General features: G+C 70.6%; 56 protein-coding genes, 2 tRNA genes and 2 pseudogenes (2 of these 60 only partly in view). 26 read left to right on the top strand and 34 right to left on the bottom strand.

Annotation, left to right across the window (positions count from 1 at the left end; translation table 11 throughout):
* The 4 genes from gyrB to ABIA35_RS02555 all read left to right on the top strand — a co-directional run.
* Positions 1-773: the 3' end of a DNA topoisomerase (ATP-hydrolyzing) subunit B gene (gene gyrB, locus ABIA35_RS02570; RefSeq protein ID WP_370340950.1), read on the top strand. Its footprint begins 1216 nt before the window's first position; only the last 773 of its 1989 coding nucleotides appear in the window; its start codon lies beyond the left edge, outside the window; it ends in the stop codon at positions 771-773.
* Positions 774-864: 91 nt separating this feature from the next.
* Positions 865-3519 (top strand): DNA gyrase subunit A, encoded by a 2655-nt coding sequence (gene gyrA, locus ABIA35_RS02565; RefSeq protein WP_370356647.1) that lies wholly within the window; start codon positions 865-867, stop codon positions 3517-3519.
* Positions 3520-4452: 933 nt separating this feature from the next.
* Positions 4453-5004, top strand: coding sequence for a DUF3566 domain-containing protein (locus ABIA35_RS02560; RefSeq protein ID WP_370340949.1), 552 nt, complete (start codon positions 4453-4455; stop codon positions 5002-5004).
* A gap of 69 nt (positions 5005-5073) precedes the next feature.
* A tRNA-Ile gene (locus tag ABIA35_RS02555) sits at positions 5074-5147 on the top strand.
* Positions 5148-5254: 107 nt separating this feature from the next.
* On the opposite strand, the gene ABIA35_RS02550 is transcribed toward ABIA35_RS02555, so the two are convergent.
* The 6 genes from ABIA35_RS02550 to ABIA35_RS02525 form a co-directional block, all read right to left on the bottom strand.
* On the bottom strand, positions 5255-5605 hold the full coding sequence (locus tag ABIA35_RS02550) for a hypothetical protein (protein ID WP_370356369.1): 351 nt from the start codon (positions 5603-5605) through the stop codon (positions 5255-5257).
* Between the two features lie 496 nt (positions 5606-6101).
* Positions 6102-6554 (bottom strand): calmodulin-binding protein, encoded by a 453-nt coding sequence (locus ABIA35_RS02545; RefSeq protein ID WP_370343250.1) that lies wholly within the window; start codon positions 6552-6554, stop codon positions 6102-6104.
* Positions 6555-6655: 101 nt separating this feature from the next.
* Positions 6656-7360: a GntR family transcriptional regulator gene (locus ABIA35_RS02540; protein WP_370356367.1), complete on the bottom strand. Its 705-nt coding sequence runs from the start codon at positions 7358-7360 to the stop codon at positions 6656-6658.
* Between the two features lies 1 nt (position 7361).
* On the bottom strand, positions 7362-7895 hold the full coding sequence (locus tag ABIA35_RS02535; RefSeq protein WP_370356365.1) for a UTRA domain-containing protein: 534 nt from the start codon (positions 7893-7895) through the stop codon (positions 7362-7364).
* A gap of 126 nt (positions 7896-8021) precedes the next feature.
* The gene (locus ABIA35_RS02530) at positions 8022-8258 is read right to left on the bottom strand and encodes a hypothetical protein (protein ID WP_370343248.1); all 237 of its coding nucleotides are present in this window, start codon (positions 8256-8258) and stop codon (positions 8022-8024) included.
* 290 nt (positions 8259-8548) lie between these two features.
* Entirely contained in the window at positions 8549-9283 is a 735-nt protein-coding gene (locus tag ABIA35_RS02525) for a GntR family transcriptional regulator (protein WP_370356363.1), read from the bottom strand.
* 222 nt (positions 9284-9505) lie between these two features.
* Between ABIA35_RS02525 and ABIA35_RS02520 the strand changes: the two genes are divergently transcribed.
* The 5 genes from ABIA35_RS02520 to ABIA35_RS02500 are packed head-to-tail and all read left to right on the top strand — an operon-like array spanning position 9506 to position 12598.
* Complete coding sequence (locus ABIA35_RS02520) at positions 9506-9865, top strand: hypothetical protein (protein WP_370356361.1); 360 nt, start codon at positions 9506-9508, stop codon at positions 9863-9865.
* A gap of 3 nt (positions 9866-9868) precedes the next feature.
* Positions 9869-10351 carry an ATP-binding protein gene (locus tag ABIA35_RS02515; RefSeq protein WP_370343244.1) on the top strand — a complete coding sequence of 161 codons (483 nt, stop codon included), beginning with the start codon at positions 9869-9871 and terminating at the stop codon, positions 10349-10351.
* Complete coding sequence (locus ABIA35_RS02510) at positions 10351-10953, top strand: helix-turn-helix domain-containing protein (RefSeq protein WP_370356359.1); 603 nt, start codon at positions 10351-10353, stop codon at positions 10951-10953. Before ABIA35_RS02515 ends, ABIA35_RS02510 begins: the two co-directional genes overlap by 1 nt.
* A complete protein-coding gene (locus ABIA35_RS02505) occupies positions 10953-11642 on the top strand; it encodes a Type 1 glutamine amidotransferase-like domain-containing protein (protein ID WP_370356357.1) in 690 nt (229 codons plus the stop codon). The genes ABIA35_RS02510 and ABIA35_RS02505 overlap by 1 nt, the downstream gene beginning before the upstream one ends.
* A gap of 47 nt (positions 11643-11689) precedes the next feature.
* On the top strand, positions 11690-12598 hold the full coding sequence (locus ABIA35_RS02500; protein WP_370356355.1) for an aminoglycoside phosphotransferase family protein: 909 nt from the start codon (positions 11690-11692) through the stop codon (positions 12596-12598).
* A 99-nt stretch (positions 12599-12697) separates the two neighbouring features.
* Here the strand turns inward: ABIA35_RS02500 and ABIA35_RS02495 are convergent, their stop codons facing one another.
* Positions 12698-13873, bottom strand: a complete 1176-nt coding sequence (locus ABIA35_RS02495; RefSeq protein ID WP_370356353.1) for a S1C family serine protease — start codon at positions 13871-13873, stop codon at positions 12698-12700.
* Between the two features lie 137 nt (positions 13874-14010).
* Here ABIA35_RS02495 and ABIA35_RS02490 point away from each other — a divergent pair, with 137 nt between their 5' ends.
* On the top strand, positions 14011-14724 hold the full coding sequence (locus tag ABIA35_RS02490; protein ID WP_370356351.1) for a nucleotidyltransferase domain-containing protein: 714 nt from the start codon (positions 14011-14013) through the stop codon (positions 14722-14724).
* Here ABIA35_RS02490 and ABIA35_RS02485 read toward each other — a convergent pair.
* The 4 genes from ABIA35_RS02485 to ABIA35_RS02470 form a co-directional block, all read right to left on the bottom strand.
* Positions 14708-15322: a hypothetical protein gene (locus ABIA35_RS02485; RefSeq protein ID WP_370356350.1), complete on the bottom strand. Its 615-nt coding sequence runs from the start codon at positions 15320-15322 to the stop codon at positions 14708-14710. The two genes, ABIA35_RS02490 and ABIA35_RS02485, sit on opposite strands and share 17 nt — an antisense overlap.
* Before the next feature lie 93 nt (positions 15323-15415).
* Positions 15416-16168 carry an ATP-binding protein gene (locus ABIA35_RS02480; RefSeq protein WP_370356348.1) on the bottom strand — a complete coding sequence of 251 codons (753 nt, stop codon included), beginning with the start codon at positions 16166-16168 and terminating at the stop codon, positions 15416-15418.
* Positions 16169-16268: 100 nt separating this feature from the next.
* On the bottom strand, positions 16269-17138 hold the full coding sequence (locus tag ABIA35_RS02475) for a Scr1 family TA system antitoxin-like transcriptional regulator (protein ID WP_370343234.1): 870 nt from the start codon (positions 17136-17138) through the stop codon (positions 16269-16271).
* A 193-nt stretch (positions 17139-17331) separates the two neighbouring features.
* Positions 17332-18198, bottom strand: a complete 867-nt coding sequence (locus ABIA35_RS02470) for a helix-turn-helix domain-containing protein (protein WP_370343232.1) — start codon at positions 18196-18198, stop codon at positions 17332-17334.
* Between the two features lie 201 nt (positions 18199-18399).
* Between ABIA35_RS02470 and ABIA35_RS02465 the strand changes: the two genes are divergently transcribed.
* A complete protein-coding gene (locus ABIA35_RS02465) occupies positions 18400-18996 on the top strand; it encodes a TMEM165/GDT1 family protein (protein ID WP_370343231.1) in 597 nt (198 codons plus the stop codon).
* Between the two features lie 19 nt (positions 18997-19015).
* On the opposite strand, the gene ABIA35_RS02460 is transcribed toward ABIA35_RS02465, so the two are convergent.
* A complete protein-coding gene (locus ABIA35_RS02460) occupies positions 19016-19633 on the bottom strand; it encodes a TetR/AcrR family transcriptional regulator (protein WP_370343229.1) in 618 nt (205 codons plus the stop codon).
* Between the two features lie 108 nt (positions 19634-19741).
* Between ABIA35_RS02460 and ABIA35_RS02455 the strand changes: the two genes are divergently transcribed.
* A complete protein-coding gene (locus ABIA35_RS02455) occupies positions 19742-21388 on the top strand; it encodes an MFS transporter (protein WP_370343226.1) in 1647 nt (548 codons plus the stop codon).
* A 134-nt stretch (positions 21389-21522) separates the two neighbouring features.
* Here the strand turns inward: ABIA35_RS02455 and ABIA35_RS02450 are convergent, their stop codons facing one another.
* A complete protein-coding gene (locus ABIA35_RS02450) occupies positions 21523-22386 on the bottom strand; it encodes an SDR family oxidoreductase (RefSeq protein ID WP_370343225.1) in 864 nt (287 codons plus the stop codon).
* A gap of 143 nt (positions 22387-22529) precedes the next feature.
* Between ABIA35_RS02450 and ABIA35_RS02445 the strand changes: the two genes are divergently transcribed.
* Positions 22530-22958, top strand: a complete 429-nt coding sequence (locus tag ABIA35_RS02445) for a winged helix-turn-helix transcriptional regulator (protein WP_370343224.1) — start codon at positions 22530-22532, stop codon at positions 22956-22958.
* A 28-nt stretch (positions 22959-22986) separates the two neighbouring features.
* Entirely contained in the window at positions 22987-23727 is a 741-nt protein-coding gene (locus tag ABIA35_RS02440) for a tyrosine-protein phosphatase (protein ID WP_370343223.1), read from the top strand.
* Here ABIA35_RS02440 and ABIA35_RS02435 read toward each other — a convergent pair.
* From ABIA35_RS02435 to ABIA35_RS02415, 5 genes are read right to left on the bottom strand one after another with little or no spacing between them, the layout of a single operon-like run.
* Complete coding sequence (locus ABIA35_RS02435; RefSeq protein ID WP_370356346.1) at positions 23707-24180, bottom strand: N-acetyltransferase family protein; 474 nt, start codon at positions 24178-24180, stop codon at positions 23707-23709. The two genes, ABIA35_RS02440 and ABIA35_RS02435, sit on opposite strands and share 21 nt — an antisense overlap.
* A gap of 16 nt (positions 24181-24196) precedes the next feature.
* The gene (locus ABIA35_RS02430; RefSeq protein ID WP_370343221.1) at positions 24197-24841 is read right to left on the bottom strand and encodes a LysE family translocator; all 645 of its coding nucleotides are present in this window, start codon (positions 24839-24841) and stop codon (positions 24197-24199) included.
* A 47-nt stretch (positions 24842-24888) separates the two neighbouring features.
* The gene (locus ABIA35_RS02425; protein WP_370343220.1) at positions 24889-25845 is read right to left on the bottom strand and encodes a Gfo/Idh/MocA family protein; all 957 of its coding nucleotides are present in this window, start codon (positions 25843-25845) and stop codon (positions 24889-24891) included.
* 51 nt (positions 25846-25896) lie between these two features.
* Positions 25897-26427 (bottom strand): TetR/AcrR family transcriptional regulator, encoded by a 531-nt coding sequence (locus ABIA35_RS02420; RefSeq protein WP_370343219.1) that lies wholly within the window; start codon positions 26425-26427, stop codon positions 25897-25899.
* Complete coding sequence (locus tag ABIA35_RS02415; RefSeq protein ID WP_370343218.1) at positions 26420-26842, bottom strand: DUF4260 family protein; 423 nt, start codon at positions 26840-26842, stop codon at positions 26420-26422. Before ABIA35_RS02415 ends, ABIA35_RS02420 begins: the two co-directional genes overlap by 8 nt.
* A 226-nt stretch (positions 26843-27068) precedes the next feature.
* Between ABIA35_RS02415 and ABIA35_RS02410 the strand changes: the two genes are divergently transcribed.
* The 3 genes from ABIA35_RS02410 to ABIA35_RS02400 are packed head-to-tail and all read left to right on the top strand — an operon-like array spanning position 27069 to position 29137.
* Positions 27069-27614 carry a SigE family RNA polymerase sigma factor gene (locus tag ABIA35_RS02410; RefSeq protein ID WP_370343217.1) on the top strand — a complete coding sequence of 182 codons (546 nt, stop codon included), beginning with the start codon at positions 27069-27071 and terminating at the stop codon, positions 27612-27614.
* Positions 27611-28426 carry a DsbA family protein gene (locus ABIA35_RS02405; protein ID WP_370356344.1) on the top strand — a complete coding sequence of 272 codons (816 nt, stop codon included), beginning with the start codon at positions 27611-27613 and terminating at the stop codon, positions 28424-28426. The genes ABIA35_RS02410 and ABIA35_RS02405 overlap by 4 nt, the downstream gene beginning before the upstream one ends.
* Positions 28427-28483: 57 nt before the next feature.
* Positions 28484-29137, top strand: a complete 654-nt coding sequence (locus ABIA35_RS02400; RefSeq protein WP_370343215.1) for a class I SAM-dependent methyltransferase — start codon at positions 28484-28486, stop codon at positions 29135-29137.
* Between the two features lie 234 nt (positions 29138-29371).
* On the opposite strand, the gene ABIA35_RS02395 is transcribed toward ABIA35_RS02400, so the two are convergent.
* A tRNA-Leu gene (locus ABIA35_RS02395) sits at positions 29372-29455 on the bottom strand.
* Between the two features lie 471 nt (positions 29456-29926).
* Here ABIA35_RS02395 and ABIA35_RS02390 point away from each other — a divergent pair.
* The 6 genes and pseudogenes from ABIA35_RS02390 (at position 29927) to pknB (ending at position 39339) form a co-directional block, all read left to right on the top strand.
* Complete coding sequence (locus ABIA35_RS02390) at positions 29927-30964, top strand: FhaA domain-containing protein (RefSeq protein ID WP_370343214.1); 1038 nt, start codon at positions 29927-29929, stop codon at positions 30962-30964.
* A 21-nt stretch (positions 30965-30985) separates the two neighbouring features.
* Positions 30986-31510, top strand: coding sequence for an FHA domain-containing protein (locus tag ABIA35_RS02385; RefSeq protein ID WP_370343213.1), 525 nt, complete (start codon positions 30986-30988; stop codon positions 31508-31510).
* 19 nt (positions 31511-31529) lie between these two features.
* Positions 31530-33572, top strand: coding sequence for a PP2C family serine/threonine-protein phosphatase (locus tag ABIA35_RS02380; protein ID WP_370343211.1), 2043 nt, complete (start codon positions 31530-31532; stop codon positions 33570-33572).
* 5 nt (positions 33573-33577) lie between these two features.
* Positions 33578-35020, top strand: a pseudogene (locus ABIA35_RS02375) (FtsW/RodA/SpoVE family cell cycle protein); the annotation flags it as partial.
* A 551-nt stretch (positions 35021-35571) separates the two neighbouring features.
* Positions 35572-37047, top strand: coding sequence for a peptidoglycan D,D-transpeptidase FtsI family protein (locus ABIA35_RS02370; protein ID WP_370343210.1), 1476 nt, complete (start codon positions 35572-35574; stop codon positions 37045-37047).
* A gap of 192 nt (positions 37048-37239) precedes the next feature.
* A complete protein-coding gene (gene pknB, locus ABIA35_RS02365; RefSeq protein WP_370343209.1) occupies positions 37240-39339 on the top strand; it encodes a Stk1 family PASTA domain-containing Ser/Thr kinase in 2100 nt (699 codons plus the stop codon).
* Between the two features lie 88 nt (positions 39340-39427).
* Here pknB and ABIA35_RS02360 read toward each other — a convergent pair whose 3' ends face one another.
* Genes ABIA35_RS02360 through ABIA35_RS02345 form a run of 4 tightly spaced genes read right to left on the bottom strand, consistent with a single transcriptional unit; the run spans position 39428 to position 41862 of the window.
* The gene (locus tag ABIA35_RS02360; protein ID WP_370343208.1) at positions 39428-40063 is read right to left on the bottom strand and encodes an aminodeoxychorismate/anthranilate synthase component II; all 636 of its coding nucleotides are present in this window, start codon (positions 40061-40063) and stop codon (positions 39428-39430) included.
* A 29-nt stretch (positions 40064-40092) separates the two neighbouring features.
* Positions 40093-40251: a hypothetical protein gene (locus tag ABIA35_RS02355; protein WP_370343207.1), complete on the bottom strand. Its 159-nt coding sequence runs from the start codon at positions 40249-40251 to the stop codon at positions 40093-40095.
* 60 nt (positions 40252-40311) lie between these two features.
* Positions 40312-41031, bottom strand: coding sequence for a class E sortase (locus tag ABIA35_RS02350; RefSeq protein ID WP_370343205.1), 720 nt, complete (start codon positions 41029-41031; stop codon positions 40312-40314).
* Between the two features lie 18 nt (positions 41032-41049).
* Complete coding sequence (locus tag ABIA35_RS02345) at positions 41050-41862, bottom strand: DUF881 domain-containing protein (RefSeq protein WP_370343204.1); 813 nt, start codon at positions 41860-41862, stop codon at positions 41050-41052.
* 78 nt (positions 41863-41940) lie between these two features.
* On the opposite strand from ABIA35_RS02345, the gene crgA reads away from it, so the two are divergent.
* Positions 41941-42195, top strand: coding sequence for a cell division protein CrgA (gene crgA, locus ABIA35_RS02340; RefSeq protein WP_370343203.1), 255 nt, complete (start codon positions 41941-41943; stop codon positions 42193-42195).
* A gap of 69 nt (positions 42196-42264) precedes the next feature.
* Here the strand turns inward: crgA and ABIA35_RS02335 are convergent, their stop codons facing one another.
* Both ABIA35_RS02335 and ABIA35_RS02330 read right to left on the bottom strand, forming a co-directional pair.
* Positions 42265-43329 carry a rhomboid family intramembrane serine protease gene (locus ABIA35_RS02335; protein WP_370343201.1) on the bottom strand — a complete coding sequence of 355 codons (1065 nt, stop codon included), beginning with the start codon at positions 43327-43329 and terminating at the stop codon, positions 42265-42267.
* Between the two features lie 151 nt (positions 43330-43480).
* Entirely contained in the window at positions 43481-44035 is a 555-nt protein-coding gene (locus tag ABIA35_RS02330) for a peptidylprolyl isomerase (RefSeq protein WP_370343200.1), read from the bottom strand.
* 226 nt (positions 44036-44261) lie between these two features.
* Between ABIA35_RS02330 and ABIA35_RS02325 the strand changes: the two genes are divergently transcribed.
* Positions 44262-44867 (top strand): hypothetical protein, encoded by a 606-nt coding sequence (locus tag ABIA35_RS02325; protein ID WP_370343199.1) that lies wholly within the window; start codon positions 44262-44264, stop codon positions 44865-44867.
* A gap of 226 nt (positions 44868-45093) precedes the next feature.
* Here ABIA35_RS02325 and ABIA35_RS02320 read toward each other — a convergent pair whose 3' ends face one another.
* The 7 genes and pseudogenes from ABIA35_RS02320 to ssd form a co-directional block, all read right to left on the bottom strand.
* Complete coding sequence (locus ABIA35_RS02320) at positions 45094-45750, bottom strand: Rv3654c family TadE-like protein (RefSeq protein WP_370343259.1); 657 nt, start codon at positions 45748-45750, stop codon at positions 45094-45096.
* Positions 45731-46150 carry a TadE family type IV pilus minor pilin gene (locus tag ABIA35_RS02315; protein ID WP_370343198.1) on the bottom strand — a complete coding sequence of 140 codons (420 nt, stop codon included), beginning with the start codon at positions 46148-46150 and terminating at the stop codon, positions 45731-45733. Before ABIA35_RS02315 ends, ABIA35_RS02320 begins: the two co-directional genes overlap by 20 nt.
* Positions 46150-46329 (bottom strand): DUF4244 domain-containing protein, encoded by a 180-nt coding sequence (locus ABIA35_RS02310; RefSeq protein WP_370343196.1) that lies wholly within the window; start codon positions 46327-46329, stop codon positions 46150-46152. Before ABIA35_RS02310 ends, ABIA35_RS02315 begins: the two co-directional genes overlap by 1 nt.
* Before the next feature lie 15 nt (positions 46330-46344).
* On the bottom strand, positions 46345-47049 hold the full coding sequence (locus tag ABIA35_RS02305; RefSeq protein ID WP_370343195.1) for a type II secretion system F family protein: 705 nt from the start codon (positions 47047-47049) through the stop codon (positions 46345-46347).
* Entirely contained in the window at positions 47046-47858 is an 813-nt protein-coding gene (locus ABIA35_RS02300; RefSeq protein ID WP_370343193.1) for a type II secretion system F family protein, read from the bottom strand. Before ABIA35_RS02300 ends, ABIA35_RS02305 begins: the two co-directional genes overlap by 4 nt.
* Positions 47859-48067: 209 nt before the next feature.
* A pseudogene (locus ABIA35_RS02295) lies at positions 48068-49210 on the bottom strand (TadA family conjugal transfer-associated ATPase); the annotation flags it as partial.
* 113 nt (positions 49211-49323) lie between these two features.
* Complete coding sequence (gene ssd / locus ABIA35_RS02290) at positions 49324-51066, bottom strand: septum site-determining protein Ssd (protein ID WP_370343191.1); 1743 nt, start codon at positions 51064-51066, stop codon at positions 49324-49326.
* A 699-nt stretch (positions 51067-51765) separates the two neighbouring features.
* Between ssd and ABIA35_RS02285 the strand changes: the two genes are divergently transcribed.
* Positions 51766-52611, top strand: coding sequence for an HAD family hydrolase (locus tag ABIA35_RS02285; RefSeq protein ID WP_370343190.1), 846 nt, complete (start codon positions 51766-51768; stop codon positions 52609-52611).
* Between the two features lie 126 nt (positions 52612-52737).
* Here the strand turns inward: ABIA35_RS02285 and ABIA35_RS02280 are convergent, their stop codons facing one another.
* Positions 52738-53793 (bottom strand): TrkA family potassium uptake protein, encoded by a 1056-nt coding sequence (locus ABIA35_RS02280; RefSeq protein ID WP_370356342.1) that lies wholly within the window; start codon positions 53791-53793, stop codon positions 52738-52740.
* A 41-nt stretch (positions 53794-53834) separates the two neighbouring features.
* Positions 53835-55004, bottom strand: the 3' portion of a protein-coding gene (locus ABIA35_RS02275; RefSeq protein WP_370343188.1) for a molybdopterin molybdotransferase MoeA. It continues 144 nt past the right edge of the window; 1170 of the gene's 1314 nt are visible here — the last part of the coding sequence; its start codon lies beyond the right edge, outside the window — the gene reads right to left on this strand; the stop codon is at positions 53835-53837.

The following is a 55004-nucleotide window of genomic DNA, read 5'->3' as shown; positions in this document are numbered from 1 at the left end:
TGGCCGCGCGCAAGGCTCGTGAGCTGACCCGCCGCAAGGGTCTGCTTGAGTCCTCCTCGCTGCCGGGCAAGCTGTCCGACTGCCAGTCCAACGACCCGACGAAGACCGAGATCTTCATCGTCGAGGGTGACTCCGCCGGCGGTTCGGCCCGCTCCGGGCGCGACCCGATGACCCAGGCCATCCTGCCGATCCGCGGCAAGATCCTGAACGTGGAGAAGGCGCGCATCGACAAGGTGCTGCAGAACACCGAGGTGCAGGCGCTGATCTCGGCGCTGGGCACCGGGGTGCACGACGACTTCGACATCAGCCGGCTGCGCTACCACAAGATCATCCTGATGGCCGACGCCGACGTCGACGGCGCGCACATCAACACCCTGCTTCTCACGCTGCTGTTCCGGTTCATGAAGCCGCTGGTCGAGGCCGGGCACGTGTACCTGGCAGCGCCGCCGCTGTACAAGGTGAAGTGGACGAACAACGACTTCCACTACGCCTACTCCGACCGCGAGCGCGACCAGCTCATCGAGGCCGGCGTCGGCGGCGGCAAGCGGATGAAGGACGAGACCGTCCAGCGCTTCAAGGGCCTGGGCGAGATGAACGCCGAGGAGCTGCGGATCACCACCATGGACCGCGAGCACCGCATCCTGCGCCAGGTCACCCTCGACGACGCGGCCCAGGCCGACGACCTGTTCTCGGTCCTGATGGGCGAGGACGTCGAGGCCCGCCGCAACTTCATCCAGCGCAACGCGAAGGACGTCAGGTTCCTGGACATCTGAGTCCGCGACCCGTCCACGAACAAACCTGACGAGAGCACCACCTCTCCTTTACAGCGAGGATTGAGATTTGAGCACGGAGACTGTGGACGAGATGCCGCAGGAACACGACCGGATCGACCCGGTCGACCTCCAGACAGAGATGCAGCGCTCGTACCTCGACTACGCGATGAGCGTGATCGTCGGCCGCGCGCTGCCGGACGTCCGCGACGGCCTGAAGCCGGTGCACCGCCGCGTGCTGTACGCGATGTACGACGGCGGCTACCGCCCGGAAAAGGGCTACTACAAGTGCGCCCGCGTCGTCGGCGAGGTCATGGGTATCTACCACCCGCACGGCGACTCCCCGATCTACGACACCCTGGTCCGTCTGGCGCAGCCCTGGTCGCTGCGGATGGTGCTGGTCGACGGCAACGGCAACTTCGGCTCCCCGGGCAACGACCCGGCCGCGGCCATGCGCTACACCGAGTGCAAGATGGCGCCGTTGGCCATGGAGATGGTGCGGGACATCGACGAGGAGACCGTCGACTTCCGCCCCAACTACGACGGCCGCTCCTCCGAGCCGGTCGTGCTGCCCGCGCGTTTCCCCAACCTGTTGGTGAACGGCTCGACCGGCATCGCGGTCGGCATGGCGACCAACATCCCGAGCCACAACCTGCGCGAGGTCAACGACGGCGTCCAGTGGTTCCTGCAGAACCCCGAGGCGACCAACGAGGAGCTGCTCGAAGCGCTCATCGAGCGCATCAAGGGCCCGGACTTCCCGACCGGGGCGCTGATCGTCGGCCGGCGCGGCATCGAGGACGCCTACCGGACCGGCCGCGGCTCCATCACCATGCGCGCGGTGGTGAACACCGAGGAGATCAACGGGCGGATGTGCCTGGTGGTCACCGAGCTGCCCTACCAGGTGAACCCGGACAACCTGGCGTTGAAGATCGCCGAGCTGGTGAAGGACGGCAAGGTCGCCGGCATCGCCGACGTGCGCGACGAGTCCTCCTCGCGGACCGGACAGCGTCTGGTGATCGTCCTGAAGCGGGACGCGGTCGCCAAGGTCGTGCTGAACAACCTGTACAAGCACACGCAGCTGCAGGACTCCTTCGGCGCGAACATGCTGGCGCTGGTCGACGACGTGCCGCGCACGCTGTCGCTGGACGCCTTCATCCGGCACTGGGTCACGCACCAGATCGACGTGATCGTGCGCCGCACGCGTTTCCGTCTGCGCAAGGCGCAGGAGCGCGCGCACATCCTGGTCGGCCTGCTCAAGGCGCTGGACGCGATCGACGAGGTGGTGGCGCTGATCCGCCGCTCCCCCACGGTCGACGAGGCGCGCAGCGGCCTGATCGAGCTGCTGACCATCGACGAGGTCCAGGCCAACGCGATCCTGGAGATGCAGCTGCGCCGGCTGGCCGCCCTGGAGCGGCAGCGGATCGAGGCCGAGCACAACGAGCTGATGGCCAAGATCGCGGACTACACCGCGATCCTGGAGTCGCCGGAGCGGCAGCGGCGGATCGTCTCCGAGGAGCTGCAGGCGATCGCCGACAAGTACGGCGACGACCGCCGCTCGCAGCTGGTGCCCTACGAGGGCGACATGTCCATCGAGGACCTGATCCCCGAGGAGGACGTGGTCGTCACGATCACCCGCGGCGGCTACACCCGGCGGACCAGGACCGACCTGTACCGCTCGCAGAAGCGCGGCGGCAAGGGCGTCAAGGGCGCGCAGCTGAAGCAGGACGACATCGTCGACCACTTCTTCGTCACCACCACGCACCACTGGCTGCTGTTCTTCACGAACAAGGGCCGGGTGTACCGGGCGAAGGCGCACGAGCTGCCGGACACGGCCCGCGACGCGCGCGGCCAGCACGTGGCGAACCTGCTGGCGTTCCTGCCGGACGAGAAGATCGCCCAGGTGCTGGACCTGCGGGACTACGAGCAGGCGCCGTACCTGGTGCTGGCCACCAAGAACGGCCTGATCAAGAAGACCCCGCTGAAGGACTACGACTCGCCGCGCTCGGCCGGCGTCATCGCCATCAACCTGCGCGAGGACGACGAGCTGATCGCCGCCGAGCTGGTCTCCCCGGAGGACGACCTGCTGCTGGTCTCCAAGCAGGCGCAGGGTCTGCGCTTCACGGCGACCGACGAGGCGCTGCGGCCGATGGGCCGGGCCACCTCGGGCGTGATCGGCATGCGCTTCCGCGAGGACGACGTGCTGCTGTCGATGGACGTGGTCCGGCCGGACACGTTCCTGTTCACGGCCACCTCCGGCGGCTACGGCAAGCGGACCGCGGTGGACATGTTCCCGCTGCGCGGCCGCGGCGGCCTGGGCGTGATCGCGGCCAAGACGGTTGACGAGCGCGGCGGCCTGGTCGGCGCCTCGGTCGTGGACGAGGGCGACGAGGTCATGGCGATCACGCTGTCCGGCGGCGTGATCCGGACGCGGGTGTCCGAGGTGCGGCCGACGTCGCGGGACACCATGGGCGTGCGGGTGATCAACCTGAGCAAGGGCGACACGGTGCTCGCGATCGCGCGCAACGGCGACCCGGGCGAGGTCGAGGACGAGCTGGGCGAGGAGTCGGGCGAGGCGGTGGCCGCGGGCGCGGTGGCCGAGGGTTCGGAGAACGGCGCTGTGGGTGCTGCGGGCGTTGAGGGTTCTGAGGGCGCCGGCGAGGCGGCGGACTCGGACGTGGACGCGGTCGCCGACGCCGACGCCGACTCGGACTCGGACTCGGACGGTTCGGAGGGCTCCGGCGAGGAGTGATCGCCTGAGGCCTGGCAGAACGCGAGGCGGCGGCATCGGTGCGAGGCACCGGTGCCGCCGTTTGGTTTTCGGCGGTGGCGGCGCTTCACCGATGCGCAGACGGGTGACCCCCGTTCGGCGGTGTGCCGCAGGGCCCTGGACCTGGGACCGATTCCGCTACGTGTCCGGCTATGTGCACGGTGCAGCGTTGAGGTCCATCGAACATATGGTCCGAGCTACGGAAAATTGCGGGGCCGGGGAGACCTATGAGCATGAGAACGGTAGCTTGGCCGGGTGAGTAGCGAGACGACGACCGATCCCGGCCTCGGAACCGACCCCGACGGCGTCGGTGGCGGGCCCCGCGCTTACGGGGCCGGCCCCGGCGCCGCTTCCGTTCCCGACGCCGTGCCGCCCGGTGCGCACCGGCAGGCGCCGCCGCCGAACCAGCCGCCGAACCAGCCGCCGCCCGGTTACGGGCCGCCGCAGGGTGGGCGCGCGCCTGGTTATGCCCCTGGTCATGGCGGCCCCGGCATGCCCGGCGGCCCGGCGCCCCAGGCCGGACAGGGCCAGGGTGCTCATGGCGCGCACGCCGCTCCGATGGCCCAGGGCGTGCCCGGTGCTCATGGCGCTCCCTCTCACGGTGCTCCGGGCATGACGGGCCCCGGCCCCGCCCTCGCTCCTGCCTACGCTGCTGGCCCCAATGCTGCTCCCGGTGCTGGTCCTGGCGTCGGTCCTGCCTCAGGTCCCGCTGCTGGTCCAGGCGTTCCCGGCGCTCCCAGCGTTCCCGGCGCGCCCGGGACCCGCGGCGCCGCCGCGGCCGGTGCCGCCGCCAGCGCGAGCGCGGCCGTGTCGGGCGCGGCCACCGCGATCACGGCCGGCCTGTCTGGTCTGGCCGGGCGGCTTTCCAGCGGCGGAGGCCGTCGTACCGGGGCAAGACGCAAGGAAGCCCCTACCATGGGCACTGTGGCGTATCAGCAATCGGACTCCGCTCAAGGCCAGGCGGGCACCCGCCAGCAGGCCGGAGGCGGCTGGGCCGTGCGCCCGGGCAACCCGACCAACCCGGCCGCCGGCTCCCCCTCGGGCCAGCCCCGCTACCAGCAGCAGGCCCAGGCCCCCGGCGCCGCCCCGCGCGGCCGCAAGGCCCGCCTGCGCGTGGCGAAGGTCGACCCCTGGTCGGTGATGAAGACGACATTCGTCCTCTCGATCGCCTTCGCAGTCGTCTCGGTGGTAGCCGCGGCCCTCCTGTGGTCGGCCCTGAACGCCCTCGGCGTCTTCGACTCGATCAACCGCACCCTGGCCTCCGTGGCCCCCGCCAACCAGCCCAACAGCGTCACCCTGACCTCGGTCCTGTCCTTCGGCAAGGTGATGAGCTTCACGGCCCTGGTGAGCGTGGTGAACATCGTCCTGTTCACAGCCCTGGCCACCCTGGCCGCCTACCTCTACAACATGTGCTCATCCCTCGTCGGCGGCATAGAGGTCACCCTCGCCGACGACACCGCCTCCTGAAGCACCCCCCCACTAAGCGGTTTTGGGGCACCGCCCCCGGTGGGGTAAGCTTCTCGACGTTACCAACCGGGGCCTATGGCACAGTTGGTTAGCGCGCCGCCCTGATAAGGCGGAGGTCGGTGGTTCAAGTCCACCTAGGCCCACCCCGGTGAACAGCCTCGGATCTGTAAAGGTCCGAGGCTGTTTCGTTTTTGACCCTCAGTCCGACCCTCAATGGCTGAGGGTCACCCAGTCGGGCACCGGGCAGACGTCACGGCAGGGAATGCAGCCAGAAGATCAGCAGCGCGATGACACTGAGCACAAGGGATGCAACCAGCGCCAGCGCCCGCCATGGCTGCGGTCGGACTGGCAGACGGATGGCCAGGACGGCGAGCGCCAGCGAACCAGCCATGACGCCGCCGCCCGCGCCGATGCGAGTGCCAACGTGTGCGTCACAGACGTATGGCCGGCCGGACGTCCCGCCGCAGTCGGTGGCCGCGAGCGCGAACAACCAGAGAAGGCCCAGGCCGCCGTTGACGACCCAGGCCAGTATTTGTGTGGCCAATACTAAGGGTGTCCAGGTGCGTTTCGGCTTACCCGGGTTCTCGCCATATGGATTCACCCGCTTATAGTGCCTGTGTTCGGAGCAGGGTGAAATAAGCCCTTTGATCAAGCTCAGGATGCGGCCAAACGGGCAGGATCCCGATCCGGTCGACTGCTATGCGTTGGAGGGTGGGTGACTGTCGTTACCTCAGCCATCCCGAGCAGCGCGGAGACCAGGTTCCGGAGCGTGGCCAGGGTGTGCGAGAGATCAGCGGCTACCCTGGATTCCGACGTGGGCATGGTGCACACCCAGCTGACCAGCTCGAGCAGTGTCATCCCTCGGGCTCTTGCATCCTCGGTGAGGATCGCTCGGTCGTGCTCATCGAGTGTGTCCAGCCGCTCCAGATGGACCCTCCAACGGAAGGGCCGACGTCGTCGACCGTTTCGATGATCCCGCCGTCGTTATTGTCGTTGCGTTGCCTTCTCATGGTTCGAAGTATGTGTTCACACCTGAGCAGCCTCGGATCTGTACAGATCCGAGGCTGTCGGGTTTTCGGCCCTCAGTCGGCCCTCGACTATCGCGCCGGGATTTCCCGGACCAGGCGTGAAGACCAGTCGCACCAGACGTAGCCGGGGAGGAAGGCGCCGCCGGCCTCGTCGAGGTGCTCCTCGACGTAGGGGATCGTGGCGTCGCAGACCTCGGTGGCGGCATCGAAGAATCCGATGGTCTCCGGCTTGAGGTGGTAGCTCCAGCGAGGGTTGTACGGAGCCGTGTCGGGCTTGATGCGCCCGATGACGTGCGGCCGGTCGGTGGTCTCGCCCGACAGCAGTTCTCGTGCGTGTTCGATGTCCGCGGGGTTGTCCAGCCTCACCACGAACTGCTCGTGGGTGACGTCGGTCATGACGAAGTAGGCCGCGTCGTTGGCCTTGGCGTGTGCGGTGGCGGTGGCGTTCGCCGGTGTGGAGGTCAGTGCGATCATCGCGGTGGCTGCGAGCGCGCCGATGGTGGCTTTGACAGTGCGTTGCATGCTTTTCCCCTCGTCAGATGGGCTTTACACACGCACCGTAGTTGATCGGTGGCCAAAAATGATCTTCATCGCGTGGTGTCGGGCGGATTAGTCGGCGTGAGTCACAGAGTCCGCCGGTAGCGCATCCCGTACAGGTGCCCGCCTTTCACTATGACGGTGACCTCGACCACGGTGCCCTCCCGGTCGGTGATCGTGCGCAGTGTGCGCATGACCGGGACTCCGGGCGGGAGTTCCAGTGTTTCGAGTTCCGCGGTCGTGGGCTGGCGGACGTGGATCTCGTCGACGAACTCGTGCTGGTGGAAGCCCAGGCTGGCGAGGATTGCCGGGGCACCGCCGCGGATTCGTGCCGGGCTTTCCAGAGGTGTGCCGGCCGCTATGGCGGTGGGGTAGTAGGACCACGACAGCTCGAGGGGGTCGCCGTCGCGCAGGGTCAGGCGTTTGCGCAGGACCGCGGTTTCGTCGTCGGTCAGGCCCAGTTTGCGGGCGGCGTCCGTGGGTGGGCGTTCGCGGCCTACGTGGAGCATCTTGTAGGTGACGCGGGTGGCTGCCGGTTCGAGGTATGGGGCCGCGTCGATGATCTCGATGCGTTTGGCTCTGATGAGCAGGGCCTTGCCTTGGTGGCCGACTACGAAGCCTTCGGCTTTGAGCAGGGCTACTGCGCGCTGCGCTGTGTTCCATGCCGTGTCGTACATCGCCACGAGGCGTTTGAAGGGCGGCAGCTTCTCGGTGAGGTCTCCCGAGAGGATCTTCGCGCGCAGGTCCGCGGCGATCTGGGCGTGTCGGGGGCGGCCGTCGGTGCGCTGCATATCAGGTCTCGACCAGGGCTCGGTGGTGGAGGACGCGGCCTGCGGGGATCATGACGATCTCCATTGCTTCGAAGGGTGCGCCGGCCGCTGTCCTCACGACTCTGCGGATGCGGACCACGTGTGCGTCTCGGGCGATGCTCAGGAGCGTGGCCTCATCCGCGGTCGGTCGGGCATCGAGGTCGACCGCTTCGTCCGCGTGATGGGCCGTGTAACCGAGCTCTGCGAGCAGGGTGATCGCGCCGCCGGGGATGCGGCCCGGGCGTTCGAGTGCGGTGTCCGCGGCGACTGCGAGCGGGTAGTACGAGTCCGTCAGCTCGACAGGCCGATCGTTGAGGTACATGGTGCGGCGCCTCGCGATGACGCTCTTCGCCGGCGGTGTGTCGAGCGATTCCGCAACCCAATCCGGCGGGTTGACGGGGCCTGCCGACCGGAGTCTCTGCGTGCCGCGTCCGCCGGCGGCTGCTACGGCCTGTGCCCAGGTGTCCCCGCTGCCCGGCATGAGATAGGACGCGGTGTCGTCGATGCCTGGCGCCATCGTTTTCCTTCCCTGGACGCCTCAGCGCACGCCTCACGCTAGCAGCAGCAGTACAGCCCCGGACCGTCGTGATCCGAGGCTGTGCTTGCTTTGGCTTGCCGCGCTGGTTCTTAGCGGGCTTCGGCGCTACTCACATGCGCCGGTCAGCTGGTAGTAGCCCACCCAGACCGGACGGGAGTCGTCGGTGCTGGCGTACATCACGAAGTTGCCGTCGTTCTGGTACGTCACGCGGACGCCGCCCTTGCCGTTGGTGTTGGAGGCCCAGCAGACGTGGCCGTCGGCGCGGTACTCGACGAGGTTGCCGTCGCTCTGGAAGGTGAGCTTCGCGCCGGCCGGGTTGTGGATGTTGTCGCCCGCGTACATCGTGTCGCCGCGGTTCAGGTGGTCTCCGCCGGTGGCGGCGGCAGCGGTGCCGGCCGCCGACAGGGTGGCGGCCAGATACGCAGCTAGTCATGACGCCGCCTCGTCGGGTTTATGTGGGCCCGGCGAGGCGGTTCACTCGACATGATGAATATCTGGTTATTTCGGCCCATACACCCGGCATTGCCTGCGACGTCGGCCCGAGTCGGGGCATCGTGGACGGCGAGGCTACTGGATTCGTAGTACTTTGCTGGCCGAGCCCGCAAGGTACGCCGAACTATGCCGGTTCGTGACTACGCCGGTTCCTGCGGGGTGAGCGTCTGGTGGTAGCGGACGCCGTACAGATGCCCGCTGGTGATCATCACTGTCACCTCGAGGACCGTTCCCTCGGCGTCGGTGATGGTGCGCAGGGTGCGCATGACCGGGATCTCGTCCGGCAGCTCGAGGGTCTGCAGTTCCTCGGTCGTGGGTTCGCGGACCTGGATCTCGTCGATGAGGCCGTGCTGCTGCCAGCCCAGGGCGGCCAGGGCGGTGGGCGCCGTGGCCAGGTCGCGCTGGATCTGGTGCGGCGGCCTGTCCAGGGCGGTGCCGGTGACCACTGATTCGGGGTAGTACGACCACTCGATCTCGACCGGGTCGTCGTCGCGGAGCATCAGGCGTTTGCGCAGCAGCGCGGTCTGGTTCTCGGCCAGGCCCAGCTTCGCCGCCGCGTCTGTCGGCGGGCGTTCCTGGCCGATGTGCAGGACCTGGTAGGTGATGGTGTCCGCCGGCGGCTGGAGCTGGGAGGCCGCGTCGGTGATGCGGATGCGGTCGGAGCGGATGATCAGGGCTTTGCCCTGCTGGCCCTCGACGAAGCCCTCCGCCTTGAGCAGCGCCACGGCCCGCTGGGCGGTGTTGGTGGAGGTGTTGTACAGGTCCTTCAGCAGCTTGAACGTCGGGAGCGTGCCGGTGATGTCGCCGGAGAGGATCTTCGCGCGCAGGTCCGCGGCGATCTGTGCGTGCCTCGGACGGTCGTCGATGCGCTTCATGTGTCGCAGGCCCCTACTTCCATCGAATCCCTTCCGTGCGACCTCAGCGACACAGTAGCAGCACGAGGCCGGTATGCGGCGTTCGTGGGTGGGAGGTGGCAAATAGCCGGAAATCCTTGTAGCAATACTGGGAAGTCAGTAACCTGAGGTGCGCCTCCGCGATCAGAAGCTGACGGCGCGTTACGAGATCGCAGGGCACGTTCCGCCGAAAGGAGACTGAAGGTGCCTCGATTCGAGATCGGCCAGGTTCCGGCGATGTTCGACATCGCGGTGACCGAGGCCGAGGCGGGGTTCCAGCGCCGGTTGCTGTCCGCCGGCTTCACCACCAGCTATCTGGCCTTGCTGGGGCTGGCGGCGACGCTGACCTTCGACGCCGGCGAGTACTTCCCGTCCGGCCGGGAGGCGCGCCGCGACCTGAGCGAGTGGCACGGGTATCACCGGGGCCTGCAGACCGCGTTGGCCTGCCTGATCATGCACGAGACCGGGAGCAATCCGCGCCAGGCCGCGCTCCAGGTCTCCGAGCACACCGAGACGCTGATCCGGTGCCGGTGGAACAGCCAGCCGCCCAAGGGCGGTGGGTGAGCCATGGAGGTCTGGTCCAGGGAGTTCGCCGGTCGGCCCGAGTGCCTCCTGGAGGCGCGCCGCTTTGTCTACGCCGTGCTCGGCGGGTCCGACGCGGCGCACATCGCGGCGCTGGTCGCCGACGAGTTGGCCGGCAACGCCATCAAGCACACGGCCAGCGGCGCGCCCGGAGGGGAGTTCGTCCTGCGGCTGGCCCGGTACGGCAACCGGTGCCGGGTGTGGGTCGACGACCAGGGCGGGCCCACCACGCCCTCGGTCTGCGCCGCCGACGACCACGACGAGGCCGGGCGGGGCCTGACCATCGTCGCCATGCTGTCGGCCCGGTGGGGTGTCGAGGGCGACGAGCATGCCCGCTCGGTGTGGGCCGAGATCACGTTCGAGGAGGTCACGGCGATATCCGGCACCGACGGACCGTCCGTCGGGCTCCCCCGTCAAGCAAGTGCGAAAAGAAAGGTCGGCATGACGACGGACGAGTGGGCGTGTTGATGGCGCTGCACGTTGACTACACGGCGGAGCGCGCCTTCGCGCGGATCGTCGGCGGCCTGCGGTCCGCCCGCCTGGACGCCGGGCTCTCCCAGAACGCGCTCGCCGTCGGCATGCCGGTTCGGGGCCGTGCCATCTCCGAATGGGAGACCGGGGCGATAGAACCGACGCTGGGGCACCTGATCCAGTGGTCGCACGAGCTCGGCCGGCGGCTGGTGATCATCGGCCGGGACGGCGAACTGCGCATAGGCCCGGTGCGCCAGCGGCCCGGGGAGACCTTCGAGATCTTCGAGCGGCGGCGGTTGGCGGTGCCGCTGCGCAACCGCCGCCTGGCCTTGGGGATGGCCCAGGGGGAACTCGGCGCCCTGGTGGGCGTCAGCCGGGACTCGATCCAGCGCTGGGAACTGGTCCGGGTGCCGCCGCGGCCGATCGCGCACGTGATCTGGGCGCAGAAACTCGGCTACTCGCTGGATGTCCTGGCCGTCCCCGACAACCCTCGGCGCGTCCGGCGCCCCTCGTCCGGCGCGCCGTGCCCGCCTTGCTCGCCGATGATCAAGGCTTCTACGCTCGGTCGTGTGGATCGGACACCAGGGGAGGCCCGCTGATGGCCGGCTCGATCTTCCTCTCGGGCGGAGGCGGTGTCGCCGACACGGCGCTCCTGGATTTCGCTTTCGCGGCGGCGCTCGGCTCCGGGCGGCTGTCGTACTGGCCGGTCGCCGTGGATCCGGCCGAAACCGCCTACACCGATTGCCTGGACTGGCTTTCCGGCGTGCTCGGTCCGTTCGGCGTCGCCGAGATCGACGTCTGGGACGGTACGGGCAGCGGGCTCGGGCGACGTCTTCCCGGCTACAGCGGCGTCCACATCGGCGGCGGCAACACCTTCCGCCTGCTCGATGTCGTGCGGCGCACCGGAATGGAGTCGGCGTTGCAGGCCTTCATCGACGACGGTGGCGCGGTGTACGGGACCAGCGCCGGCGCGGCGTTGCTGGGCGCGGACATCTCGACCATCGCGCATCTGGACCCGGATCCTTATGACACCACCGATACCCGGGGCCTCGACCGGATCGCGGGGCACGGGGTGTTCGTCCACCATTGGCCTGAGGATGCGCCACTGGTTCGGGACTGGGTGCGCCAGAATCAGAAGCCTGCCGTGGCCCTGCACGATCGCGCCGGGGCGGTGGTCACCGATGGCCGGCTGACCGCCGTCGGCTATGAACCGGTGTGGATTTTCCGAGCAGACGGGACTGAGGCCCTGAGCGTGAAGCCGGGCGAAAGCATCGAGCTGCGCTGCTGAACGTATCGAGCTGCTCTGCGGAGAGCAGCTCAGTACAGTGGCTTCGCATGACCGACACCGCCGGCGAGATCGAGATCACCGCAGACCTGGTCCGAGACCTGTTGCGGGAGCAGCATCCAGACCTCGCGGAGCTGAGCATCCGCGAGGTGGCCGGCGGCTGGGGCAACCAGATGTGGCGTCTGGGGGACGAACTCGCCGTGCGCATGCAGCGCATGGACCGGACTCCGGCGCTCCAGCTCAAGGAGCGGCGGTGGCTTCCCGTGCTGGCGCCGCGCCTGCCGTTGGCGGTGCCGACTCCGGTGCGGTTCGGCGAACCGTCCGAGCGTTTCCCCAAGCACTGGACGGTGATGACGTGGGTGGACGGCGAGCCGCTGGACCTCGCCTCGATCAGCCGCGGTGCTCACGCGGCCGACATGCTGGCGGGCTTCCTCCGCGCGCTTCATGTGGAGGCGCCCGCCGAGGCGCCGATCTCGGTGGACCGCGGTTTCCATCCCAGGGACTGCACTGATGGTTTCGAGCACTTCATGGGGGCTGTTGATCTTGACGAAGGGGCCGCCGACGCCGGAGCGATCCGGGCGGTCTGGAAGGACGCCGTCGAGGCCGACGCTTGGGCGGGTCCGTCGGTGTGGGTACACGGCGACCTTCATCCCGCGAACGTCGTCGTCTCGGACGGGACGCTCTCGGGGGTGGTCGACTTCGGCGACGTAGCCGCCGGCGATCCGGCCTGGGACCTCGCTGCCGCGTGGGTGCTGCTCCCCGCAGGCATGGCTTCGCGGTTCTTCGACATGTACGCGGGAGCGGACGAGGTTGCGATCCGGCGCGCCCGCGGGCTGGCCGCTCTGAAGAGCCTCTTCCTGATCCTCATGGGACAGAACGGAGATCGGGGCCGGCCCGGCGGCAAGCCGCACTGGGGACCCCTGGGCTGGGCGGCACTCGATCGGGTGCTGGAAGGCTGAACACGGCGGGCGAGCACAGGGGGCGAACGCAAGGGACCACCACGCGGACATGGTCAGCGCCCCGGAGCCACCTGCCGGGGCGCTGACGTCCGTGGCCGGCTAGCTCATCTGGCCTGCTTCGAGCTTGCCGATCATGGTCTTCACCTGGTTGATCGGGATGGAGAACCCGAGGCCGACGCTGCCGCCCTGGGCGTTGTAGGAGCTGGTCGGCGAGTAGATCGCCGAGTTGATGCCGATGACCTGGCCCTGCGCGTTCAGCAGCGGGCCGCCGCTGTTGCCGGGGTTGAGGCTGGCGTCGGTCTGGATCGCCTTGTAGGTGACCTGGCTGCCGCTGCCGGAGAACCGGCTGCTGCTCTCGCTGCTGACCGTCACCTGCCGGTTCAGGGCGCTGACGATGCCGCTGGTCACCGTGCTCTGCAGGCCGTCGGGGGAGCCGATGGCGATCACCGTGTCGCCGACCTGGACCTTGTCGCTGTCGCCGAGGCTCGCGGTGGGCAGGCCGCTCTCGTTCTGTGCCTTGATCACCGCCAGGTCGCTGCCGGTGTCGGCACCGACGATGGCGGCCTGGGTGGTCTTGCCATCGTTGAAGGTGATGGTGATCTGGCCGTTGCCGTTCGTGGCGTCGGAGATCACGTGGTTGTTGGTCAGGATCAGGCCGTCGGAGGACAGGATGACGCCGGAGCCGACGGACTTGCCCTGGTAGGAGTCCACCGAGACCTGGACCACGGTCGGCAGCGCGGCCTTGGCGACCTGGCCGACGGTGGTGGTCGGGGTCCCGGTCTGGTTGCTCACCGGGGTGTTCACGGCCGTGTTGTTCACCGGGGAGCCCACGGACGTCGCGTTCGAGGAGGTGTTGTGCGAGGCGATGGTCCCGGCGATGCCGCCCGCGGCGGCCGAGGCGGCGATGGTGCCGGCGACGATGAGTGCCACTCCCATCCGCCGCTTGCGCCTCGGCCGCTGCGGGGGCTCCGGGGTGAACGCCGGATGGTACGGCGGGTATCCGGGTCCGCCGGGTCCGCCGGGTCCGCCGGGTCCGCCAGGACCCCCGGCGTCGCCCGGGGTGCCGTACCCCGGCGTTGTCGAGGTGATCGGGGTGTACGGGGGCACTGCGCCTGAAGGGGTGGAAGTGCCTGAGGAATCTGAGGTGTCGGAGGAGGCCGAAGGGGAAGTCTGGGCCGGACCGAACACCGGCCCGGAAGACGGGTGGCCCCACGGCTGCGGGTTGCCGGTGCTGGGCTGCTCCGGCTGGTACGGGTCGTGCTCGAATCCGGTCATGGCTCCACCGTGCCCGCGCACGATGAGAGTGCCTTGCCGAGAGCATGAGAATCGGTGAAGAAAGCCGTGAAGCCGACGGCCCGATTCCTAAGGAAACCGAGTTGTCCCAGGTCGCGGGAGGCGGCCATCATCGGGCGATGGACCGTGATCCGCTCGGCGACGCCCGGGCCCTGGTGGCCGACCGTTATCCACAGGCTGTGTGGGCCGTGCTGGCCGGCAGCGTCCTGACCGCGTACCGGACGGCGGGCTCGGATCTCGACATCGTCGTGGCACTTCCCCTCGGCGACGCCCTCGCGCCCCGCCGCGAGTCGCTCGTCTTCCGCGAGTGGCCCGTCGAGCTGTTCGTGCACGACGAGCAGACCCTTGACGCCTGGCTCGGCAAGGAGCGCCTGGAGCGCAAGCCGACCCTGTTCCGGATGGTCGGCTGCGGCACGGCGATCGTCGGCGATCCGGCCGGGCGGCAGGCGGAATGCCGTGCGGTCCTGGAAGCCGGCCCCGAGCCGTTGGGACCGGCGCAGCTGGAGCGGGTCCGCTACGGCCTCACCGATCTGCTCGACGATCTCGTCCACGCCACCGATCCCGGCGAGCGGCAGGTGATCGCGGCCGCGCTGTGGAAGGACGCGGCGCATTGCGCGCTGGTCGCCGCGGACCGCTGGGACGGCACCGGCAAATGGCTCCTGCGGGAACTGCGTGCGCACGATCCGGACCTCGCCGGCCGCTGGCTGGCGGCACAGCCCGATCCCGCCGCGATCGAGGCCTTCGCCCGCGACATCCTCGACCGTCTCGGCGGGCCGCTGTTCGACGGCTACCAGGCCGTCGCGCCGCGTCCGGAGGCTACGAAGCCGGCGTGAGGGTCAGGGGGAACTCGGTCAGCGTGACCGAGGGCCCTGACGGGTTCGCGATGTCGGTCAGCTCCACGGGATCGGTCATCAGGTACACCGCGTTCCTCGGCGGGAAGGACGTCAGATTCGTGTTCAGCAAAGGGAACGCGGTCTTGTTCGTGAACGTCGCGGGCTGACCGTCGCCGCACGGGCTGTGCTGCATGGAGACGGTCAGGTCCTGGGCCAGCGACTCGGCGGCCGGGAACTCCCGGCCGGCGGCCGGCGCCACGAAATCGCCGACGGCCGGGGTCTTCTCCGACACCGTCACCGTGCCGAGGTCGGCGTCGTACCCCGTCAGCTGCTCGGCATCGGTCTCTACGGCGACGGTCGGCTGGACCCCGGCCACTCTGTCGCCGACGTGTAGCTGCCCGGTACCCAGGACTTCGAAGCGATGGACCACGCCGTCGCACTCCAACACCATGTCGCCGTCCTCGGTGAGGGCGACGGCGGTTCCGGAGGCGGGCAACGACTTCCCGCCCGCAGGCTCGGCGGCGGCGTGGGCGGAGAAACCGTTGGCGGAGAAGAGGAAAACGGAGCCGGTGACGGCCAGCACGGGACGCATTCTCATGGCCGGTCCTTTCGGGAGGATTTGTCGATTAGGTGGTCATTATGGTCGCTCATGCCACTGACAATCCCGGCCCCACGCCGTGCGCGGTCCGCCTTATCGCGCGTCGCCCCCTACCGGAGTCCCTTGCAGTGCAAGCGGATTCGGGAACGGGGGCCAGAACGGCAGCGGCCGCGGTCCGAGAGTCTCGGCGTACGCGTTCTCGGCCAGCGCGCGCAGGAACGCGGCCTGGCTGGCCTGTCTGCGGATCCGTTCGGCCCGCACCGGATCGCTGGGGACCCGCCCGGGCCAGCGGGCCGCCGGGGCGGTGGCCGGGGTGGGCTCGGCCTGGACCGGAATCTCAAGTTCCTGATACCGCGGCGCGTCCTCGGCGACCAGCGCCCGCGCCACCGAGTCCAGGGCGTCCATCATCCCGCCCGACATCGCCGCGCCGATTCCGCCGTCGGCCTGGAATGGATAGGGGATCTGGGCCCACACCGAGCGCGCGTCGCGGTCGCCCAGCACGCCCCACTTGTGGGAGATGGACGCGACCATCGCCAGCCCGCGCCCGGATTCGGCGTCCCAGTCGTCCTCGGCGTCCAGCTCGTCGAGCACCACGTGCGGCTCGGTCGCCGAGCCCTCGTCGTCGACCCGCACCCGCCAGTGGTCCGCGAAGGCCTCCAGGTGCACCACGAACTGTCCGCCGGGGGCGCCGCTGGCGGTGTGCACGATGGCGTTGCCGGCCAGTTCGGAGACGGCCAGGAGCACCAGCTCCGAGCCCGGCGCGTCGCCGAGCACCATCTGGGTGAACTGGCGGACCTCGGCGAGGTGCTCGGCCAGTCCGGGGAAGGAGCGAGACCAATAGGACATCTGGTGCCTCCCGGACGGTGGGGAGGGGGCCGTTCCGCCCTCCCGTCAGCCAGGCTAGCCCCCAATGAGCCCTTTTCTAGGGCATTTCAAGGAAGTTCCCTTATTTGGATGACACTTCCTCATCCAGGGCCAGCGGGGGCAGGCGTGCGAGGTCCATCTCCACCCGGTTGATGAGCCCGATCGCCTCTTCGCCGTACACAGCCGACTCCTCGAAGCGGCGGAACTGCGCCACGTGCGTCGAGACCTTGTCAGGCTGCGCCATCAGCAGTTCGCCGGTGAACATCTCCACGGCGACCTCGCGGTCGTCGTACAGGGTGAAGGTGACCATCGGCAGCCCGCGCATCGCCGAGGTCCACGGCAGGATCCCCACCCGCACCCCGGGATGGACCGCCATCTGGCGGAGCCGGTCGAACTGCGCGGCCATCACCGTCAGCTCGCCGGGCCAGGTGCGCAGCACGCCCTCGGTGATCAGGAAGGTGAACTCCCGGCCGTCCTCGAACAGCACCGACTGCCGCTCGGTGTGGGTCATCGCGGCCTTGCCGACCTCGCGCTCGGACAGCCACGGGGTGAGCCGGTTGGCGTCCCGGGCGTACTCGGCGGTCTGCAGCAGGCGCGGGATGATCGAGTTCGAGAACGTCGACACCGCCGAGCAGACGCGCTCGCGGTCGGCGATCTGGTTCAGCAGGGTCAGGCCCTTGCCGTAGCCGCGATTGCTCGCGGCGTCGGCGGCGGCCTGGCCGAGCAGGTCGAACAGACTCTCCTGCTCCTCGGCCGGCAGGTTCAAAGCCGTGACGATCCGGGCGAGCACGTCCCGGCTGGGAACCATCTTGCCGTGCTCGACCTTGGACACCGCCGAGGAGGTGACAGAGGCGGCCGCCGCGAGCTCTCCGCTGGACAGCGCGCGTTCCATCCGGAACTGCCGGATCCGGCCGCCCAGCTTGGCCGCGTAAGGACTTCGCACCGCACTCATACCCATTGGTTCTACACCACTTGTGAGGAATCGGTGACCGATCCGGCAGGATCAGTAGCCGGCGGTCACCTGTATGGATTGTGTTGGACTGGGCCGACGACCCGACGTGCGGCCGTCCCCAGGTCAACGCCGGGCCGGCGACCCCCGCGCCGCCGGCCCGGCGCCCGCCGGTGTCGGCCGGGATCAGCCGAGATCAGCCGGTTCCGGCTCCGGCCGGCGCCGGGATCGCGGCCACGGGCCGGCGTTCGCCGGTCAGCAGAGCGGTCACCGTCTCCAGGTCGTAGTCGGCGCTCGCCGAGTAGCCGTCGAGGACCGCGGCGTGCGCGGCGATCTCGTCGGCGCGGGAGAGCAGCAGTTCGCCGGTGAAGGTCTCCACGGCCACGGCGGCGTCGTCGTGGAGGGTGAACCCGTACAGCGGGAAGACCTCCGACACGGCGGCGGCGTCCGGCACGATGCCGATCCGCACCCCGGGCAGCGCCGAGAGCACGCGCAGCCGGTCGGCCTGGGTCGCGGCCAGCGTGGCAGGGCCCGGACACAGGCGCAGGGAGCTCTCGGTGAGCAGGAACTCGAAGCTGCGTCCCTGTTCGAAGAGCACCCCCTGGCGCTCCAGGTGCAGCGCCGAGGCCCGGCCGAGTTCGCGCTCGGACATCCACGGCGTCAGGCGCGCGGCGTAGCGGGCATAGTCGGCGGTCTGCAGCAGCGGCGGGATCATCGAGGTGGAGAAGGACCGCAGCACCGTGGTGTTGCGCTCGCGCTCGGCGATCGCGTCCAGCAGGGCCAGGCCGCGGCCGTGCCGGCGGCGGTCGGCGGCGTCGTCGACCGCGCGGGTGAGCAGGTCGCGCAGGTCGGTGCGGTGCTCGTCCCCGAGGCCCAGGACGCCGAGCACCCGCTCCAGGACCTCCGTCGAGGGGAGCATCATGCCGCGCTCGATCTTCGACACCGAGGGCTGGGTGACACCGGCGCGGGCCGCGACTTCGAGGCCGGACAAGCCGAGGTCCAGTCGGTGCCGACGCAGACGCCGACCGAGTTCTTCAGCTAATACGCTGCGTGCTGGGCTCATCCCCACAGTGTGGCGGCCACCGCGGACCATCTGTGAGGGTTTCCGGGACTTATGCCGTGTCTATCACCCGGTCGAGCTACCATCATTCAATGCGATCTTGGATATCCGGCGTGGATACCGCCGGACGGAGTGCTCATCCATAGAGCCGTTCGGCCTTCACGGCGGTCCGGTTCGCAGTAGTTTGACGCTCGTGAGCGCCGCATGAACCCGGCCGCCCTCGTCACCGCCTTCGGGGTGGTGTTCCTGGCCGAACTGCCGGACAAGACCGCGATCGCGTCCCTGCTCCTGGGGGCCAGGTATCGCCCGTCCTGGGTGTTCGCCGGGGTGGCGGCGGGCTTCCTGGTGCACGTCTGCCTGGCCGTGGCGGCCGGCTCCCTGCTCGCGTTGGTGCCGCGGCGTCCGCTGGAGGCCGTGGTCGCGGTGTTCTTCCTGGCCGGGGCGGTGCTGATGCTGCGCAGCCACGGCCGCGAGGACGGTGAGGAAGAGGCCGGACAAGCCCCGGACCTCGGGGCCGACGCCGGGTTCCGCAAGGTGGCCGGGACGGCGTTCGGGGTGATCCTGGTCGCCGAGTTCGGCGACCTGACCCAGATCGTGACGGCGAACCTGGCCGCCAAGTTCGCCGACCCGCTGGCTGTCGGGCTCGGTGCCACGCTCGGCCTGTGGACGGTCGGCGCACTGGCCATCGTCGGCGGCCGCGGGCTGCTCAAGGTGCTGCCGCTGCACCTGATCGTGCGGGTGGCCGCGCTGGTGATGATCGTGCTCGCCGGCGTCAGCCTGTGGCAGGCCGCCGCCGGCTGAGCGCCGGTTAACAGAGACGCTAGGAGACCGCGGCCGCCTTCTCGCTGCCCGCCTTCTCGCTGCCTTCCAGAACGTCGGCGAGCTGCCGCAGCCCCCGGGCCATGTCCGCGCCGGTCGGCGTCCGGTCGGCGTCGGCGAAGCGCTGGATGAGCAGGCCGGCCATCAGGGAGTAGAGGACCGCGCCGGCTCCTAGCTCCCTGTCCCGGTCCAGATCTTCCTCCGGGATGCCGAGAATCAGGTTCGCCAGGCCCTTGCGGGCCTCCGGGATCGCGTTCTTGAACATCTCGCGCGCGCCGGGGATGTGGTCGAGCTGCAGGATCAGCTCGAAGCTGGCCATCCACAGCGGCTGGTTCTGGTCGAAGGTCGTGGAGACGTCGTCGTAGACGCGCGCGAAGCGCTCCTGGACGGACAGGTCGGGCCCGGCCTTGGCGAAGGCCTCCTCCAGGTGGTCGCCCCATTCCCCGATGGCCTGGAACATCGCCTCGTTCATCAGCGCGTCCTTGGACCCGAAGTGGTAGCCGATGGCGGCCAGGCTGACGCCCGAGGCCTGGGCGATGTCCCGCGCGGTGGTCCGCGAGTAGCCCTTCTCCAGCAGACACTTCTTGGCCCCCGCGAGGAGGTCGTCACGGTTGCTCATGGGCCGAGCCTACCGCAGTCTTAGACGAATGTCTCGTACGTGTGTCTTGCACGCTAGTCTTGAACATAGGTCTTGCACAAGCGTCCAAGACGGCTGTACGGTCATCCCATGACGACGACCCAGAGCCCTGAAAACGTCCCGGCCCAGCGTGCCGGCCGCAAGGAGTGGATCGGGCTGGCCGTGCTGGTCCTGCCGTGTCTGCTCATCTCGATGGACATGTCGGTGCTGCTGTTCGGGCTGCCGTTCATCAGCGCCTCGCTCAAGCCCAGCGCCACCCAGCAGCTGTGGATCATGGACGCCTACGGCTTCGCGCTGGCCGGCCTGCTGATCACGATGGGCGCCATCGGCGACCGCATCGGCCGGCGCCGGCTGCTGCTGATCGGTGCCACGGCCTTCGGCGCCGCCTCGGTCGTCGCGGCCTACTCCGGCAGCGCGGAGGTGCTCATCGGCACCCGGGCGCTGCTCGGCGTGGCCGGCGCGACGCTGATGCCCTCGACGATGGCCTTGATCCGCAACATGTTCCACGACCCCAAGCAGCGGCAGACCGCCATCTCGCTGTGGACCGGCGGCCTGATCGGCGGCGTGACGCTGGGCCCGATCGTGGGCGGCGTGCTGCTGAACCACTTCTGGTGGGGGTCGGTGTTCCTGATCAACCTGCCGGCGATGGGGCTGCTGCTGATCCTCGGCCCGCTGCTGCTGCCCGAGTACAAGGCCGCGGCGTCCGGCCACCGGTTCGACGTCCTGGGCTCGGTGCTGTCGATGGCCGCCATCTTCCCGGCGGTGTACGGCATCAAGCAGCTGGCGGTGGACGGCTTCAGCGTGACCGCCGCCGCGGCGCTGGCCTTCGGCATCGCCCTGGGCGTCGCCTTCGTGATCCGGCAGCACACCGCCAAGAACCCGCTGATCGACATGGAGCTCTTCCGCAAGCCCAGCTTCCGGGCGCCGATGCTGGTGAACCTGTGCGGCAACTTCGTCCTGATGGGCTTCAGCCTGTTCAACACGCAGTACCTGCAGTCGGTGGCCGGGATGCGGCCGTTCACCGCGGCGCTGTGGTCGATGGCCGCGATGCCGTTCATCAGCGTGGGCATGGGCGTCACCGGAGCGCTGACCACCAAGGTCCGGCCGGCCCGGATCATCGGCGTGGCCTTCCTGGTCTCGGCGGCCGGCGCGCTGGTGCTGACCATGGCCCGTCCGGGCAATCCCATCGTGGTGCTGATGGTCGGCGCGGGCGTCGCGGCCGGCGGCGTGGTGGCGGCGCAGAGCATCGTGGGGAACATGGTGATGGCCGCGGCCCCGCCCGAGCGGGCCGGCTCGGCCTCGGCGCTGAACGAGACCGGCGCGGAGCTCGGCAGCTCGCTGGGCATGGCGCTGCTGGGCAGCATCGGCGCCGCGATCTACCACCACAAGATGCGGACCGTCGGCGCGGCGGGCGTGCCGGAGGCGGCGCTGCGTGCCGGCCACGAGACCGTCGGCGGCGCGGACGCCCTGGCCGCGCAGTTCCCCGGCTCGGCCACGCACGCCCTGCTGACGACGGCCCGCGACGCCTACGCCTCGGGTCTGCACACCACGGCCGTGGTCGGCTCGGGCCTGCTGCTCCTCACCGCGGTCTTCGCCTTCCGGGCGATGCGCAACGAGCCGGTCCTGCCGCCGGCACCGAAGAAGGAGAAGGCCGAGAAGGCTGGGAAGACCGGCAAGAAGGGCAAGAAGACCTCTTCGGTGGAGCCCGCCGCCGACCACGCCGCGACGGCGGTGTGAGTTGGGGTGCCACCACGCCGCGACGGCGGTGTGAGCCGGGGTGCCGCCGCCGGTCCGCACCGGTCCGAATGAACGGAAGAGTCCGCCGGTCTCCGAGGAGGAGACCGGCGGACTCGGCGTTTCTCTAGGCGGGATCAGGCCTTCAGTGCGTCCGTCACGGCCTCGGCGACCGTGGTGGTCGGGCGGCCGATCAGGGTGCTGAGGGTGTCCGTCACGTCGGCCAGCGCGCCCTCGGCGATCTTCGTGTCGGCGTCGGCCAGGCCCTCGGCCAGGAAGGCCGGAAGGCCGAAGCCGGCCAGCGTCGCGCGGTACTCCTCCGGGTCCAGGTTCACCGCCGCCACCTCCTTGCCGGTCTGGCGCGAGACCTCGGCGGCGATCTCGGCATAGCTGTGGGCCTTGTCGCCGGTGAGCTCGTAGACCTTGCCCTCGTGGCCCTCGGTGGTGGCCACGACGGCCGCCGCGGCCGCGTAGTCGGCCCGGGAGGCGAAGGCGGTCAGGCCCGTGCCGACCGAGCCGATGATCGCGCCGTGCTCGACGGAGGCCGGCAGGCTCGCGGTCAGGTTCTCCCAGTACCAGTTGTTCCGCAGGAACGTGTGCGGCAGGCCCGACTCCTTGATCGCGGCCTCGGTGTTCTTGTGGACCGAGGCGAACTTGATCGGGTTGGTCTCGGCCTTCGGGATCGAGGTGTAGATCACGTGCCCGACGCCGGCCGCCCGGCCCGCCCGGAGCGCGGACAGGTGGTTGCTGAGGCGGTCCTCGTCGGGGCCGCTGGAGGAGATGAAGATCCACTTGTCGGCGCCGCGCAGCGCCTCGGTCAGACCCGGGACGTCGGCGTAGTCGCCGCGTACGACCTGCACGCCGCGGTCGGCGAGGTCCTGGACCTTCTCCGGGGTGCGGACTATCGCCCGGATCTGGCCGGCCGGGACCCCGCGCTGCAGCAGGTCCTCGACGACGAGCCGGCCGAGGTGGCCGCCGGCGGCGGTGATGGCGATGGTCATGGGGACTCCTCAGGGTCGGGCGGCGGCCCCGTGGGGCGCTTTCTCTTGGTTAGTGCGGTACCGACGATGGCACTAACTTATAGAAAGTGCAACCCATGGCGCAGCACTACCGCATGGAAAGCGCGTGAGGTACCGTGGAGCGCATGAGTACGCGCGCCGAGGTGTCCGATCCGGAAGAGCGCGCCATCGAGATGGCCTACGACGTCCTGCAGGCGAGCTGTCCGACGCGCCGGACGCTGGAGCACGTGACCGGCCGCTGGGGCACGCTCATCATGATGGTGCTGCGCGAGGGACCGGTCCGGTTCAACGAGCTGCGCCGCCGGGTCGACGGGGTCAGCGAGAAGATGCTGTCCCAGGGGCTGCAGGCCCTGGAGCGGGACGGTTTCGTCGCCCGCGAGGTGCAGTCGACGATGCCGCCGCGAGTGGAGTACCAGCTGACGCCGCTGGGCGTGGAGACTTCGGACCGGCTGAAGGAGCTGGTGCGGTTCCTGGAGGGCCGGATGCCGGAGGTCGTGGCCGCGCAGGCGCGGTATGACGATGCCGGGGCCGGGGCCGGGGCCGACACCGCATAACCGCCGGCGGTGATCCACACTGGGGCTCATGACCCGACACGTGGAATTCCAGCGCCTGCACAACTTCCGCGACCTCGGCGGCTATCAGGTCGCGGACGGGGGCGCCACGAAGTGGGGCGTGCTGTACCGGTCGGACAACCTCCGGAAGCTGAGCGAGTCCGCCGATGTCGAGCGTTTCCGCGCGCTGGACGTCAACACGGTCGTCGATCTGCGGTACCCGTGGGAGATCGAGCAGTCCGGCCGGGTGCCGGAGTTCCCGGGGCTGCACTACGTGAATCTGAGCATCGAGCACCAGCCGTACGACCAGGGCGCGCTGGGGGACGGCTTCGACCCGTGGCGCTTCCTTGCCGACCGCTATATGGAGGTCGCGCAGGACGGCGTCAAGGAGATCCGCGGAGTTCTGGACGTCATCGCCGATCCGGAGTCCGGGACGACCGTCTTCCACTGCGCCTCCGGCAAGGACCGGACTGGCATCATCGCGATGCTCGTCCTCAGTCTGATCGGGGTGTCCGAGGAGAACGTGCTGGACGACTTCGCGCTCACGGAGTTGGCGACCCAGCGGTTGATCGCGGACTGGAAGGCGTTCTATCCCGGCCGGGAGTTGTCGTGGCCCGCGTATGCCCGCGCGCCCAAGGAACCGATGGAGCTGTTCATCGCTGATCTCAAGACCGGCTACGGCTCCGTGCAGGGGTACGCGGAGAAGGAACTCGGTGCGGACGACGCTCTGGTCGCCGCGTTGAAGGAGAAGCTAATCAACGTCAAGGGTTAGCTCGATCGACAGCGCCGTGAAGCCGAACCGCTGGTAGAAGAGGATCGCGGCGCTGTTCGCCGTGTACGCGGAGACGTGAAGGCGTGCGGCTCCGCGCTCGCGCCCCCAGGCGATGAAGTCCTCGACCATGCGGCCGCCGATTCCTTGTCCTCTATAGGAAGGCGCCACATGTGTGCTGACGAGTTCGGCGCGCGCCGCCGTCCACATAGAGGACGACGGACTGAAGGTGCCGATCAAGTGCCCGACCACTGTGCCTTCCTCTGTGGCGACCAGTACCAGGGCGTCCGGAGCGGCGATCAGCCCCGCGCACCATGCGCGGTTGTTGTCGCGGGGCCAGTCCGGGTCGCGCAGCCGATCCCGGGTGATGCCGTCCTCCGCGAACAGCGCGGCGCTGTCGTGGGTGAGGCCGTCCAGATCGTCCAGGGTCGCCGGGCGGATCTCGATGTCGGTCATGCCCGGGTGATACCCGTCAGCTGTTCTCGACGACCATCCGCACGGCCAGTCCGAGCATGACGGTGCCGGATATCTGCTCCATGCGGCGGCGGACCTGGCGCCGGCTGAAGAACGCGCGCATCCGCTGGACGCACCAGACGTAGAGCGAGTAGTAGAAGACCTCGTAGACGGCCCAGGTCGCGGCCAGCAGGACCATGGTCGGCAGCTTCGGGGCGCCGGCCGGGACGAACTGCGGCAGGAAGGACATCGCGAAGATCGCGGCCTTCGGGTTGGCCAGGTTCGTCAGCAGCCCGGCGCGGTAGGACCACAGCGGTCCCCGGGTCCGCGCGGCCCCGTCGGCTTCTTCGGGATCCTCGGTGCTGTCCTCCCCCTTCATCCGCCGCGCGGAGCGGAAGGACTGGACGGCGAACCACACCAGCACGCAGGCGCCGACGACGCGCATGCCGTCGTAGGCGAGCTGCGAGGCCGCGAGCAGCGCGGTGAAGCCGAAGGCCGCGGCGCAGCCCCAGACGAAGACCCCGCTCTCGTTGCCCAGGACGGTCGCGACCCCGGCGCGCTTCCCGCCGCGGATGGACTGGCGGATGATCAGCGCCGTGCTCTGTCCGGGAACCGCGGCGACCGCTGTGCAGGCGATGAGGAAGGGCAGCAGGGTTGCCAGCATGGGTTCATCGTCCGGACGCGCGGTGGCCGCGGCAAACAGATTTCTCGCTATCCCGCTGCGTGGAACGCCTCGATCGCCTGCTGGACACGCCATCCCGCGGCGAAGTCGGCCAGCGTCGGCGTCGAAACGCGACCGCGGACCGTGCCGACGAACTCGGCGAGGCGGGTGTCCTCGCCACCGCGCGGCCCACAGAGTGTGACCGGCTGCCATCCGGTGGCATCGCCTACAGAGAGGTCGCCCCAGGAAGTGATCCGGTAGGAGCGCCGGGAACCATAGAGGGTCCAGCTGTAGGTCTCCGGACCGGCTGCGACGTTTCCGGTCAGCCGTACCGGGATTCCGCCTGCGGAGAACAGCCCTGTTGCCGTGGTCTCTCCGTGTTCTCCATAGGAGACCTCTGTATGGACCGTAGTGAGCGGTCCTAGGACCCGGTCCGTGAGAAACACATAGTGCGACCCGACTTCGCGCAGAAAGCCGCCTTGCTCTCGGCCGGCAACCCAGCGGGCGTCCTTCTGGAACTCCCGTGGCCACTCCGGGAAGAGGAACTGGATGTCCACGCTGAGCAGGTCGCCGGCTTCCCCCGCGCGGACCGCACGGAGGACCTCCACCGCAGCGCTTCGGTCGGAGAGCGTGTAGTTGAGCGCGTTGACCAGACCTGTGGCGGCGGCGACGTCCACCATCTGCTGGCCTTCTGAGAGGTCCACCGCCAAGGGCTTCTCACAGAAGACCGCCTTGCCGGATTCCATGGCCGCGATCGCATAGCGTGCGTGCGTCGTGGGAGGCGCTGCTATGTAGACGGCATCGATGTCGGTGTGGGCGATGACCGCCATCGGGTCGTTGGTGAACGTCACGGTGGGATTCGCTATACGTGCGCGTTCTATAGCGGATTCGCTGGGATCGGCCGCGAGTTCCACAGCGACGTCCGGATGCGCAGTGGCGATCGCGAGCATCTCTGAGCCCATGGCGCCGAGGCCGATGACACCGAGGCGGAGCGGGAGGTCGGTCATGATCGCAGGGAACCGTCGCGGTCGGCCTGTTGTTCCGCGGTGTCCGGATCTTTATGCGAACGTGGCCAGTCCGGCGTCCCATGCGGCCGAGATATCGGCGTCGGGAGGAAACCGGCCGTCGATCTCCAGGCTCACCATGCCGTGGGCGAAAGCCCACAGCGCCCGGGCTTTGGCCGGGTCGTGCCCGATGACCTTGAGGAGCGGTAGAGCGGCGCGCTCCTCGAGTCCCTCCGGGAGGAGATCCCTTCGGAGCGGCCTGTAGTTCATGAGCCTGTAGAGGTGCGGGTGCGCGACGGCGAAGTCGCGATAGGTCTTCGCCAGCGCCGCCAACGGATCGTCGGCGGCGGCGATCGCGGCTTCCAGGGCTTCGGCGTACTCGAGGAATCCCTCGGCGACTACAAGGGCTTGCAGCGCGGTCTTGTCAGGAACGTGCTTATAGAGAGACGGCGCCTTGATACCCAGGGCATCCGCCACCCGGCGCATCGTGAGGCCCTCGGGGCCCTCGTCCTCCACCAGCGCGCGAGCGGCCGCGGCGATCTGCCGCTGCCGCTCGGTGAGCGCTCCGGTCCGGTGCTCAGCCACGGATGAAGCCTTCCTTGGTGCGCAGGTTGTAGCCGGCGACGCGGTCGATCGCGATGTGGAGCATCCAGGCCAGCAGGAAGGTGAACAGCGCGGGCACCTGCAGCGGGGAGACCGAGTACGCGACGGCGAGGACGAACGGGATCCAGGTGCGGTGCGCGGTGTTGTAGAAGGGGACGGCCTTGCGGGGCAGCTGTCCCTGGCGGACCGGCTCGTGCGCGCCGGCGGCCGCGAAGAACGACAGGTCCGGGCCGATCAGACCGCCGACCAGGGCCAGCCAGCTGCCCGCACCGTGGTTCACGCCCTCCAGGATCGCGAAGGCCGTGAGGAACACGGCCCAGGCGGCCCAGACGCTGCGGCGCGCGGTGGAGGAGAGGCGGTGCTCGGTGTTCGCCATGGCGGAGTCGACGGTGGTCATCGTGGTCCCCAGTCTCGTGCGGTCGGCCTGCGCGCCGCAACTGCGGCTAACGTTGTTAGCTTCACCGTAGGCTAACGGCATTAGCCTGTCAATCGCCGCGCTTCTGGGCGGGCTTCGGGGGGGCTTCCGGGCACGCCCTTCCGGCGCCTTCTCCCGTGATGCAACCTGTTCTGGGGAGTCCGTGGTCTGTGTTGCGGAATGGCAGTGCTGCGGAAGGGGGTCCCGGATGCGTCCCGAGGACGAAGACGAGTTCCGCCGCTTCACGGCGGCGCGGTGGCCGGGACTGGTGCGGACGGCGTATCTGCTCACGGGGGACCTCGGCCACGCCGAGGACCTCGCACAGAACACGCTGATCAAGGCCTACCGGTCGTGGCACCGCGTGCGGGGGGTCGAGGACGTCGACGCCTACGTCCGCAAGATCCTGGTCAACGCCAACCGGAGCCGGTTCCGGTCCAAACGGCCGGTGGAGTACAGCGTCGCCACGGTGCCGGAGCACCCCGCCTGGCCGCCCGACGACGGCTGCGGGGTCGAGGAACGGGGCGTGCTGTTCGCCGCACTCGCCACGCTGCCGCCCAGGCAGCGCGCGATCGTGGTGCTGCGGTACTGGGAGGACTTGGCGGAGGGTGAGGTCGCCGCGTTGCTCGGCTGCTCCGTCGGCACGGTCAAGAGCCAGGCCTCGCGCGCGCTGGCGAAGCTGCGGAACGACGCCGGGCTGGCGGGGCTCTCCGCGTTCCGGGGGCCCGCGGCGGCGATGAAAGGAGCACAGGCATGACCGGCATGACGGATGAGACATGGGAGGGCGGTCTGCGCGAGGTCATGGCGGGCACCGCGACCGCGGCCCGCGTCGCGACGCCGCCGACCGAGGCGATCCTGCGGCGCGGACGCTCCTCGCTGCGCCGGCGCAACGGCCTGGCCGGGTCGGGGGTCCTCGGGGTGGTGGCCGCCGCGGTGATCGCGGGCACGTCGCTCGGGGCCGGATCCGCCGGCGGCCCGGCTCCGCAGGCCGGTGTGGTGAGTGCGGGGGTCGCGGTGGTCACCTTGGGGCCGGCGTCGGCGAAGACGAAGGTCGTGGTCTACGACGACTACCGGTGCCCGCCGTGCCGGCAGACCGATAGCGGGACCAGCGCCTTCCTCGAACAGGAAGCTGGTTCCGGACGGATCCAGGTGGAGTACCGCCCGGTGAACCTGATCGACAGGTCCGGCACGGCGCCAGGGAGCGGATCCATGGCCGCGGGCAACGCTGTGCAGTGCGCGGCCGAGCACGGCGACTTCTCGGCGTATCGCGCGGCGGTGTTCGCGCATCAGCCGACGGAGACGGTCGACGCGTTCACGGCCTCGGCGCTCATCGCGATCGCGCGCGAGATCCCGGGACTGGACACTGCGGCGTTCGAGAAGTGCGTGGGCGATCAGCCCTATGCGGCCGCGATCAACCGCAACTACGACAGCGCCTTCACCACGGTGCATTGCGAAGGCGTGCCCTGCATCACTGTCGACGGCAAACAGTGGACCGGAAGCGTGCCGGCGGGAGCCGATCTCGGGAAGATCGTCGACAGCTGGCTGGTGCAGGAGATCGCGCCGAGCTGAAGCCGTCGCGGAAAACCCGTGGTCGATGATCTCCGCGCGGGATTAGGTTGGCGCCTCGTGACGACCGACCCGAAGGCGATCATCGAGTCCGGATACGACGCCATGGCCGAGCGGTACCTGTCGGCGTTCGGCGAAGACGTGCCCGACGACCCGCGGGTCCGTTTCGTCGGCGAGCTCGGCGGACACCTGCGCGACGGAGCCCGCGTCCTCGAACTCGGATGCGGCGCCGGGATCCCCGCCACCGCCTTGCTGGCTCAGCGTTTCGACGTGCTCGGCGTGGACATCTCCGCCGGGCAGCTGGCGCTCGCCGCGCAGCGGGTGCCGGCGGCGTCCTTCCTCAAGGCGGACATGACGGATCTGGACCTGCCCGCGGAATCCTTCGACGCGGTCACGGCCTTCTACAGCTTCAACCACATCCCCCGTGCGGAGCAGCGGCCGCTCCTGGACCGGATCGCCGGCTGGCTCCGCCCCGGCGGGCTGCTGTTGGCCTCTTTCGGCCGCGGCGGCTCCGCCGACGACGTCGAGCCCTGGCTCGGCGTACCGATGTTCTTCGCCAGCCACGATCCCGCGACGAACATCCGCCACCTCGCCGAGGCCGGCTTCACCGCGCTCCTGGACGAGATGGTGAGTATGCAGACGTCGATGGGGAGCGAGACGTGGCAGTGGGTGCTGGCCCGTGCCGCGGGGGAAGGACCGAGCGTTAAGAGCTAACCCTGAAGAGCGCCGGTGGCGGGGCTGGAAGGTCACCGGACCGGGTCCGGACCCGGCGGGATTCGGCCAGAAGAGTGGAACACCGGAACGCTTTCATCCGCCCGGCAGATCGGCCGGACACATCCGTGTGATTGCGCTCGGGTAATCCGCAGGGCGTAACTTCGCGGGAAATACAAACAAGCCCGGTTTCCTGGTGATCATCACCGGGACCGGGCCTGTCTTCCTGCTCACAAGTGCGCGAGGGGGGAGTTGAACCCCCACGCCCTTTCGGGCACACGGACCTGAACCGTGCGCGTCTGCCTATTCCGCCACTCGCGCTCGCTCTTGCTGCACAAACATTAGCACGCGCCGGAGGTCGCTCTCGCCAATATCGTGACCGGCCCCGAGGTAGCGCTCGTCACATCCGGTACGTCCGGTGATCGGCCGATTCAGCGAGTCCGATTCCAGTCCGATTCCGATGGGAACCGGCCGGGGGTGTCGCACGTCCTTGTGACGAGAGGGTGTTCACCTCCCGACTAGCGGCCGCTTGAGCGGGCCGGTTTCGGGCGGGCCGCTGAGCTGCGTGGGCGCGGCCGTGCGGCTGATCTCGCGGCGATGTGGGTACGCAGCGGGGGACGGGGTGGTTACGATCTCATCCGTAACAGGCACGCGGGCCGGACGTCGCAGGCGGCGGAAGGTGCGCGTGACCGTGGGTCCGACGACGACGGCGTCCCGACAAGGGGGCGCTGGACGACAGAATGGTCTGCGAGGCCGGTCAACGCTAGGCTGGCGCGCCGGAAGGGGGTGTCCGTGGGAGTCCTACAGCGGTTCGAGCGACGCATCGAAGGGTTGGTCAACGGCGCCTTCGCCAAGGCATTCAAGTCCGAGGTCCAGCCGGTGGAGATCGCGTCCGCGCTTCAGCGCGAGTGCGATGACCGGGCGGCCATAGTCAGCCAGGGACGGACCATGGTGCCCAACGACTTCACGGTCGAGTTGGGCGGCGTGGACTACGAGCGGCTGGCGACCTACGCCGGCCCCCTGGGTGCTGAACTCGCCGAACTCGTCCGTGAGTACGGCGCGGAACAGCGCTATATGTTCGTCGGACCTGTCGAGGTGAAGTTCGCGCGTGCGGCCGATCTCGACACGGGGATGTTCCGGATCCAAAGTCAGGCGTTGGCAGGAGTGGTGCCCGTGTCTCAGATGCAAGGCGAGCCCCAGGGCTATGACCCCTACGGCCAGCCTCCCCCATACCAGGGCGGTCCCCAGGGCCCAGGCGGCCCTCAGGGCCCCGGTGGTCCGCAGGGTCCCGGCGGCCTGCAGCCCGTGCCGCCGCCGAACCCGGTGCCGCAGCCCTCGCCGTGGGGCGCCCCGCAGCAGCCCCCGCAGGGCCAGGGCGGACCGCAGCCCGGCTGGGGCGCGCCGCCGCCCGGGCAGGGCGGTTACGACCAGGGTGGGTATGACCAGGGCGGGTACGACCCCTACGGCCAGCCGCCGCCGCAGCAGCCCGGTTGGGGCCCGCCCGGCGGGCAGCAGCAACAGCAGCAGCAGTACGCGCCGCCGCAGCAGTCGCAGACCCAGTGCTGGGTGGAGATCAACGGCGCGCGGCACATGCTGACCAAGCCGGTCACCACCATGGGCCGCGGCACGGACGTCGACCTGCGGGTGGACGACCCTTCGGTGTCGCGCAGGCATGCCGAGATCCGGATCGGGACGCCCTCGTACGTGTCGGACCTGGGTTCCACCAACGGCATCGTGGTGGACAACCAGCACGTCACGCAGGCCCCCCTGCGGGACGGCTCGGTGATCCACCTGGGCACCACCACGATCATCTTCCGTCAGCAGGGCTAGGCCGAGGCGGAACTACGACAGATGTCCCAGCTGACCCTCACGGTGATCCGGCTCGCCTTCCTGGTGCTGCTGTGGCTGTTCGTGTTCTCCGCGGTCGGGGTCATGCGCTCCGACCTCTACGGATCCCGCAACAGCAAGCGCCAGCAGGCCAAGGCAGCCAAGGCCGCCGCCGCCACGACCCAGCAGGTCTCGGCGCGCGCAGGCGCCCGCCAGCCCTACAACCCCGGTGCCCGCCGCAGCGGTCCGCCGATGCCCACCCGTCTGGTGGTGGTCGGCGGCTCGCTGGCCGGCACCACGGTGAACATCACCAGCGGACAGCAGGTGACGATGGGCCGCGCGCACGACTCGACGATCGTGCTCGACGACGACTACGCCTCCAGCCGGCACGCGAGGCTCTATCCGGACGCCTCCGGGCAGTGGATAGTCGAAGACCTCGGCTCCACCAACGGCACCTTCCTCGGGCAGACGAAGCTGAACGCGCCGACCGTGGCACAGATCGGTGTCCCGATCCGCATCGGCAAGACCGTGCTCGAGTTGCGCGCTTAGGGATAAGGAGAGGTGCCAGATGGCTCTTGTGCTCAGGTACGCGATCCGCTCCCATGTCGGGCTGATCCGGGAGGGCAACGAGGACTCCGGTTACGCCGGCCCGCGCCTGCTGGCGATCGCCGACGGGATGGGCGGCGCCGCCGCCGGTGAGCTGGCCAGCGCCGTCGTGATGACGACGGTCTCGCGGCTGGACTCGCCGGGCGGCGAGGACCTGCTGTCCGGCACCGGGGAGATGCCCGCGATGCCCGCGATGGCGCCCGGCGGCCAGGGCGGGCCCGGCCCCGCGGGCCCGGGCGCGCCGGGTCCCGGCGGCGTGCCGGACAACGAGCAGACCCTGCACATCTCCCAGCACGACCTGGCGGCCCGCGAGTCCGGCAACCCGCACTCGGCCCCCGACCCGGCCTTCGGCGAGCCCGACCTGGCGCTGCTGGGCGGCGCGGTGGTGGCGGCCAACGAGCGGCTGCGGGCCATCGTGGCCGAGCGCCCCGAGCTGGAGGGCATGGGCACCACGCTGACCGCGATGCTGTGGTCCGGCGGCCGGTTCGGCATGGTGCACGTCGGCGACTCCAGGGCCTACCGGCTGCGCGACGGTCTGCTGGAGCAGATGACCGCGGACCACACCTGGGTGCAGCGCCTGATCGACGAGGGCCGGATCACCGAGGAGGAGGCCGGGCACCACCCGCAGCGCTCGCTGCTGATGCGGGTGCTGGACGGCCGGACCCAGGTCGAGGCCGACATCGGCACCTTCGACGCCTACGCCGGGGACCGCTACCTGCTGTGCTCCGACGGCCTGTCGGGCTTCGTCTCCCAGGAGACGCTGGCCGAGACGCTGGCCGCCTACGCCGACCCCCAGCAGGCCGTGGACGCCCTGATCGAGCTGGCGCTGCGGGCCGGCGGTCCGGACAACATCACCTGCATCGTCGCCGACACCCTCGACGACGGCACGATCCCCGGCGCCAGCCCGAACGAGGCCACGCAGATGCTGGGGTCGCTCACCCCGGTCGTGGTCGGCGCGGCCAGCGAGGGTGTGGAGCAGCTGCCCCGGTTCAGCACCCCGGCCTCCGGCGGGCAGCCCGGCGGAGGTGCACCGCAGGACGACTTCCCGCAGAACCACCCGGCCGGCCGCGCCGCGCGGCTGCGCTCGCGCCGCAACCAACAGAACCAGCCGAACCAGCAGATGGCCGCCGAGCACCCCGGCGGGCCGGTGGCCACCGCGCCGCAGCAGTTCGACCCCTCGGCCCAGACCACGGAGCTGGAATCGGTGCCCGGGCAGCGGGGCCTGGTCCCGGACGGGGAGAACAACCCGGGAGGGCGGCGCAACGCCGGCGGCTACGGCGGTCCGGACGGTGCGCCAAGCGGCCCCGGCGGCCTCGGCGGCCCCGGTGCTCCCGGCGGGGCGGCCCCCGCCAAGCGCGGCAAGAAGGGCCTGCTGATCACCGGCGCGGTGGTCGTGGTGCTGGCCGCCGCCGCGGGCGGGGCGTATGTGTACAGCCAGGGCCAGTACTACGTGACGCCCTCCGCGGACAGCAAGCAGGTGCTGCTGTACCAGGGCCTGTCGCAGGCGTCGTTCGCCGCGTCGCAGCAGACGATGACCGAGGGCCCGCTCTGGATCAACTCGGTGCCGCAGAGCAAGCGCGCTGACCTGTACAAGACCGAATCGTTCGGCTCCGAGGGCGCCGCGCTGGCGTACCTGGAGCAGTACCGGACGGCCGCGAAGTCCTGTGCCGACTACCGGCACAGCCAGACGACCGTCCAGAGCCAGGCGCTGAAGCAACCCGCGTCCGGCAAACCGGCGGGTACCACCGTGCCGGGGCAGAACCTCGCCCCGACCACACCGCCCGCGTCGTCCAAGGACGGCGCCCCGCTGGCCAACGGCCCGGCGTCCACCCCGCCGACCATCGCGCCGACCGGCGACCTGACCGGCACGACCGCCCCGACCGGCGGCCAGCAGGGCGTACCGGAGCCGCAGAACCCCACGTCGTCGTCCTCGGCCCCAGGGACGCAGGGTGACGACCCGCAGATGAAGGCGTACTGCGCCGGAACAACGGACGGTCCTCAGTAGTGTCGATGTCAGCCGCCCCGCCCCGGCCCGAAGAACCACTGATCCCCAAGCGCCGCAACACTGAGCTCGGGCTCAGTCTGTTCGCGGTGGCGGTCGCCATGTTCGCGTACGCCAACGTGGGCCTGGCCGACAACGGCAAGCTGCCGGCCGGCATGTGGGGCGTCGGCGCGGGTCTGGGGGCGGTGGTGATCGTCGCCAACCTGCTGATCCGCTACGCCGCGCCCTATGCCGACCCGCTGTTCCTGCCGCTGGCGATCTTCCTCAACGGCATCGGCCTGGTGCTGATCCACCGCCTGGACCTGTACGACTCCGAGCGTTTCCAGGCGCTGCACAAGCTCGACCCGACGAAGTACCACACCCCGCCGAGCGGTTCCACGACGAACCAGCTGATGTACACCGCGCTGGGCATCATCGCCCTGGCGCTGTTCCTGCTGTTCGTCAAGGACCACCGGATCCTGCAGCGCTACGCGTACATCTCGATGGTCACCGGCCTGTTCCTGGTCGCGATCCCGGCCGTGCTGCCGGCCTCGATCTCCAGCGCCAACGGCGCCAAGAGCTGGATCCGCTTCCCGGGCGGGGTGTCGATACAGCCGGCCGAGTTCGGCAAGCTGCTGCTGGTGTCGTTCTTCGCCGCGTTCCTGATGGCCAAGCGCGACGCGCTGCGCGTGGCCTCGCGGCGCGTGCTCGGCCTGAACATCCCGCGCGGCCGCGACATGGGGCCGATCGCGGTCTGCTGGGTCCTGGCGATGCTCATCCTGGTCTTCGAGACCGACCTCGGCGTCTCGCTGATGTTCTTCGGCGCCTTCGTGGTGCTGCTGTACATCGCGACCGAGCGGACCTCGTGGCTGGTCTTCGGTGTCACCGCGTTCATCGGCGGCGCCGTGTTCATCGCCACGACGGTGCCGCACGTCCAGGCCCGCGTGAACAACTGGCTGCACCCGTTCAACGGCGAGATCTGCGCCGCCCAGATCCCGACCCCGAAGAACTGCCCGTCGGACCAGATCTCGCAGTCCATCTACGGCTTCGCCACCGGCGGCATCTTCGGCAAGGGCCTGGACCAGGGCCGGCCCTGGCTGGTCGGGTTCGCCAAGAACGCGGACTTCATCCTGGTCACGGTCGGCGAGGAGCTCGGCATGGTCGGGCTGTTCGCGCTGATGATGGTCTACACGCTGTTCGTGATGCGCGGCTTCAAGACCGCGCTGCTGATCCGCGACAACTACGGCAAGCTGCTGTCGGCCGGTCTGGCCGTGACGTTCGCGCTGCAGGTGTTCATCACCGCCGGCGGCGTCATGCGCGTCATCCCGCTGACCGGTCTGCCGATGCCGTTCCTGGCCGCCGGTGGTTCGGCGCTGGTGGCGAACTGGGTCGTGGTCGCGCTGCTGATCCGGCTGTCGGACTCCGCACGGCGTCCGCTGCCGCCGGCCATCCCGCTGTCGGACGACGAGCTGCGGGCCATGCGGCTGGCCGCCGCCCAGCGGATGCCGTCGAACGCGAACCCCGGGCGGCACGCCCAGCCGGCGCCGCAGGGTGCCGGTGCCGCGGGGCCCGGGGGTCCGGGCCAGCCGCACCCGCTTGCCCAGCCGGGTCTCGGGCAGACCGGTCTCGAGCAGAGCGGCCTGGCCCAGAGCGGGTTCGGCCCGGGCGGACCCGGCGGACCCGGCGGGCCGACGCCTCCGGGCGCGACCGACCCCACCGAGCCGATGCCGGTCCGTCAGGCGAACGCGGCCGCGGCCGCCGGTGCCGGCGACGTGACGCAGGCCGTCCCCTCCCAGCCCCGCGGTTACGGAGAGCAGACGATGCTGCGCGCAGCGGAGGCGACCCAAGCGATCCAGGCCACATCCCAGCCGAGGCCGGAACCGGAACAGGGTCCTACGGAGTCCTATTCCCCGGTGTTCGAAGACGACGAAGAGGACGAAGACGTGCGGACGCGGCCGACCCCGGGGGCGAACCCCGGTGACGCGCCGGGCCGGCCGGGCCCGTCTGAGCGGAGGTACGGACCGTGAACCAGCCGATCAGGCGGGTGGCCCTGTTCTGCTTCCTGCTCATCGCCAGCCTGCTCGTCAGCTCCAACTACCTGCAGGTGGTCAACGCCGACAGCTACAAGGCCCGCGCCGGCAACCAGCGCACTCTGCTGGACTCCTTCGCCTATCCCCGGGGCAAGATCCTCACCGCGGACGGCACCGTCATCGCGGACTCGGTCCCCTCCGGCGGCATCTCGTACAAGTACCAGCGCACGTACCCGCAGAAGTCGGCCTACGCCAACATCACCGGCTGGAAGTCGATCGGCTACGGCGCCACGGACATAGAGTCCGTCCTCGACAAGTACCTCGCGGGTACTGACAGCTCGGAGTCCGTGGCCAACTTCATGGACACGCTGACCGGCAAGTCCAAGAAGGGCGGCGACGTCCAGCTCACGCTGCAGAACTCGGTGCAGCAGGCCGCCATCAAGGGGCTGAACGGACGCAGCGGCTCGGTGGTGGCGCTGGACCCGACCACCGGCGCGATCCTGGCGATGTACTCCAACCCGACCTTCGACCCCAACGGGATAGCGTCGAACGACGGCGACACCTCCTCCGCCGCGGGCAAGGCCCTGGAGTCGCAGAAGGACAAGCCGAACCTGAACCACGCGATCCAGGAGAACTACCCGCCCGGCTCGGTGTTCAAGATCGTCACCGCGGCCGCGGCCCTGGACTCCGGCCAGTTCACCGAGACCACCCCGACCGGCGCGGACCCCGACGCCTACTCGGTTCCGGGCTCCGGCTACTACCTGCGCAACGAGGACGGTCCCTGCTCCTCCACCGACCTGAAGACCGCGCTGGCCGAGTCCTGCAACTCGGTGTACGGCTTCGTCGGCGCCAAGCTCGGCCCGCAGGTCATGTCCTCCTACGCCTCGAAGTTCGGCTTCGACGACCCGAGCCTGAAGATCCCGCTGTCGGTCGCCCAGTCCAACTTCCCGTCGGCCTCGGCCATAGGCACCAACCAGCTGGGTCTGGCGCAGGACTCGATCGGCCAGGGCGACACCCAGGTGACCCCGCTGCAGGCGGCGATGATCGCCGCCTCGGTGGCGAACGGCGGCACGATCATGCAGCCCTACCTGGTGGCCAAGGAGACCGCGCCCAACGGCCACGTCACCTACAAGGGGACGGACCACCAGCACGAGCTCAGCCAGGCGATGAGCCCGACGACCGCGTCCACGCTGGACGACATGATGCAGAACGTGGTGGCCACCGGGACCGCGAAGGCCGCCGCGATCCCCGGTATCCACATGGGCGCCAAGACCGGTACCGCGCAGCGGGGCCAGGGCCAGAACCCGCTGGCCTGGTTCGTCTGCTACGGCACCGCCAACGGCAAGAAGGTCGCGGTCGCGGTCATGGTCGAGTCCAACGACCCCTCCATCCGCAGCGACATCAGCGGCGTCGGGTTCGCCGGCCCCGTGGCGCAGGCGGTGATGAAGGCGGCGCTCGGCATGAGCTAGGAGTGACGGGACGGGCCCCGGTGGCGTGTCGGACCGGCGGGCCCGGGTGGCGGGTGCCGGTCCGGCGACGATTCCGGCAGGCGGTCTGGCGCCGGAGCCGGTTCGGGGGATACTGCCGGAAGCAAGTTTTCGACTGAGACGATGTCAGACCGCCGCGCCACCGCGCGGCGATCGATGAGCTGGAGCGATGAGATGTCCGGAACCTACCCCGGGGCGGAACAGCCGCGGCGGCTCGGCGGCAGGTACGAGCTGGGCGCCGTGCTGGGCCGAGGCGGGATGGCCGAGGTCTTCATGGCCCGCGACACTCGCCTGGGCCGCACGGTCGCGGTGAAGACGCTGCGTGCCGACCTGTCCCGCGATCCCACGTTCCAGGCACGGTTCCGCCGTGAGGCGCAGTCCGCGGCCTCCCTCAACCACCCGGCGATCGTGGCGATCTACGACACCGGCGAGGACTTCGAGAACGGCATCTCCGTCCCCTACATCGTGATGGAGTACGCCGACGGCTCGACGCTGCGCGACCTGCTGCACTCCGGCCGCCGGCTGCTGCCCGAGCGGGCCCTGGAGATCACCGCCGGGGTGCTGCAGGCCCTGGACTACTCGCACCGCAACGGCATCATCCACCGCGACATCAAGCCCGCGAACATCATGCTGACCCGGTCCGGCACCGTGAAGGTGATGGACTTCGGCATCGCCCGGGCCATGGCCGACAACGGCATGACGATGACGCAGACCGCCGCGGTCATCGGCACGGCGCAGTACCTGTCGCCGGAGCAGGCCAAGGGCGAGACCGTGGACGCCCGCAGCGACCTGTACTCCACCGGCTGCCTGATGTTCGAACTGCTCACCGGCCGGCCGCCGTTCGTCGGCGACTCCCCGGTGGCCGTGGCCTACCAGCACGTGCGCGAGGAGCCGCAGCCGCCGTCGTCCTACGACCCCGAGGTCAGCCCGGCGATCGACGCGGTGGTGCTGAAGTCGCTGGCCAAGACCGCCGACGCGCGCTACCAGTCGGCCACCGAGATGCGCGCGGACATCGAGCGGGTGCTGGACGGCCGGCCGACCGAGGCGCAGACCGCGGTGTTGGGCGCGGCGAACATGCCGACCCAGCGCCTGGACCCGCGCCAGGTGGGCGCGGCGGCGGCGGTCGGCCAGACCCGGGCGATGCCCGCGGTCGACGCGCCGACCGGCTACCAGCAGCCCGCCGCGGCGCGCTACGGCGAGGAGTACGGCGAGTCGGGCCGTCCGCCGGCCCCGCCGCGCCGCGCCGAGCCGCGCCGTCCTCCGGAGCCGGAGAAGAGCGGCAAGACCGGGTACATCATCCTGGCCGTGGCCGGTATCGCCGCGGTCATCGCGGCGGTCCTGCTGGCCAAGTCGCTGCTGAAGTCCGGCGGCAACGCCAGCTCCAAGGCGGCGCCGGACTTCGGTATCGGGGTGAAGAACGTCCAACAGGCGCAGCAGCTGCTGGGGCAGCCGGACTACACCGGGTTCAGCCTCGCGCCCGGCAGCGGCAAGGACTGCCCCGCCGGGACCGATGTGCACTCCGGGAACGTCGGGACGATCATCGCTCAGAGCCCGGCGGCCGGTGCCTACGGCAAGCCGGGGCCGATCACCTACTGCCTGTCGCTGGGCCCGCAGAACGGCAAGGTACCCGCGAAGGCCACCCTCAACGGGATGAACCAGGACCAGCTGAAGAGCTACCTGTCCGGCGCCCACTTCGATCTCAGCAACCCGCTGATCACCTCGCAGCCGGACCCCAAGGTCCCGGCGGGCAACATCATCGACGTGATCGACGCCGCCAACAACAACGCGCCCCTGGACGGCCAGCAGGTCCCGGACGTGAGCAAGGTCCAGATCGGCTGGATCGTCTCGACCGGCCCGTCGCAGATCCAGCTCAGCACCAGCGGCTACCTCGGCCAGCCGTACGGCAGCGTCGTGTCGCAGATCGAGGGCCTGGGCTTCACCAACGTCAAGCCGGCGGTCGACAGCTCGGCGGGCCAGCAGCAGGCCGGCAACGTGACGCGTATCAGCCCTGGGGACGGCCCGCACACCGCCGACACGCCGATCGTGGTCTACTACGCGCCGCAGCCGCCGGCGCCGCCGACCTCGTCGACGACCTCCCAGCAGTGCGACCCGGGGCAGGACCCGAACTGCCAGCAGGGCGGCAACCCGACGTCGACGACGTCAGGGCCGGGCAGTGGCCAGAACACGTCGAACCCCATCTGTGGCTTCGACCCGACGGCACCGGGCTGCCCGAGCGCCCCGACGACGTCCAAGAAGGGCGGCGGCGGTAACTAAGCGGCCCGCGCTTATAGCGAAGCCCCGCACGGAGTTCCGTGCGGGGCTTCGCTATGCGTTGTCGGCTGTTGTTTGTTAGTCGGCTCTATTAGTTGGCCGCGCTGAGAACCACCGGCGCGAGCCCGGCGGAGCGCTCGACGGCTCCGGCGTCCCCGCACACCGTCAGCCAGTTCGCCAGCATCCGGTGGCCGCCCTCGGTGAGGACGGACTCGGGGTGGAACTGGACCGCCTCGACCGGGAGCTCGCGATGGCGGATGCCCATGATGACGCCGGTGTCGGTGCGCGCGGTGACCAACAGGTCCGCGGGCAGCGTCTCGGGCTCTATGGCCAGCGAGTGGTACCGCGTGGCGGTGAACGGGTCCGGGAGGCCCTGGAAGACGCCGGCGCCGTCGTGGGTGACCGTGCTGGTCTTGCCGTGCAGCAGCTCCGGGGCGCGGCCGACCACGGCGCCGTGCGCCACGGCGATGGACTGCAGGCCCAGACAGACGCCGAAGACCGGGATCCGGTGCTGCTCGGCGTAGCCGACCATCTTCACGCAGATGCCGGCCTCCTCGGGCGTCCCCGGGCCGGGAGAGAGCAGGACGCCGTCGTAGTCGTGCGCGGCCTCGACGCCGATCGCGTCGTTGCGCACCACCTCGCACTCCGCGCCGAGCTGGTACAGGTACTGAACGAGGTTGTAGACGAAGCTGTCGTAGTTGTCGACGACCAGGATCCGCGCTGCCATGCGGTGAGCCTACCGGCAGCGGGGAGCGGCTACTGGGAGACCGTGTTGCCGCTGAACGGCATCAGCGGTTCGATCCACGGGAAGACCCAGCCGAACAGGAGCACCACGACCAAGGCCGCGACGGCCAGGGCGATGAGGACCTTCACGTAGACGGGCCCGGGAAGGCGCCGCCACAGATACGCGTACATCGCCAGCTCCTCTCTCTACAGACTTCTCTATAGAGCTCTCTATGTGGTTTTACCAGAGTCCTATTGGAACTTGGGGGCGTTCACCGTCAACGCCGGGGGCGCGCCAGCCGATCGGGGCTGCCGGCCGACCAGCTCGCCGGTGACGATCATGCGCTGGGTCGAGGCCCACCACGGGTTGCACGTGGTCAGCGTGATCAGCTTCCGCGAGGGCGTCGCGTCCGGGTGGTCCGGGACCGGGGCCACGACGCCGAGGTCGGTCGGCTCGACGATGAACGGGTCGCGGTCCTCGCGGTAGGTGTACCAGGCGTCGGCGGTCTCCACCACGATCAGGTCGCCCGCGCGCATCTCGTCGAGGTAGCGGAAGGGCTCGCCGTGCGTCTTGCGGTGCCCGGCGACGGCGAAGTTGCCGACCGCGCCCGGCAGGGCCGAGTCCTTGTAGTGGCCGACCCCGCGGCCCAGCAGATCCAGGGTGGTGCCCTGCAGGACCGGGATCGGCTTGTCGCCGAGCCGCGGGATGTGCAGGATCGCGAACGCGGCGCCGGCGGTGCCGTGGCTGTCGGCGGTGTCGAACGGCCCGGGGGTGTTCGGCGCGGCCGACCGGGCGGCCGGCGGCGCGGCCCACAGCTTGTGCAGGTCCGAGACCTCGGACCGCATCGCCTCGTCGGCGACCACGTTGGTGTAGAAGAGCTGGTAGGCGCAGAACAGGAAGAGCACCATGCCGAGCGTGATCAGGATCTCACCGACGGATCGGATCGCCGTTCGCGCGCGTTCAGCCCACATTCCGCCAGTTTGTCGGCTTCACTGCGCCGGGGACGCGAACGACACGTCCAGCGGGCCGGTGTAGCCCGGGAGCGTCACTCGATCGCGTGCCTTCACGTCCCAACCGAGCCCGTATGCGCTGACGTATTCCAGGTAGGTCTGCACCGCCGGGGCGGCCATCAGCGAGGCGCGCAGCTTGGTCGGGTCGCCGACCGCGGTGATCACGTAGGGCGGGGAGTAGACGCGGCCCTGGAGCAGCAGCGTGTTGCCGACGCAGCGCACCGCCGAGGTGGGGGCCAGGCGCTGGTCCATGAGCTGGATCCCGGTCGCGCCGCCGGCCCACAGCGCGTTCACCACGGCCTGCACGTCCTGCTGGTGGATGATCAGCCAGTCCGGCTGCGGCGCGGGGGCCCCGGCGGCCGGCTGGGCGTTCGGCGGGGCGTCGTTGAGGGTCACGGACAACGCCGAGCCGGTGACCGGGGTCAGGGCGACCCGGCCGGCCAGTGCGTCGGCCTGGTCCTGGGCCGCCTTGACCCGGGCGTCGGCGCTCTGCGCGCGGGTCAGCGCGTCCTGGTTCGCGCGCTGGGCCGCGACCTGCTCGGTAAGCTGTTGGTTGTGGGCGTTCTGCGCCCGGATCACGTCGGAGAGCTGAGCTCCCCGGTCCGGCCGGATGTCCCCCTGGCCGTTGGCGGTGTCCCTGGCCGTCAGGAACAACGCCCCGGCGAGGGCGAACACCAGCACCACACCGGTGTGCCAGGCCACTCGGGAGGGCCGGACGGAGCGCCGGCCGCCGGCCGGTTCCGGGCCGGTTCCCGATTCGGGTTCGTCCAGCTGATCGCGCCCTGACGCCATGGCGGATACGCTATCGGACGCACCCTGTCGCATGCCCGATCGAGGCCGCACAGCAGCCGAGCAATCCAGGAGTGAACCGTGCCCGAGTCCAAGGTCCGCAAGAAGGCCGCGTACACGCCGCCGCCGGACAAGAAGCAGCCGATCAAGCTGGACACCGGGAACCGGGTGGTGCTGCCGCTGATGGTCGGGTGCTTCGTGGTCGGCCTGCTGTGGATAGTGATCTACTACCTGTCGAACATGACGTACCCGGTGTCGGCGCTGGGCGGCTGGAACATGGCCGTCGGCTTCGGTCTGATCATCACCGGCTTCATCGCGTCCATGAAGTGGAAGTAGCGGCGGATCTTTTTCCGTGCCGTCGTCACCGACCGTGCCCGCCCGCTGCCTAACACAACATCCACAGGCTTATCCCCAGTGTGGATAAGTACCGGAAGCCTGTGGATAACTCTCCGGGCCGTCGGTGACGACCCTGGTCACACCGGGTGAGTACGCGGCGCCGTCGACCGTGCGCGTCCGGTTGGCCGGATCGTTCAGGTGCGCGGTGTGCACGGCGGTGGCGGCGATCGCCAGGGCCAGCACCAGGGCCATGGTGCCGAAGCCGAGCCAGTTGAGCAGCCGCACCTGCTGCTCCCGCGGCGCCCTGGCCTTGCCGAGCAGGCCGATCAGCTCCGGGGCGTAGGCGTAGACCGCGCCGATCAGCGCCCCGGCCACCACGCCGCCGACGTGGTCGCGCCAGTCGATGTTGGTGTTCTGCAGCGGGATGACGATGTTGATGACCAGCACCACGACGATCATCCCGGGGTCCAGGATCTTGCGCCGCAGCCCGATCACCACCAGGCAGCCGAAGACCGCGGAGATGGCGCCGGAGGCGCCCAGGCTCGCCGGGCTCAGCGGGGTCATGAACCAGTAGGACGTCACCGCCCCGGCCAGGCCGCCGATCAGGTAGACCAGGGCGAACCGCAGCCGGCCCAGCATCGCCTCCAGCATCGGGCCGATGAAGAACAGCGAGATCATGTTCGAGGCGATGTGCACGATGTTCGCGTGCAGGAACATGGAGGTGGCCAGGCGGTACCACTCGCCGTTGGCCACGCCTATCGGCTGGCCGTCCACCCAGGTGCCCTTGGCGATCAGCTCCAGCCGCATGTCCAGGGTGTTCACCTGGAACACCCCGCCGCCGGCGGCGCCGACCTGCGAGGTGCCGACGATGTGCTGCAGGCCGAACATCACGAAGTTCAGCGCGATCAGGCTGTAGGTGACCACCGGGACCACCCGGGGCCGCAGCACCGCGCCGAAGGGGGACCGGGCCTTGGGGACCTGCTGGGCGCCGCCGCGGACGCAGTCCGGACACTGGAACCCGACCGAGGCCGGCACCATGCACTCCGGGCAGATCCGGCGCTCGCAGCGGGTGCAGCGGATCTGCGCCTCCCGGCCCGGGTGCCGGTAGCACGCCGGGAGTTCGGTCGCGGGCACGGAGGGGCTGCCTGGGCTGCCTGGCGGCATCGTCACGGTGGTCCTTCTGCTACAGCTGCTACCGGTTCCGGTTTTCGACTGGCCGGTTCGAATGTAGAGGAAACGAACACGCGGGGCACGGAGTTTCCTCCGGGCCCCGCGCGTGCCGGGCTCAGCCCTCGCGGCGCTCGACGGTGATGCTCTCGATCACGACGTCCTGCAGCGGCCGGTCCTGCGCACCGGTCGGCACGGCCGAGATCTGGTCCACGACCTTGCGGCTGTCGGGGTCCACGACCTCGCCGAAGATGGTGTGCTTGCCGTTCAGGTGGGTCGGCCGGCGCGGGGTGGGCACGGTGATGAAGAACTGCGAGCCGTTGGTGCCCTTGCCGTTGCGGATCCCCGCGTTGGCCATCGCCAGCAGGTAGTCGCGGTCGTTGAAGGTCTGGTCCGGGTGCGGCTCGTCGTCGAAGACGTAGCCGGGGCCGCCGAAGCCCTGGCCCAGCGGGTCGCCGCCCTGGATCATGAACTGCGGGATGATCCGGTGGAAGATCGTGCCGTCGTACAGCGGCTTGGTCGACTTCTCGTTGGTCTCCGGGTGCGTCCACTCACGGGTCCCCTCCGCCAGACCCACGAAGTTCGCGACGGTCTTCGGCGCGTAGTCCGGAAGCAGTCGCACGACGATGTCGCCGTGGTTGGTCTTGATGGTGGCGTACAGGTTCTCGGCCACAGTCTGTTGCCTTTCGGTTTCTCTCGTATGGACGCTCTCCATCCTCGCACGGAAGCACGCTCACTCTCCGAGTAGCCCCAATGGCCCTGAGTGAGGTTGTCTGGAGGGGTGGCCGGGCAGGCACGAATTCGAGCCGCTTGCCAGGTCGACCCTGCTTCCGGCGGCGCTGTCCGACGGGGCCGCCGGGCAGCGGTGAACACCAGATGTGAGGAGAGGCGAGGCGACGATGAGGATGCCGTTCAGTCACGAGGAGCCGGCCGGCCGTATGGAGCGCGTGCGCTGCGCCGTCCGCGACAGGACCTCCGGCGCCGCGCAGACGGTCTCGGGGGCGGCCGGGACCGCCCAGTCCGCGGCGGTGCAGGCCGCCGGTGCCGCGCAGGGCACGGCGCTGCAGGTCGCCGACCGCGCGAACGTGGTCGCCCACCAGGTCGCCGACCGGGCCTCGGTCGCGGCCGGGGTGATGGCCGAGCGGGCCCGCCCGGTGGCCGCCGAGGCGGCGGCGCGCGGCGGCGCGGCCTGGCAGGCCATCCGCTACGGCGCGCCGCAGCCCTCGCCGATGGCGCGGATCGCCTCGGTCATGCCGGTGGCGGTGGTGACCACGGCGGCCCGGCGCGGACGTGCCCCGATCGGCCTGATGGTGCTCGGCGCGGCCGGCGCGGTCGGCCTGCTGTGGTGGCGCCGGTCGCGGTCCAACGCCGACAGCGTGTGGATCCTGGACTCCGACCCCGACATCGAGCCGGTCGGCCGCTGGCAGGAGCGCGACAGCCGGGCCGGGGCGGACGACACCATGGACTCCGGCCGCCGCGAGTCGCCGGCCAACCGCTGGCCCTGAGGTTCGTCCCGCCTGATCCGACCACCCCACCGAAAGGGGTCGCGGGATGATCGCCGTCGCGCTGGGGCTGCTCAGCCTCGTGGTGCTGATCGCCACCGGAGTGGCCGCCTCCAGCACGGGCGGTGACCACCTGACCTTCCTGGGGCTCGGCGTCCAGACGACAACGGCGCAGGTCTTCCTCACCGGCGCGATATTCGGCTGGGTCTTCGTGATCGCGCTCTGGTTGCTACGCCTGGGGATACACCGGTCGGGGACGCGGTGCGCCGAGCTGGCCGCGCGGCGCAGCCGGCGCGCGAGCCAGTGGCTCGGTTTCAGCCAGGACGACGCGGACGCCGACGGCTGGGGCGGATGGGACGAATGGGGCTCGGGCTCGGGCTCGAGTTCGGGCGCGGGTTCGGGTTCGGGCTTTGTGGGGTGGCGGGCGGGGAGTGACGGAATCGGCTGGAAGGCCGGCGGAGAGCGCTTCCAGGCCGGCCCCGTGCGTGACCGTGACGGCGCTCGTGACAACGCTTGTGGTGACGGCCGTGACGGCACCCTGCCCGACGGGATCGTCGGCCGGACCGGCGCGACTGGTCACGGACGCGGCACCCCATGGCGTCCCGACGGCGGCGCCGACAAGACATACCGGGCCGTCGCAGGAGCATCGGAGCAGCCTGGCCCGCTGGGCGGCGGCCACCCGCCGCGCCCAGTCACACGGGGTCTCCCCGGCCCCGGCATGGACGGCCGCGCTCAGCGCCGCCAGATCGGCGGCGGCCCCGGCCCGGTGCCGGGCGAGGACCGCGGAACCGAGGGCGAGCGCCGCCCCGGTGAGGGCCGTCAGTAGGCCCGCCAGGAGTGCGGCGTAGACCGTGGCCGAGCCGCGGTCACGGATCCGCTGCGTCATCGGAGTTCTCACCTTCCCCATCCCCAGCTGCGGTCTCATTGGATTCATTGGATTCATTGGTCTCGTCGGCCTCGTAGGCCTCGGCATGCACGGTGAACGCCCGCAGCAGCGGCAGCCCGGCCACCGGTGCGGCGACCACGACGCGGATCAGGCCGTCCGCGGTCGTGACGCGCACGGTGGAGCCCGGCGCGGCCCGGGCCACGGCGGTCTGGACGGCCGGGGCCGGCTCGCCGCGGGCGGCGGCCCGCGCTCCCAGTCGCGCGGCGTCGACACAGCGGATCTGTGTCACCAGACCGGCCAGGACCCCGGCGAGCGCCACGGTGAACAGCACCAGCGTCGGGATGGCCAGCGCCGCCTCGACCGTGGCGTAGCCGGCGTCCGGCTGTCCCGGCCGGCGCATCAGAACGCCGTGCTCAAAGCCTTGCGCAGCACCGCGGTGAGCCCGTTCTGCACCATCGAGCTGGTGATCACCTTGTACAGGATCACGGCGAAGGCGCAGGCCGCGAGGGTTCCGAGGGTGTACTCGACGGTGGACATGCCGTCGTCGCAACGGAGCCTTCGGCCGATGGGGTGTCTCATGGTTCTTCCTTCCGGTCAGAGCAGGTGGTGGGCCAGGCCCAGGACGATCGGGACGACCCCGATCAGGACGAAGGCGGGCAGGAAGCAGCCGGCCAGCGGGGCGACGCCCCGGACCCCGGCGCGCCTGGCGGCGGCGGTGCTCGCGGCGTGCCGTTCCTTGCGCAGATCCGTCGCGCAGGCCCGGATCGCGGCGACCGGCGGCGCGCCGGACAGGCCGGCCCGGCCGATGGCCTCGGCGACCGGGCGCAGTCCGGGTTCGCCGGCGACCACCCGCCAGGTGGTGATCGGGTTGCCGCCGAGCCGGAGCAGGTGCGCGACCTCTTGGAACCGGTCGGCCAACTCGGCCGCGGCCTGTTCGCCGAGGCTGCCGAGCCGGCCCGGCGGACGCAGGCAGTACGCCACCACCTCGGCGGCGCGCAGCGGATCGGCGCCGGAGGCCAGGCACGCGGCCAGCAGGTCCGCGGCGACGGGACATATGCGCGCCGTCGCTTCGCCCTGCCGGCGCTCGTGCCGGGCCGTGCTCCAGGGGTTGTGTCTCAAATGTTTGAGAAACCTCGCCCGCAGCCGCCTGCGCGCGGGGCCCGCCGGGCCGTCGCGAGCCGCGAGGAACGCCAGCCGGCGCGCCGGATGGTTCTGCTGTCGCTGCGGCCAGCAGAGCACTGACAAACCTGCCGAGACCCCGGCCACGACACCGGTGAATGCCACACCCAGGACGGTCATGACAGGGCCTCCGCCGACCGGGCGATTCGGTCCATCCACATCACGCCGCCCAGGACGAAGACGATCCCCAGGACCAGGCAGGTCTCGCCGACGCCGGTGTGCAGGAGCATGGGGATCGGCGAGAGCCCCATGCCGGAGCCGATGATCAGCCCGACCACCGGCAGCAGTGCCAGCAACCGCGCCGAGGTGCGGATCCCGGCGAGTTCGGCGTCGAGCTCGCGGCGCTGGGCGCGTTCGGCCCGCAGACCGTCGGCCAGTTCCCCGACCGCCGCGGTCATGCCCGCGCCGCCCTCGGCGACCTGCCAGCAGGCGGCCAGCGCGGCGAGCGCTTCGCGGCCTGGCGTCCCGGCGGCCGCGCGGAGCACGGTCACGACGTCGTCTCCGGTGGACAGCGGCCCGGCCAGGCGCACGGCCAGATCCGGGCACGCGGCGGAGGCGGCGTCCCGCAACGCCTCGCGTGCTTCCCGCCCGGCGTGCAGCTCGGAGCAGATGGTGACGCAGAGTTCGATGATCTCGGTCTGCCGTCGCTCGACGGCCATTCGCACGGTGTGCGCGGTCCACGCCCGGTACCCCCGCCACGCTCCGAAGGGCACCAGGAACGCCAGGACGGTTGAGCGGGCCAGCAAAGAACTGAGCACCCCCAACGCGATCGCCGACAGCACCGTCGGCCATGCCCCGGACAACCGCAGCCGCCATTTCGGGCCGCGGGGACCGCCCAGCACGGCCGTCTCCAGGCGACGGCGTGTGCCCGGTCCCGGGAAGGCCAGGACCGCCGAGGCGGCCAGGATCCCGGCCAGCGCGGAGTTCATCGGTGGCCTCCTCGGCGGGCCGGGGAGGGGCCGTAGTCGGCGACGAACGGTTCGTCCGAGCCGCTGCCGCCACTTCCGGGCGCGTTTTTGAGGACCGGCAGGAGACGGTCCGCGGCGGCCAGGGCCTCCTGCCAGCCGGCCAGTTTCTCCAGCTCGGCATCGGGATCCGCGGGGAGCTGCTTCTCAGGCGATTCCTGGGCTTGTTCCCGGACGTCGAAGCCCAGCAGGGAACTGAGACGCTCGGCGCCGGGGCCGTAGGACGCCCTGCCCTCGGCATCGAACGCGACCGCGGGGAGCACCTCTGTCTCCCCGAACCCGCGGTCGAGGGTGCCGATCGAGGCCAGCCGCCGTTTTCCCTTGTCCCGCACCAGATGCACGACCACCTGCACCGCGGAGGCGACCTGCGCGTGCAGGGCGTCGCGTCCCAGACCGGCCGGGGCGGCGAGGGCCTCGATCCGGGCCATGACGTCCTCGACCCCGTTGGCGTGCACCGTCGCGGCGCATCCGTCGTGTCCGGTGTTCATGGCGGCGAGCAGGTCCAGCACCTCGGGCCCGCGCACCTCGCCGACCACGACCCGGTCCGGCCGCATCCGCAGCGCCTGCCGGACCAGTGTCCGCAGGTTCACCGCGCCGCGGTTCTCCTGATTGGCGATCCGGCATTGCAGCCGCGCCACATGCGGATGGTCGACGACCACCTCGGCGCACTCCTCGGCCACCACGATCCGCTCGTCGGCCGGCACCAGGCCCAGCAGCGCGCCGAGCAGCGTCGTCTTGCCGCTGCCGGTGCCGCCGGTGACCAGATACGACACCCGCGCCGTGGCGACGGCGCGCAGCAGGCGCGCGCCGTGCTCGGTGGTCAGGCCGCCGGCGGTGAGCCGCTCGACGGTGAACGCCCGGCGCGGCGGGACCCGCAGGGAGATCAGCGTGCCCCGGACCGCCACCGGAGGCAGCACGGCGTGCAGGCGCGCGCCGTCGGGCAGGACGCCGTCCACGCACGGCGCCGCGTCGTCGAGCCGGCGCCCGGCGTGCGCGGCCAGGCGCTGCGCGAGCCTGCGGACCGCGGCCTCGTCGGGGAAGCGCACGTCGGCCCGGCTCAGTGTCCCGGCCCGCTCGATCCACACCGAGTCCGGGGCGTTGACCAGGACGTCGGTGACCTCCGGATCGGCCAGGAAGCGGTCCAGCACGCCGGCCCCGGTGAGCTCGGAGCGGACCTGGTAGGCCGCCGCGCGCAGATCGCGGCCGTCGAGCATGCACCCCTCGGCGCGCAGCGCGGCGAGGATGGCCTGCATGTCGATCCGCACCGGCGGCGTGGCCAGGCGGGTCCGGACCCGGTCCACGAGCGCGGCGTTCAGCCGCAGCCGCTCGGTTCCGGGCAGGGGCGCGGGGGACAGCGGCGCGGACGGCGACAGCGCAGAGGTTTGTGACAGTGCAGAGGCCGGTGACATCGAGGAGGGCGTCGGGGTGTTCATGCCGCCGCCCGGGACTCGGAGCCGCGCCGTCCGGACGGCAGGCCGAACAGGTCGTCCAGGAAGGTCCGGCAGAAGGCGGACACGGTGCCCCGGGCGCTGGCCCCCGGTGGTTCGCCGTGCTCGGCGGCGATCGGCAGCCGGCGGTCGGCGTTGATCACCCCGGCCAGCGGCAGGCCGCCCATGACATCCGTTATGTCGAGCGGTTCCAGCCCGCCGGGCGCCGGGAGCCGCACCACCACCCGCAGGTCCGGTGAGACCAGCCGGACCGCGGCGGCCAGCTGCGCGGCCGCCGCCGAGGCCCGGACCTCGGCCGGGACCACCATGAGCGTGACGTTGGCCAGCGCCAGCGCCTCGGTCGCGGCCTCGTCGAGGGCGCGCGGCAGGTCCACCACGACCAGGTCGCCGGCCTGCGCCAGAGCGGTGAGCACGGCGCGCACCGGCTCGGCGGCGACCGCCGGCAGCGGGAGGTCGCTGCGGGTGTGCGGCCAGGTGAGGATCGGCAGCCCGCGCTGTGGCCGGGCCGCCGCCCGCGCCGCGCTGCTGGTCCGGTCGCGGCTCGCGGCGCCGTCGGCGACTTCCCCGGATCCCTCTGAATCAGAGATTTCCAGGGCGATCACGCTTGCCCGGGAAAGGGATTCCGCTGATGAGGCGTCACCATTGAAGCGGCGTCCGCCGGACCACAGATCCTCGTTGATGTCAGGGGATGTCGTGCCGAACAACGGATTCCCGGATCCGGTGCCAATCTCGCCGTAGCCGTCGCCGCCGGCGGATCCGTCCGGCGGGAGCCAGGGGTCCGCCTTCGCCGGATCGGCAGGCGTCCCGCTGTCGTACCAGGGGTCATCGGGCCTCTCGGGGAACCTGCTCTCGTGGCCCGGCAGCCGGGCGGCGAGCCGCAGGGGCCCCTCGTCCTGCTCGTCCTGCTCGCCCTCCCCGGGCCGGACCCGCGGCCAGGCCAGGACCGGCAGCCGGTCCGCGCCGTCGCCGGCCAGGCCCAGGCCCGCGGCCAGGCCGTGCCGGGAGTGCGCGGCGTAGGTCGGCAGCGCGTCCCGCAGCGAGCGGCCGGACAGCCGGCCGTCGCGCCACTGCGCCAGCTCCGACCAGCGCGGTCCGGGCTCGGTCTCCAGCCCGAACAGCAGGTCGATGCCGCCGCCGGCGGGGTCCAGGTCGACCAGGGTCGAGCGCAGGCCGCGCCGCAGGCCGGCCAGGGCGAGGGCGGCGGCCAGCGTCGAGCCGCCGGCGCCGCCGCGCCCGGACAGCACCGCGACCACCGCGCCGGGCTCCTCGCGCGGGCTGTCGGCCTCGGCGAGCAGCCCGGCCAGCCAGCGCTCGCAGTCGGGCAGGATCAGCACGTGCGCGGCGCCCACGGCGCTGCCGCGCTGCCAGACCGAGGCGTCGTCCAGGTCGCGGCCGATCAGCGCCACCTCGGGCCGGTGCGGCAGCCCGGCCCGGGCCACCTCGCCGGTCTGGTCGGCGCCGACCAGCACCAGCGGCGCGGTGGACCAGCGGCGGCGCGCGGCGCTGGGACCGGGCACGATGTCGATCCGCACGCCGGCCTCGGCGGCCACCCGCAGCAGCGCCTCGGCCAGCGCCGGATCGGAGGTCACGGCCAGCGGGGCCGGAGTCGACGCCGGCCCCGGCCCCGAGTCATGGCGGGTCAGGGCATCACGGCGGGACGGGGTGTCTGGACGGCGGCCGCGGCCCGGCCGGCCGGACACCGGATGCTGGGTGAGGTCTGGCATGGCGGCTCCCTGGGATCGGGGCCCGCCTTCGGTCGGCGGGGCACCGGCCCACGGTCGCCGAGGAATCGCAGAGTGCGCCAGGAGTGGCGGAAGCACTTGTGGATAAACCCGGGGTGGGGATAACCGCTATCCCCCGTTCGGTCTAGTGGCGACGCTGTTATTGGATGCGCGGTCTTAGTTCGTGTGCGAACTTGTGGATTTCTCAGGGAAGGGCATAACCCGACAACGAAATATCTGAACGTCTGTTGTCGGAACTGTGCCGGATCCGCGCAGAATCTGTCGCCGATGCCCGTCGTGGCGTTTGCGGGAGGGGCGGATCGGGGCTGGGAGGCCGGTCGCGGGGGTGGTGCGGCTTCCCTGAGGTCCGCACGATCCCCGCCCGGCGGAGCCGACCGCCCGGAGGCGGGCGGGGCGCCGAAGTGGGAAAAGTGAAGACCCCCGCCGGGGGGGAGAGCGGGGGTCTTCTCCACGACCAGGCTCGGGGGGGAGGAGCCGGGCCGTGGTAGCACGGTCGCGAACGATCCGTGACTTCCATGGTGTACCCGAGGCTCGCAGAATGCAAACCCCGCCCTCATCCATTACGCCGAATGACTGAAGAGAGGCCCTCTACCGGGCGCAACTGCGCTTCAAAGCCGTCACTGAGGGCGCAACTGAAGCGGTCCCGGCGTAGGACCTACCAACGACGCTATCCTCGATTGTGTGGATGAGCATGCGGACGCACGTGCGGATGGCGCGGGCCGTCCGGCGGCCTTCTTCGACCTGGACAAGACGATCATCGCCAAGTCCTCCACCCTGGCCTTCGGCCGGTCGTTCTACAACGGCGGGCTGATCAACCGGCGCGCCGTGCTGCGGACGGCGTATGCCCAGTTCGTGTACCTGGCCGGCGGTGCGGACCACGACCAGATGGAGCGGATGCGGCAGTTCCTGTCGGCGATGGCCACCGGCTGGGACGTGGAACAGGTCAAGGAGATCGTCGCCGAGACCCTGCACGACCTGATCGACCCGTTGATCTACTCCGAGGCCGCGGCGCTCATCGCCGAGCACAAGGCCGCCGGGCGCGACGTGGTGATCGTCTCCACCTCCGGTTCGGAGGTGGTCGAGCCGATCGCCGAGATGCTCGGCGCGGACCTGGCGGTCGGGACCCGGATGGCGGTCGGCGAGGACGGCAAGTACAGCGGGGAGATCGAGTTCTACGCCTACGCCGAGAACAAGGCGAAGGCGATCGTGGAACTGGCCGCCGAGCGGGGCTACGACCTGAGCAGGTCCTTCGCCTACAGCGATTCGGCGACCGACGTCCCGATGCTGGAGTCGGTCGGCCACCCCTACGCGGTGAACCCCGACCGGGCCCTGCGCAAGGAGGCCACGGCCCGCGAGTGGCCGATCCTGGTCTTCGACAAGCCGGTGGCGCTGCGCTCCCGGGTGGGCGAGCTGGCCGCCAAGCCCGCGGTCTCCGGGACGGCCCTCGGGCTCGCGCTGGCCACGGCCGGGACGATCTGGTGGCTGGGGACGCGCGGGCGGCGCCGGCGCGGCTCCGGGCCGGCCTGAGGCCGGCAGGCGGTCTTTTGAGGCCTCTGGGTCGGTCTTGAGGTCTCTGGGTAGGTCTTGAGGTCCCTGAGGCGGTCTTGAGGCCTTTGAGGTGATCCGAGGCCGTCGGCGGCCGGGGCTGAACCCTCAGCCCGAGATGCCGGGTCGGCCCGGCATCTCGGTCCGTCCGGCCCGCCGCGGCGCCGGGTCCGCCCGCCGGTTGTGGACCGAGCGCACCACGACCAGGCGGTCGGTCAGCTCGATGGTGCCGATCGCGACGTCGTCGTAGCGCATGGTCCGCGAGCCGCGGATCACCGCCAGAACCGGCTCCTTCACGGCCCCGGGCTCCTTGCCCGCGTCGCCGGTGTCGGCCGGGCGCTCCAGCAGCTCCAGGCCGTCGCCGTAGGACAGCAGGTCCTGCACGACCTGGCTGACCTTGGGGCTGATGGTGGCCACGCCCAGCAGCTGCCCGGCGGTGTCGGAGCTGGTGACCACCGAGGAGGCGCCGCTCTGGCGCAGCAGCGGGGCGTTCTCGGCCTCCCGGACCGAGGCCACCACTGTGGCGCGGCGGGTGAGGCGGCGCACCGTCAGCGTGGTCAGCACCGCGGTGTCGTCGCGGTTCGCGCTGATCACCACGTTCCTGGCCTTGGCGACCTCCGCGCGCTCCAGCACCTCGCCGCGGCTGCCGTCGCCGAGGATGCCGGCCAGGCCGCGCCGGTTGGCCTCGGCGATCCGCGCCGGATCGGTGTCGACCACCACGATCGACTCGGGGCTGTGGCCGTTCTTCAGCAGCGTCTGCACCGCGGAGCTGCCCTTGGTGCCGTAGCCGACCACGACGGTGTGATCCCGCACCTTCGACCTCCACCTCTCCTGCCGCCACTCGGTGCGGGTCCGCTCGGTGAGCACCTCCAGGGTCGTGCCGACCAGCACCAGCAGGAACAGCACGCGCAGCGGTGTCACGACCAGGGTGTTGATCAGCCGGGCCGGGTCGCTGACCGGCACCACGTCGCCGTAGCCGGTGGTCGACAGGGTCACGGTGGCGTAGTAGAAGGCTGTGAGCCAGCCGATCGGCTTGCCGGAGGAGTCGCGGTAGCCGGCCCGTCCCAGATAGACGATCACCGCCGAGAGCACCAGGATCCCCAGCGCCAGCAGGACCCGCTTGAACACCGCCCACAAGGGGCCCGAGACCGCGCGCGGCAGCACGATCGTCGGGCGGAACGGGGCCGCGTACGTGGTGTTCTCGCTCAGACCGTCAGCACCTCCACCCGCTGCCCGGCACCGAGGGCGACCACCCCTCCCCCCGGCGGTACGACGGCCAGCCCGTCGGCCAGCGCCAGCCCGCGCAGCATCGCCGGACCGGTGAACCGCAGGGGGACCGCGGAGGCGTCGGTGACGGAGACGGGCACCAGTCGAGTGTCGGTCGGATGGGTGCTGACGGCATCCCCGAGCGGCAGGAAGTGTGAGGCGTCCGCCAAGCCTGACAGCCGGCGCAGCAGCGGCCGCACCACGGTGACGAAGCCGACGACCGCCGCCAGCGGGTTGCCCGGGAGCCCGGCGACGAACCGGCGGTGCTGCCGGGTTCCGCCGTACTGAGCGAGCAGCATAGGGTGCCCCGGCCGCACCGAGACGCCGTCGACGAGCATCCGCGCGCCGAGTTCGCCCAGCACCTGGTGCACGTGGTCCATCGGGCCGCGGGCCGTGCCGCCGGTGGTGATCACCACGTCGGCCGGGGAGGAGGCGACGGTCGCGAGCAGTTCCCTGGCGTCGTCGGCGACCCGGCTCACCGTCAGCTCGACCCCGAGCGCCTCGAGCCAGGCGGTGAACATCGGCCCGAGCGCGTCCCGGATCCGGGCGCCGTCCGGCAGGCCCGATTCGGCCAGCTCGTCGCCGATGACCACCAGGGCGACCCGGGGGCGCTCGTGGACCGGCAGGTCGTCGTAGCCCGCGGCGGCGGCCAGGCCCAGGACCGCGGGGGTGACGCGGGTGCCGGCCGACAGCAGGGTCTCGCCGCGGCGCGACTCCTGGCCCTGCGGCCGGATGTCGGTCCCTATCGGCAGGTCCAGTTCGGAGCCGCGCAGGGTGCGCGTGGCGGCGGTGGTGCCGCTGGAGACCGCGGCGTAGAAGCGCTGTGGTGCGGCCGCCGCGGTTGACGCGGTCGCCGCTGCCGCGGCGGCCGGAACGGTGCGGTCGCGGTGTCCGTCGCCGCTGTCGCCGACGTGCAGCCTGCCGTGCTCGTCGACGACGCCGCGCTCCCGCCGCAGCACCGACGAGGCCCCGGACGGCACCCGGGCCCCGGTGGCGATCTCCACCGCGTCGCCGTCGCCGAGCCGGGTCGCCTCCTGCCCGGCCAGCACCTGCCCGGCGACCCGCCACGGCCCGGGCCCGGCCACCGCCCAGCCGTCCATCGCCGAGGT

Source organism: Catenulispora sp. MAP12-49 (assembly GCF_041262705.1).
Lineage (GTDB): Bacteria > Actinomycetota > Actinomycetes > Streptomycetales > Catenulisporaceae > Catenulispora.
The sequence above is the reverse complement of the archived record's forward strand: the minus strand, read 5'-3'. Positions and strand labels throughout refer to the sequence as shown.

Bases quoted from the DNA above. Each gene is read 5' to 3' on its own strand.
- gyrA (WP_370356647.1), top strand. From the start codon at position 865: ATGCCGCAGGAACACGACCGGATCGACCCGGTCGACCTCCAGACAGAG.
- ABIA35_RS02560 (WP_370340949.1), top strand. From the start codon at position 4,453: ATGGGCACTGTGGCGTATCAGCAATCGGACTCCGCTCAAGGCCAGGCG.
- ABIA35_RS02545 (WP_370343250.1), bottom strand. From the start codon at position 6,554: ATGCAACGCACTGTCAAAGCCACCATCGGCGCGCTCGCAGCCACCGCG.
- ABIA35_RS02540 (WP_370356367.1), bottom strand. From the start codon at position 7,360: ATGCAGCGCACCGACGGCCGCCCCCGACACGCCCAGATCGCCGCGGAC.
- ABIA35_RS02535 (WP_370356365.1), bottom strand. From the start codon at position 7,895: ATGGCGCCAGGCATCGACGACACCGCGTCCTATCTCATGCCGGGCAGC.
- ABIA35_RS02530 (WP_370343248.1), bottom strand. From the start codon at position 8,258: ATGTACGCGGGCGACAACATCCACAACCCGGCCGGCGCGAAGCTCACC.
- ABIA35_RS02525 (WP_370356363.1), bottom strand. From the start codon at position 9,283: ATGAAGCGCATCGACGACCGTCCGAGGCACGCACAGATCGCCGCGGAC.
- ABIA35_RS02515 (WP_370343244.1), top strand. From the start codon at position 9,869: ATGGAGGTCTGGTCCAGGGAGTTCGCCGGTCGGCCCGAGTGCCTCCTG.
- ABIA35_RS02510 (WP_370356359.1), top strand. From the start codon at position 10,351: ATGGCGCTGCACGTTGACTACACGGCGGAGCGCGCCTTCGCGCGGATC.
- ABIA35_RS02505 (WP_370356357.1), top strand. From the start codon at position 10,953: ATGGCCGGCTCGATCTTCCTCTCGGGCGGAGGCGGTGTCGCCGACACG.
- ABIA35_RS02500 (WP_370356355.1), top strand. From the start codon at position 11,690: ATGACCGACACCGCCGGCGAGATCGAGATCACCGCAGACCTGGTCCGA.
- ABIA35_RS02495 (WP_370356353.1), bottom strand. From the start codon at position 13,873: ATGACCGGATTCGAGCACGACCCGTACCAGCCGGAGCAGCCCAGCACC.
- ABIA35_RS02490 (WP_370356351.1), top strand. From the start codon at position 14,011: ATGGACCGTGATCCGCTCGGCGACGCCCGGGCCCTGGTGGCCGACCGT.
- ABIA35_RS02485 (WP_370356350.1), bottom strand. From the start codon at position 15,322: ATGAGAATGCGTCCCGTGCTGGCCGTCACCGGCTCCGTTTTCCTCTTC.
- ABIA35_RS02480 (WP_370356348.1), bottom strand. From the start codon at position 16,168: ATGTCCTATTGGTCTCGCTCCTTCCCCGGACTGGCCGAGCACCTCGCC.
- ABIA35_RS02475 (WP_370343234.1), bottom strand. From the start codon at position 17,138: ATGAGTGCGGTGCGAAGTCCTTACGCGGCCAAGCTGGGCGGCCGGATC.
- ABIA35_RS02470 (WP_370343232.1), bottom strand. From the start codon at position 18,198: ATGAGCCCAGCACGCAGCGTATTAGCTGAAGAACTCGGTCGGCGTCTG.
- ABIA35_RS02465 (WP_370343231.1), top strand. From the start codon at position 18,400: ATGAACCCGGCCGCCCTCGTCACCGCCTTCGGGGTGGTGTTCCTGGCC.
- ABIA35_RS02460 (WP_370343229.1), bottom strand. From the start codon at position 19,633: ATGAGCAACCGTGACGACCTCCTCGCGGGGGCCAAGAAGTGTCTGCTG.
- ABIA35_RS02455 (WP_370343226.1), top strand. From the start codon at position 19,742: ATGACGACGACCCAGAGCCCTGAAAACGTCCCGGCCCAGCGTGCCGGC.
- ABIA35_RS02450 (WP_370343225.1), bottom strand. From the start codon at position 22,386: ATGACCATCGCCATCACCGCCGCCGGCGGCCACCTCGGCCGGCTCGTC.
- ABIA35_RS02445 (WP_370343224.1), top strand. From the start codon at position 22,530: ATGAGTACGCGCGCCGAGGTGTCCGATCCGGAAGAGCGCGCCATCGAG.
- ABIA35_RS02440 (WP_370343223.1), top strand. From the start codon at position 22,987: ATGACCCGACACGTGGAATTCCAGCGCCTGCACAACTTCCGCGACCTC.
- ABIA35_RS02435 (WP_370356346.1), bottom strand. From the start codon at position 24,180: ATGACCGACATCGAGATCCGCCCGGCGACCCTGGACGATCTGGACGGC.
- ABIA35_RS02430 (WP_370343221.1), bottom strand. From the start codon at position 24,841: ATGCTGGCAACCCTGCTGCCCTTCCTCATCGCCTGCACAGCGGTCGCC.
- ABIA35_RS02425 (WP_370343220.1), bottom strand. From the start codon at position 25,845: ATGACCGACCTCCCGCTCCGCCTCGGTGTCATCGGCCTCGGCGCCATG.
- ABIA35_RS02415 (WP_370343218.1), bottom strand. From the start codon at position 26,842: ATGACCACCGTCGACTCCGCCATGGCGAACACCGAGCACCGCCTCTCC.
- ABIA35_RS02410 (WP_370343217.1), top strand. From the start codon at position 27,069: ATGCGTCCCGAGGACGAAGACGAGTTCCGCCGCTTCACGGCGGCGCGG.
- ABIA35_RS02405 (WP_370356344.1), top strand. From the start codon at position 27,611: ATGACCGGCATGACGGATGAGACATGGGAGGGCGGTCTGCGCGAGGTC.
- ABIA35_RS02385 (WP_370343213.1), top strand. From the start codon at position 30,986: ATGTCCCAGCTGACCCTCACGGTGATCCGGCTCGCCTTCCTGGTGCTG.
- ABIA35_RS02380 (WP_370343211.1), top strand. From the start codon at position 31,530: ATGGCTCTTGTGCTCAGGTACGCGATCCGCTCCCATGTCGGGCTGATC.
- pknB (WP_370343209.1), top strand. From the start codon at position 37,240: ATGTCCGGAACCTACCCCGGGGCGGAACAGCCGCGGCGGCTCGGCGGC.
- ABIA35_RS02360 (WP_370343208.1), bottom strand. From the start codon at position 40,063: ATGGCAGCGCGGATCCTGGTCGTCGACAACTACGACAGCTTCGTCTAC.
- ABIA35_RS02355 (WP_370343207.1), bottom strand. From the start codon at position 40,251: ATGTACGCGTATCTGTGGCGGCGCCTTCCCGGGCCCGTCTACGTGAAG.
- ABIA35_RS02350 (WP_370343205.1), bottom strand. From the start codon at position 41,031: ATGTGGGCTGAACGCGCGCGAACGGCGATCCGATCCGTCGGTGAGATC.
- ABIA35_RS02345 (WP_370343204.1), bottom strand. From the start codon at position 41,862: ATGGCGTCAGGGCGCGATCAGCTGGACGAACCCGAATCGGGAACCGGC.
- ABIA35_RS02325 (WP_370343199.1), top strand. From the start codon at position 44,262: ATGAGGATGCCGTTCAGTCACGAGGAGCCGGCCGGCCGTATGGAGCGC.
- ABIA35_RS02320 (WP_370343259.1), bottom strand. From the start codon at position 45,750: ATGACGCAGCGGATCCGTGACCGCGGCTCGGCCACGGTCTACGCCGCA.
- ABIA35_RS02315 (WP_370343198.1), bottom strand. From the start codon at position 46,150: ATGCGCCGGCCGGGACAGCCGGACGCCGGCTACGCCACGGTCGAGGCG.
- ABIA35_RS02310 (WP_370343196.1), bottom strand. From the start codon at position 46,329: ATGAGACACCCCATCGGCCGAAGGCTCCGTTGCGACGACGGCATGTCC.
- ABIA35_RS02305 (WP_370343195.1), bottom strand. From the start codon at position 47,049: ATGACCGTCCTGGGTGTGGCATTCACCGGTGTCGTGGCCGGGGTCTCG.
- ABIA35_RS02300 (WP_370343193.1), bottom strand. From the start codon at position 47,858: ATGAACTCCGCGCTGGCCGGGATCCTGGCCGCCTCGGCGGTCCTGGCC.
- ssd (WP_370343191.1), bottom strand. From the start codon at position 51,066: ATGCCAGACCTCACCCAGCATCCGGTGTCCGGCCGGCCGGGCCGCGGC.